Source organism: Streptomyces sp. NPDC059534 (genome assembly GCF_042743475.1).
GTDB lineage: Bacteria > Actinomycetota > Actinomycetes > Streptomycetales > Streptomycetaceae > Streptomyces.
Genome location: NZ_JBHWAQ010000029.1, coordinates 1 through 44,793 on the forward strand (window position 1 = coordinate 1; position 44,793 = coordinate 44,793).

The 44,793-nt window shown below is 73.6% G+C and carries 45 protein-coding genes and 1 pseudogene; 23 read left to right on the forward strand and 23 right to left on the reverse strand.

The features are described 5' to 3' along the window. Positions 1 to 176: 176 nt before the first annotated feature. Positions 177 to 542, reverse strand: coding sequence for a hypothetical protein (locus ACFVZH_RS29130; RefSeq protein ID WP_384901840.1), 366 nt, complete (start codon positions 540 to 542; stop codon positions 177 to 179). A gap of 104 nt (positions 543 to 646) precedes the next feature. Next, positions 647 to 1,282, reverse strand: a complete 636-nt coding sequence (locus tag ACFVZH_RS29135; RefSeq protein WP_384901842.1) for a nucleoside/nucleotide kinase family protein — start codon at positions 1,280 to 1,282, stop codon at positions 647 to 649. 288 nt (positions 1,283 to 1,570) lie between these two features. Between ACFVZH_RS29135 and ACFVZH_RS29140 the strand changes: the two genes are divergently transcribed. Further along, complete coding sequence (locus ACFVZH_RS29140; RefSeq protein ID WP_384901844.1) at positions 1,571 to 1,996, forward strand: VOC family protein; 426 nt, start codon at positions 1,571 to 1,573, stop codon at positions 1,994 to 1,996. 373 nt (positions 1,997 to 2,369) lie between these two features. Next, positions 2,370 to 4,421 carry an elongation factor G gene (gene fusA / locus ACFVZH_RS29145; RefSeq protein WP_384901846.1) on the forward strand — a complete coding sequence of 684 codons (2,052 nt, stop codon included), beginning with the start codon at positions 2,370 to 2,372 and terminating at the stop codon, positions 4,419 to 4,421. A gap of 178 nt (positions 4,422 to 4,599) precedes the next feature. On the opposite strand, the gene ACFVZH_RS29150 is transcribed toward fusA, so the two are convergent. After that, positions 4,600 to 5,124 carry an ATP-binding protein gene (locus ACFVZH_RS29150; protein WP_384901848.1) on the reverse strand — a complete coding sequence of 175 codons (525 nt, stop codon included), beginning with the start codon at positions 5,122 to 5,124 and terminating at the stop codon, positions 4,600 to 4,602. A gap of 364 nt (positions 5,125 to 5,488) precedes the next feature. On the opposite strand from ACFVZH_RS29150, the gene ACFVZH_RS29155 reads away from it, so the two are divergent. After that, positions 5,489 to 6,721 (forward strand): GNAT family N-acetyltransferase, encoded by a 1,233-nt coding sequence (locus tag ACFVZH_RS29155; protein ID WP_384901850.1) that lies wholly within the window; start codon positions 5,489 to 5,491, stop codon positions 6,719 to 6,721. 25 nt (positions 6,722 to 6,746) lie between these two features. Here the strand turns inward: ACFVZH_RS29155 and ACFVZH_RS29160 are convergent, their stop codons facing one another. Continuing rightward, entirely contained in the window at positions 6,747 to 7,724 is a 978-nt protein-coding gene (locus ACFVZH_RS29160; RefSeq protein ID WP_384901852.1) for an AraC family transcriptional regulator, read from the reverse strand. A gap of 94 nt (positions 7,725 to 7,818) precedes the next feature. Beyond that, positions 7,819 to 8,595, reverse strand: a complete 777-nt coding sequence (locus tag ACFVZH_RS29165) for a class I SAM-dependent methyltransferase (RefSeq protein WP_384901854.1) — start codon at positions 8,593 to 8,595, stop codon at positions 7,819 to 7,821. 132 nt (positions 8,596 to 8,727) lie between these two features. Between ACFVZH_RS29165 and ACFVZH_RS29170 the strand changes: the two genes are divergently transcribed. Both ACFVZH_RS29170 and ACFVZH_RS29175 read left to right on the forward strand, forming a co-directional pair. Further along, positions 8,728 to 9,636, forward strand: a complete 909-nt coding sequence (locus tag ACFVZH_RS29170; RefSeq protein WP_384901856.1) for an NmrA family NAD(P)-binding protein — start codon at positions 8,728 to 8,730, stop codon at positions 9,634 to 9,636. A 153-nt stretch (positions 9,637 to 9,789) separates the two neighbouring features. Then, entirely contained in the window at positions 9,790 to 10,575 is a 786-nt protein-coding gene (locus tag ACFVZH_RS29175; RefSeq protein WP_384901858.1) for an SDR family NAD(P)-dependent oxidoreductase, read from the forward strand. 29 nt (positions 10,576 to 10,604) lie between these two features. Here the strand turns inward: ACFVZH_RS29175 and ACFVZH_RS29180 are convergent, their stop codons facing one another. From ACFVZH_RS29180 to ACFVZH_RS29220, 9 genes and pseudogenes are all read right to left on the reverse strand, one after another. Then, positions 10,605 to 10,802, reverse strand: a complete 198-nt coding sequence (locus ACFVZH_RS29180; RefSeq protein WP_384901860.1) for a hypothetical protein — start codon at positions 10,800 to 10,802, stop codon at positions 10,605 to 10,607. A gap of 421 nt (positions 10,803 to 11,223) precedes the next feature. After that, positions 11,224 to 12,192, reverse strand: coding sequence for an SUKH-3 domain-containing protein (locus ACFVZH_RS29185; protein ID WP_384901862.1), 969 nt, complete (start codon positions 12,190 to 12,192; stop codon positions 11,224 to 11,226). After that, the gene (locus tag ACFVZH_RS29190) at positions 12,182 to 12,574 is read right to left on the reverse strand and encodes a YwqJ-related putative deaminase (RefSeq protein WP_384901864.1); all 393 of its coding nucleotides are present in this window, start codon (positions 12,572 to 12,574) and stop codon (positions 12,182 to 12,184) included. Before ACFVZH_RS29190 ends, ACFVZH_RS29185 begins: the two co-directional genes overlap by 11 nt. Then, positions 12,567 to 13,040, reverse strand: a complete 474-nt coding sequence (locus tag ACFVZH_RS29195) for an SUKH-3 domain-containing protein (RefSeq protein WP_384901866.1) — start codon at positions 13,038 to 13,040, stop codon at positions 12,567 to 12,569. Before ACFVZH_RS29195 ends, ACFVZH_RS29190 begins: the two co-directional genes overlap by 8 nt. A gap of 63 nt (positions 13,041 to 13,103) precedes the next feature. Next, positions 13,104 to 14,828: pseudogene (locus ACFVZH_RS29200) on the reverse strand (YwqJ-related putative deaminase); the annotation flags it as partial. Between the two features lie 475 nt (positions 14,829 to 15,303). Continuing rightward, a complete protein-coding gene (gene msrB / locus ACFVZH_RS29205; RefSeq protein WP_384901868.1) occupies positions 15,304 to 15,711 on the reverse strand; it encodes a peptide-methionine (R)-S-oxide reductase MsrB in 408 nt (135 codons plus the stop codon). 17 nt (positions 15,712 to 15,728) lie between these two features. After that, entirely contained in the window at positions 15,729 to 17,129 is a 1,401-nt protein-coding gene (gene murC, locus ACFVZH_RS29210; protein ID WP_384901870.1) for a UDP-N-acetylmuramate--L-alanine ligase, read from the reverse strand. A gap of 241 nt (positions 17,130 to 17,370) precedes the next feature. After that, the gene (locus ACFVZH_RS29215) at positions 17,371 to 17,841 is read right to left on the reverse strand and encodes an indole-3-glycerol phosphate synthase (RefSeq protein ID WP_384901872.1); all 471 of its coding nucleotides are present in this window, start codon (positions 17,839 to 17,841) and stop codon (positions 17,371 to 17,373) included. A gap of 106 nt (positions 17,842 to 17,947) precedes the next feature. After that, complete coding sequence (locus tag ACFVZH_RS29220; protein WP_384901874.1) at positions 17,948 to 18,736, reverse strand: pyrimidine reductase family protein; 789 nt, start codon at positions 18,734 to 18,736, stop codon at positions 17,948 to 17,950. A 36-nt stretch (positions 18,737 to 18,772) separates the two neighbouring features. On the opposite strand from ACFVZH_RS29220, the gene zapE reads away from it, so the two are divergent. The 5 genes from zapE to ACFVZH_RS29245 all read left to right on the forward strand — a co-directional run bounded on the left by zapE (position 18,773) and on the right by ACFVZH_RS29245 (position 23,817). After that, positions 18,773 to 19,858 (forward strand): cell division protein ZapE, encoded by a 1,086-nt coding sequence (zapE, locus tag ACFVZH_RS29225; RefSeq protein WP_384901876.1) that lies wholly within the window; start codon positions 18,773 to 18,775, stop codon positions 19,856 to 19,858. Positions 19,859 to 19,892: 34 nt separating this feature from the next. Further along, positions 19,893 to 20,318 carry an OsmC family protein gene (locus tag ACFVZH_RS29230; protein ID WP_384901878.1) on the forward strand — a complete coding sequence of 142 codons (426 nt, stop codon included), beginning with the start codon at positions 19,893 to 19,895 and terminating at the stop codon, positions 20,316 to 20,318. 135 nt (positions 20,319 to 20,453) lie between these two features. Continuing rightward, on the forward strand, positions 20,454 to 21,815 hold the full coding sequence (locus ACFVZH_RS29235; protein ID WP_384901880.1) for an alkaline phosphatase PhoX: 1,362 nt from the start codon (positions 20,454 to 20,456) through the stop codon (positions 21,813 to 21,815). A gap of 89 nt (positions 21,816 to 21,904) precedes the next feature. Further along, positions 21,905 to 22,834: a PPK2 family polyphosphate kinase gene (locus ACFVZH_RS29240; protein ID WP_384901882.1), complete on the forward strand. Its 930-nt coding sequence runs from the start codon at positions 21,905 to 21,907 to the stop codon at positions 22,832 to 22,834. 113 nt (positions 22,835 to 22,947) lie between these two features. Continuing rightward, positions 22,948 to 23,817, forward strand: coding sequence for a polysaccharide deacetylase family protein (locus tag ACFVZH_RS29245; protein ID WP_384902002.1), 870 nt, complete (start codon positions 22,948 to 22,950; stop codon positions 23,815 to 23,817). Between the two features lie 6 nt (positions 23,818 to 23,823). Here the strand turns inward: ACFVZH_RS29245 and ACFVZH_RS29250 are convergent, their stop codons facing one another. From ACFVZH_RS29250 to ACFVZH_RS29265, 4 genes are all read right to left on the reverse strand, one after another. Next, positions 23,824 to 24,030, reverse strand: coding sequence for a hypothetical protein (locus tag ACFVZH_RS29250; protein WP_384901884.1), 207 nt, complete (start codon positions 24,028 to 24,030; stop codon positions 23,824 to 23,826). Positions 24,031 to 24,059: 29 nt separating this feature from the next. Beyond that, the gene (locus tag ACFVZH_RS29255; protein WP_384901886.1) at positions 24,060 to 24,710 is read right to left on the reverse strand and encodes an ABC transporter; all 651 of its coding nucleotides are present in this window, start codon (positions 24,708 to 24,710) and stop codon (positions 24,060 to 24,062) included. Next, positions 24,707 to 25,558 carry an ATP-binding cassette domain-containing protein gene (locus ACFVZH_RS29260; RefSeq protein WP_384902004.1) on the reverse strand — a complete coding sequence of 284 codons (852 nt, stop codon included), beginning with the start codon at positions 25,556 to 25,558 and terminating at the stop codon, positions 24,707 to 24,709. The genes ACFVZH_RS29255 and ACFVZH_RS29260 overlap by 4 nt, the downstream gene beginning before the upstream one ends. A 115-nt stretch (positions 25,559 to 25,673) precedes the next feature. After that, positions 25,674 to 26,351 (reverse strand): AIM24 family protein, encoded by a 678-nt coding sequence (locus tag ACFVZH_RS29265; RefSeq protein WP_384901887.1) that lies wholly within the window; start codon positions 26,349 to 26,351, stop codon positions 25,674 to 25,676. Between the two features lie 71 nt (positions 26,352 to 26,422). Here ACFVZH_RS29265 and ACFVZH_RS29270 point away from each other — a divergent pair, with 71 nt between their 5' ends. Continuing rightward, the gene (locus tag ACFVZH_RS29270) at positions 26,423 to 27,130 is read left to right on the forward strand and encodes a peptidyl-tRNA hydrolase (RefSeq protein ID WP_384901891.1); all 708 of its coding nucleotides are present in this window, start codon (positions 26,423 to 26,425) and stop codon (positions 27,128 to 27,130) included. A 124-nt stretch (positions 27,131 to 27,254) separates the two neighbouring features. On the opposite strand, the gene ACFVZH_RS29275 is transcribed toward ACFVZH_RS29270, so the two are convergent. Next, positions 27,255 to 28,472: a sensor histidine kinase gene (locus ACFVZH_RS29275; RefSeq protein ID WP_384901893.1), complete on the reverse strand. Its 1,218-nt coding sequence runs from the start codon at positions 28,470 to 28,472 to the stop codon at positions 27,255 to 27,257. Next, entirely contained in the window at positions 28,469 to 29,125 is a 657-nt protein-coding gene (locus ACFVZH_RS29280) for a response regulator transcription factor (RefSeq protein WP_384901896.1), read from the reverse strand. The genes ACFVZH_RS29275 and ACFVZH_RS29280 overlap by 4 nt, the downstream gene beginning before the upstream one ends. Positions 29,126 to 29,291: 166 nt before the next feature. On the opposite strand from ACFVZH_RS29280, the gene ACFVZH_RS29285 reads away from it, so the two are divergent. From ACFVZH_RS29285 to ACFVZH_RS29315, 7 genes are all read left to right on the forward strand, one after another. Further along, the gene (locus ACFVZH_RS29285; RefSeq protein WP_384901898.1) at positions 29,292 to 29,819 is read left to right on the forward strand and encodes a hypothetical protein; all 528 of its coding nucleotides are present in this window, start codon (positions 29,292 to 29,294) and stop codon (positions 29,817 to 29,819) included. 2 nt (positions 29,820 to 29,821) lie between these two features. Then, positions 29,822 to 30,970 carry a peptidoglycan-binding protein gene (locus ACFVZH_RS29290; protein ID WP_384901900.1) on the forward strand — a complete coding sequence of 383 codons (1,149 nt, stop codon included), beginning with the start codon at positions 29,822 to 29,824 and terminating at the stop codon, positions 30,968 to 30,970. Continuing rightward, complete coding sequence (locus ACFVZH_RS29295) at positions 30,967 to 31,695, forward strand: ABC transporter ATP-binding protein (RefSeq protein WP_384901902.1); 729 nt, start codon at positions 30,967 to 30,969, stop codon at positions 31,693 to 31,695. The genes ACFVZH_RS29290 and ACFVZH_RS29295 overlap by 4 nt, the downstream gene beginning before the upstream one ends. Continuing rightward, positions 31,692 to 32,885 (forward strand): ABC transporter permease, encoded by a 1,194-nt coding sequence (locus ACFVZH_RS29300; protein ID WP_384901904.1) that lies wholly within the window; start codon positions 31,692 to 31,694, stop codon positions 32,883 to 32,885. The genes ACFVZH_RS29295 and ACFVZH_RS29300 overlap by 4 nt, the downstream gene beginning before the upstream one ends. A 142-nt stretch (positions 32,886 to 33,027) precedes the next feature. Next, positions 33,028 to 34,509, forward strand: a complete 1,482-nt coding sequence (locus ACFVZH_RS29305; RefSeq protein WP_384901906.1) for a DUF692 family multinuclear iron-containing protein — start codon at positions 33,028 to 33,030, stop codon at positions 34,507 to 34,509. Between the two features lie 2 nt (positions 34,510 to 34,511). Next, positions 34,512 to 35,552 (forward strand): TIGR04222 domain-containing membrane protein, encoded by a 1,041-nt coding sequence (locus tag ACFVZH_RS29310; protein ID WP_384901908.1) that lies wholly within the window; start codon positions 34,512 to 34,514, stop codon positions 35,550 to 35,552. 69 nt (positions 35,553 to 35,621) lie between these two features. Beyond that, the gene (locus tag ACFVZH_RS29315) at positions 35,622 to 36,380 is read left to right on the forward strand and encodes a TIGR04222 domain-containing membrane protein (RefSeq protein ID WP_384901910.1); all 759 of its coding nucleotides are present in this window, start codon (positions 35,622 to 35,624) and stop codon (positions 36,378 to 36,380) included. 192 nt (positions 36,381 to 36,572) lie between these two features. Here the strand turns inward: ACFVZH_RS29315 and hemQ are convergent, their stop codons facing one another. After that, the gene (gene hemQ / locus ACFVZH_RS29320; RefSeq protein ID WP_033207967.1) at positions 36,573 to 37,286 is read right to left on the reverse strand and encodes a hydrogen peroxide-dependent heme synthase; all 714 of its coding nucleotides are present in this window, start codon (positions 37,284 to 37,286) and stop codon (positions 36,573 to 36,575) included. Positions 37,287 to 37,303: 17 nt separating this feature from the next. Beyond that, positions 37,304 to 38,767: a protoporphyrinogen oxidase gene (hemG, locus tag ACFVZH_RS29325; RefSeq protein ID WP_384901913.1), complete on the reverse strand. Its 1,464-nt coding sequence runs from the start codon at positions 38,765 to 38,767 to the stop codon at positions 37,304 to 37,306. Positions 38,768 to 38,969: 202 nt separating this feature from the next. On the opposite strand from hemG, the gene ACFVZH_RS29330 reads away from it, so the two are divergent. The 3 genes from ACFVZH_RS29330 (at position 38,970) to ACFVZH_RS29340 (ending at position 41,895) form a co-directional block, all read left to right on the forward strand. Beyond that, positions 38,970 to 40,010 carry a DUF4349 domain-containing protein gene (locus tag ACFVZH_RS29330; protein WP_384901915.1) on the forward strand — a complete coding sequence of 347 codons (1,041 nt, stop codon included), beginning with the start codon at positions 38,970 to 38,972 and terminating at the stop codon, positions 40,008 to 40,010. A 10-nt stretch (positions 40,011 to 40,020) separates the two neighbouring features. Continuing rightward, positions 40,021 to 41,394 (forward strand): FAD-dependent oxidoreductase, encoded by a 1,374-nt coding sequence (locus ACFVZH_RS29335; RefSeq protein ID WP_384901917.1) that lies wholly within the window; start codon positions 40,021 to 40,023, stop codon positions 41,392 to 41,394. A gap of 66 nt (positions 41,395 to 41,460) precedes the next feature. Next, positions 41,461 to 41,895: a hypothetical protein gene (locus ACFVZH_RS29340; protein WP_384901919.1), complete on the forward strand. Its 435-nt coding sequence runs from the start codon at positions 41,461 to 41,463 to the stop codon at positions 41,893 to 41,895. A 24-nt stretch (positions 41,896 to 41,919) separates the two neighbouring features. On the opposite strand, the gene hemE is transcribed toward ACFVZH_RS29340, so the two are convergent. Beyond that, entirely contained in the window at positions 41,920 to 42,996 is a 1,077-nt protein-coding gene (hemE, locus tag ACFVZH_RS29345) for a uroporphyrinogen decarboxylase (protein WP_384901921.1), read from the reverse strand. Between the two features lie 91 nt (positions 42,997 to 43,087). On the opposite strand from hemE, the gene ACFVZH_RS29350 reads away from it, so the two are divergent. Together ACFVZH_RS29350 and ACFVZH_RS29355 are read left to right on the forward strand one after the other, a co-directional pair. Further along, the gene (locus ACFVZH_RS29350; RefSeq protein ID WP_384901923.1) at positions 43,088 to 43,780 is read left to right on the forward strand and encodes a DUF3000 domain-containing protein; all 693 of its coding nucleotides are present in this window, start codon (positions 43,088 to 43,090) and stop codon (positions 43,778 to 43,780) included. A gap of 283 nt (positions 43,781 to 44,063) precedes the next feature. After that, positions 44,064 to 44,729, forward strand: coding sequence for a LuxR C-terminal-related transcriptional regulator (locus ACFVZH_RS29355; protein ID WP_384901925.1), 666 nt, complete (start codon positions 44,064 to 44,066; stop codon positions 44,727 to 44,729). Positions 44,730 to 44,793: the final 64 nt, after the last annotated feature.

Here is a 44,793-nt window from a genome sequence, read left to right on the forward strand (position 1 = left end):
CTGGTCGAACTGGCGACGCCGACGCCAAGCAGTCGCCCGCCGCTGTCACTATCTGCGGCGTTGTCACACGATCGAGGGGCGGTCTCCGTGAGACCACCCCCGCACGATCGAAGCCCCGCTACACTCCAGCCGCCCAGCGAAACCCGCAGGTCAGACAGCAAAATCCTGCTGGAGTACTAGGCGCAGATGCGCTTGAAGGCACTCGCGCCCGGCCGGGCCTGGAACTTCACCTCGTGCCCGGCATCGTCGGTGAAGACGGCCTCCGTCGGGGACTTCAAGGACATCGTGCCGCGCTGGGTCGGGTTGTCCCACCCTTCGGGCGGGTTTCCCGAGCCGTCACTGAGCGGGGTCTCCGCCTCGAAGTACGTCGAGCCGATACGGGCCTCGTCGATTCCGCAGTGCGTGTACAGCTCGAAGGGAATCGTCCGCACGGACGGCGTCGCCCGGACCGCCTCCGCCCCCTCGTCGGCCTTCGCGCAGCCCGTGAGCACCCCTGCGGCCAGCGCGAGGGCAAAGATGATCTGTCCAGCTCTCTCAGCCATGGCCTTTCGACGTTCGGGCCGACTCGACGGTTCCGCGCCGGACGACTGCGGGCCGCGCGCGGGGCGTGGTGGTGGCCGGGGGCGCGCGAGATCGACGGCGGGTCCTAGCCCATGGCGACCACGAGGTGCGCGCGGGCTCGGCCTCGGGCGACCAGTCGGGCGTTGGGCTCGTCGGAGTCGTGGACCCAGCGTTCGGCGTGGGCCCGGTCCTTGCCGAACCGGACGTGCCGGTCGATGAGACGCGGGAGGCGGCGGCCGGCGTCCAGGTCGAGGTACCACGCCTCGTCCAGGAGGGGCAGGACCGCGGCCCAGGGGCCCTCGTCGTGCAGCAGGTAGTTGCCCTCGGTGACGACGAGCGGGAGATCGGACGGGATCGCTATCGACCCGGCGACGGGCTCCTCCAGGGCGCGGTCGAAGGCGGGGGCGTAGACGGTGGTACCGGGTTCCGCCGTACGAAGCCGGGCGAGCAGCGCGGCGTACCCGGTGGCGTCGAAGGTATCCGGCGCTCCCTTCCTGTCCGCCCTGCCGAGCCGTTCCAGCTCGGCCTGCGCCAGATGGAAGCCGTCCATCGGGACCAGCCCCGCCAGCCCGTCGAGGCGGGCCACGAGCCGCGCCGCCAGCGTGGACTTCCCCGCACCGGGGGCACCCGCCAGGCCGAGGATCCGACGACCACCGGGCTCGGCCAGCTCCCGCGCCCGAGCGACAAGCCGGTCGAACCCCTGAGCGTCCATGCGGGGCATTGTCCCACCGTCGGGGCGGTGGGGGGGGCGTGGCTTCGGGGGGCGGGAGCAGGCCGGAGCCGTGCCCGGTCCGGGGCCCGGGCCGGAGCCACTCCCCGCCCGCGCGACCTCCCCCGGCCCCTGCCGGGCCCGGCTCCACCGCCGCGCTCCCTCCCCGCTCCCTCCCGACCCTCGTCGTCGCCCCTGCCCCGACCCTCGGTGTGACCCTCGATGGGGCGAGGGTCGAAGGGAGGCCGACGCGGGTCGACGCGGATAGATACCGTCGGTTCGGCGTATTACGTTGGGGTAATGCCGTCCATCGCACTTGTGACCCTCGTCGTCCGTGAATATGACGAGGCCATCGCCTTCTACACCGACGCTCTCGGCTTCGACCTGGTCGAGGACACCGACCGGGGAGGCGGGAACCGCTGGGTCGTCGTCCGCCCGCGCAGTACCGCCGGTGTCGGCGGCCTCGGTAACGCGGGGCTGCTGCTGGCCCGGGCCAAGAACGACGCCGAGTCGGCTTCGGTCGGCAATCAGTCGGGGGGCCGGGTGGGCTTCTTCCTGCACACCGACGACTTCGCTCGCGACCACGACCGGATGACGGCTGCCGGGGTGAAGTTCCTGGAGGAGCCGCGGCACGAGCCGTACGGCTCGGTGGCCGTGTTCGAGGACCTGTACGGAAACCGCTGGGACCTGCTCCAGCCGGCGGACGAGCCCGCGCCGGACGCCTGAGGCGTAGAGGGCCGGAGGGCCGTTCGGGGATACGCGCGGCGGAGAGCGCCCGCGCGAAGTGCCGGAACCGTACCGCTCGCAAAATCGCTGTCGCCGGCCTGTCCCGGCTCCCTAGACTCGCGGCACGGCGCACCGATCGGTGGGCCGTGTCGTCGCGTGGACCGAGGGGAGCCGACCGTGCGTTGCCAGTTCACCGCCGCCGTTCCGGCGCTCCGTGACCGCTTCGACGTGATCCTCGCCTCTCGCGCGGACCGGTGACGGCTGCGCGCCCGTCATCGCCGACCTGTGACGTGTTGATCCCGGTTTCGTAGGGATCCGTCCGGGAATCGCGCTGCCCTGTTCTTCACGCAGCAGCAGCGAAAGGCACGAGACCGTGCGTACCACTCTGAACACCCGGAGCATCCGTAACACCGAGAACATCCGTAACCTCGGCATCCTCGCTCACGTCGACGCGGGCAAGACCACTGTGACCGAGCGGGTGCTGTACCTGACGGGTGCGATCCACAAGCGGGGCGAGGTCCACGACGGTACGACCGTCACCGATTTCGACCCGCAGGAGCGGGACCGTGGCATCACGATCTTCGCGGCGGCCGTGAGCTGCGACTGGGCGGGCCATCGGATCAACCTGATCGACACGCCGGGTCACGTCGACTTCTCCGACGAGGTCGAGCGGTCGCTGCGGGTCCTGGACGGGGCCGTGGCGGTCTTCGACGCCGTCGCGGGTGTGGAGCCGCAAAGCGAGACGGTGTGGCGGCAGGCCGACCGGCACGGCGTTCCGCGCCTCGCGTTCGTCAACAAGCTGGACCGCGCGGGGGCGGAGCTGGACACGGCGGTCGAGTCGATCCGTACGCGTCTGGGCACGGTCCCGCTCCCGGTCCAGCTCCCCATCGGGCGCGAGGACGGCTTCACCGGCGTCGTGGACCTGGTCCGGATGCGGGCGTACGTGTGGGCCGACGGGACCCCGGAGGGCCAGGGGGCGCCCGGGGCCGACACCTACGCGGACGAGCCGGTCCCGGACGACCTCCGGGACGAGGCCCGGCACCGCAGGCGACGTCTGGAGGAGACGGTGGCGGAGCTGCATCCGGGGGCGCTGGAGGAGTTCTGCGAGCACGGGGAGCTGTCGGACGGCACGCTGGCGGCGGCTTTGCGGGACCTCACCCTGTCCGGCGCGGCCGTGGTCGTCCTGTGCGGCTCGGCGTACCGCAACCGGGGCATCGAGCCGCTGCTCGACGCCGTGGTGGCGTATCTTCCGGCGCCGTCGGACATGCCGCCGGTGCGCGGCGAGGTCCCGGCGGACCCGGAGGCGCCGTTCACGGCGCTCGCGTTCAAGGTGAGCGCGACGGCCACCGGCCGTATGACGTACGTCCGCGTCTACGCGGGCACGATCGGGAAGGGGGACACCGTGCTGGACAGCACCGCCGGACGTGTGGAGCGGATCGCCCGCATCCTGCGGGTCCAGGCCGACCGGGCGACGGAGGTGGACGAGGCGCGCGCCGGTGACATCGTCGCCGTCGTGGGGCCGAAGTCGGCCCGTGCCGGGGCGACGCTGTGCGCGCCGGACGCGCCGGTCCTCCTCGAACCGCCGACGACCGCCGATCCGGTGGTCTCGGTCGCGGTGGAGGCTCGCCGCGGCACGGACACCGGCCGTCTCGCGACGGCTCTCGCCCGGCTCTCCGAGGAGGACCCGTCGCTGGTCGTGCGGTCCGACCCGGAGACGGGCCAGACGGTGCTGTCGGGTCTGGGCGAACTGCATCTGGAGGTCGCGGTGGAGAAGCTGCGGCGCGACCGCGGTCTTGAGGTGACGGTCGGCCGTCCGCAGGTGGCGTACCGGGAGACGGTGACGAAGGGCGTCGCCGGCCTGCTCCATCGCCATGTGAAGCAGGACGGCGGGTCGGGCCAGTTCGCCCATGTCGTGATCGACGTCGAACCGACGGGTTCGGAGGCCGAGTTCGAGTTCCGCTCGACGGTCACGGGCGGCCGGGTTCCGCAGGAGTACGTCCGCGCGGTCGAGGCCGGCTGCCGGGACGCCCTCGTCGAGGGTCCTCTCGGCGGCCATCCGGTGACGGGTGTCCGGGTGACGCTCACGGACGGCGCCACGCATCCGAAGGACTCCTCGGAGATGGCGTTCCGTACGGCGGGCCGCTTCGCGCTGCGCGAGGCGCTCCGCGCGAGTGTGATGACGGTCCTGGAGCCGGTGGCCGACGTCACGGTCACCGTCCCCGCGGAGTCCGTCGGCTCCGTCCTCGGCGACCTCGCGGCCCGCCGCGGCCGGGTCACGGACTCGACGACCCGTTCCGGTACGGCCGTGGTCTCGGCGACGGTCCCGCTGGCCGAACTCTTCGGCTACGCGTCCCGCCTCCGCGGCCACACCCAGGGCCGGGGCACGTTCACCACCCGGCCGGCGGGGTACGTCCCGGCGCCGTAGGAAAAAGGGGAAGGCGGGGTGCGCTCACGGTGAGCGCACCCCGCCTTCCGGGTCGGTACCGGCTGCTACGGGCCCGGCACGGGCAACTTCGACCGGTCCGGCCCCAACGACCGCGACCGCCCCGGCTCGGGCTACCAGGGCTGGGAGACCCCGTACGACATCGAGCGCGCCCTGCCGGTCAGTCCGTCACCGCACACCCCACCGTCGAACGCCCCGTCCCCCCAGGACGGGGCGTTCCCCTTTCTCCGATCTCCCCGACCTCACCGACCTCCCCGAGGTCCAGCTCCGCCCGTACGGTCTTCCCGACCGGTACGCGATCGAGCACCGCCCACCGCGAGGCCAGCGCCTCGACGAGGAGCAGACCCCGCCCGCCCTCGTCGAGGAGCCCCGGTGCGCCGGGGGCCGGGCGCCGTTCGCCCCGGGTGTCGGACACGTCGACCCGCAGCCTCAGCCCGGGCGTGTACGCGAGCGTCAGCTCGAAATCACGCCCGGGCACCCGCCCGTGCGTCACCGCGTTCGCCACGAGTTCGGCGACGAGGAGCCCGGTCGTGTCCGAGATCTCGGAGCCGTACGGGAGACGCCACCGGTCCAACTGATGCAGAGCGAGCCGGCGGGCGAGCCGGGCCCCTCGCGGCGTCGAACTGAAGCGCTGGGTGAACACACGTACGGTGACGGTTTGTTCGCGGGTCACAGGGGAGGCCATGGGGCCAATGTGGCGCCGCGAAAGGCCGGTTACCAGGTCAGGAACTCGTACGCTGCGACAGCGTACGGGTTCACCCTCTGGACGGTACCGGTAACTACCCGTGAGCATGGGTCCGTTCAGCACGAGCGCACGGGTGCGGGAGGTGGCCGGAGTGACGGACGAGGTACCGGACGAGGGTCCTGGCGGAAACGAACCGGAGACGTCGGACAGCCGGAGTTCCTCTCCCGGCTGGTCTGACGCGGGGTCCGCGGGCGGCCAAGGGTCCTGCCCCGTAATCCGGTTGCTCAGGCGGCGCGGTCGCGCTGGACTGTGGCGGGACTCCACGGGCCGTGGCGTCCCTTCATTCAGGGAGGCGTCGGCAGCCATGGACATTCGTCCCACGACCGAGCAGGACCGAGAGGTCTTCGTCAACACGATCCATGCCGCGTTCGCGATGCACCCGGAGACCCCGGCGGAGGACGGTGGCGGGGTCTTCTGGGCGGCGTACGAGTTCGATCGCGGCCTGCTCGCGACGGCGGAGGACGGGCGGCCCGTCGGCACCGCCGGTGCGTACTCCTTCGAGCTCACGCTGCCCGGTGAGACGGTCGTCCCGACCTCGGGGGTCACGGCCGTCGGTGTCCTGCCGTCGCACCGGCGCCAGGGGGCGCTGACCGCGATGATGAGGGATCAGCTCGCCGCGTTCCGGGAGCGCGGGGAGTGTCTGTCGGTGCTGCTGGCCTCCGAGGCGGTGATCTACCGCAGGTTCGGCTATGGGCCGGCGACGTACACGTCGCGGCTGACGGTGGATCGTCACCGGGCGGCCATGGCCGTGCCCCGGGCGAGCGGAGCGGCCGACGCGGCGGCGAGCGGCTCGGGCACCGGCTCGGTCGAGGTGATGCGGCGTGCGGAGTGCGGTGAGCTCCTGGAGGAGGTCTACGACCGGTACCGCAGGGCGCAGCCCGGGGCGGTGTCCCGGCCACGCCGCTGGTGGTCGTTGCGGGCGGGGCAGCCGCCGGTCGCCATGGCGCCGCGGTACATCGCCGTCCACCGGGACGCCGACGGTGTTCCGGACGGGTACGCCTGCTATTCGCTGGACTCCGGGACCCTGTCCGTCGACGAGATCATCACCACCGACGACGCCGTGTACACGGCCCTGGCGCGGTTCCTGGTCTCGCACGACCTGGCGGAGAAGGTCGTGTTCAAGCACGTGCCCACCGAGCACCCGCTGCGCTGGCAGTTCGAGGACTTCCGCGCCGGCGAGGTGAGCGGCGACACCGACTGGCTGTGGGTGCGGCTGCTCGACGTCCCGCGTGCGCTGACGACGCGCGGCTGGTTCACGGACGGGGAGCTGGTCCTCGACGTCGACGACCCGTTCCTCGGCGAGCACGGCCGCTACCTGCTGACCGTCCGGGACGGCAAGGCGGAGTGCGTGACGACGGACCGCGAGCCCGACCTGTCCCTGGACATCAGCGACCTGGGCTCGATCTACCTCGGCGGCACCGCCCCGAGCAGGCTGGTGCGCGCCGGACACATCCGGGCCCACCGCCCGGAGGCGGCCGCGCTCGCCGACGCCCTGTTCCGCGCCGACCGCCCGCCGCACTGCCTGCACTGGTTCTGACGGCCTCCGCACCCTGCGGTGCGGGTCACGGGACCGGGAGCCCGCGACCCGCGCCGGCCGGTGCGCCGGTCGTCCGGTGCTCGCTGGGGCGGGTCCCGTACACGCGCTTGAAGGCGACGCTCAGGCCGAACGCGCTCTGGTAGCCGACCTGTCGGGCGATCGACTCCACGGTGGAGTCGGTACGCGCCAGCAGGTCGGCGGCCAGCGCGAGGCGCCAGCCGGTCAGGTACGTCATGGGCGGCTCGCCGACGAGGTCGGCGAAGCGGCGGGCGAGCGTGGCGCGGGAGACGCCCGTCTCCTGGGCGAGGGCCGTCACGGTCCACGGGCGCGCGGGCCGGTCGTGGATCAGACGCAGGGCGCGGCCCGCGACGGGGTCGCCGAGCGCCCGGTACCAGGCGGGCGGGTCGGCCTCGGGGCCCGCGAACCACTCACGGAGCGTGGAGAGCAGCAGCAGGTCCAGGAGCCGGTCGAGTACGGCCTGCTGGCCCGGGTCCTCGCGGCTGATCTCGCCGTCGGTGAGTTCGAGGACCGGGCCGAGCCTGCCGCCGTCCCGGTGGACGGCGAGCACCCGGGGAAGCCCGCCGATGAGCCGCTCGGAGACCCGGCCGTCGACCTGGTAGCTGCCGGTGAGCAGCACGGTCGTACCGCCGGGGCCGTTGGTGCAGGTACGGAGGCCGAGGATCACGTCCTCGCTGACGTCCTCGCCGTCGGCGGTCGTGCAGTGGTCGGCGTGGACGACGTAGAACGGCGGGGTCCGCGCGGAGGCGTCGTCGGTGACGGTGAACGGCTCCGCGCCGGTCACCAGGGCCACGTCTCCGGGGCCGAGTGCGACGGGTTCCGCGCCGCCGCCGGGGACGATCCAGCCGGAGCCGCGCAGCAGGGTGACGACGGCGAGGGGCGTGCCGCCGGCGAAGCGGATCGACCAGGGCGGGGCGAGGATGTTCCGGCTGAACAGGGCGCCGTTGGACCTGACTTCGTACAGGAGGCTCGCCAGCGGATCCATGGGGCGAGTCTACGGGGACCGCGTCCGCGTCGATCTTGAGGAGCCGGTCGGTCGGCCGGTCGCGGGGGCGCCGGGCGACTGCGGACGACGGTCCTCAGAGGCGCCGGACGCGCAGCACTCCGGTCAGCATCGGGAGGACGAACTCTCCGTCGGCGGTCTCCGGCCTGTTCGCCAGGAAGGAGCGGATGCGGCCGAGCGTGGCCTGCCGTTCCTCTTCCGGCATGACGAGCATGCCGGCGCGCGTCGCCAGGGTCGCGACCAGGGAGTCGGCCGTACGGCGCTGCCCGTGCGGGAACTCGGTCTGCTCCGGCGTGCCGAACCGGGCGGGACCGCTCTTCGGCAGGTGCATGTCCGTGGTCGCGGTACGCCAGTCGGTGAGCGTGTCCCGCGGGCCGATGGCCGCGCTGCCGCTGACCTGTTCGAGTCCGGCGGCCCACTCGACGCGGTCGTCGATGACGTTCCACAGGCCGGCGAGGACGCCGCCGGGTGCCAGGACCCGGGCGATCTCGGGCCCGGCGACGGCCATGTCGAACCAGTGCATGGCGTTGCCGGCCAGTACGGCGTCGACGGACCCGTCCGGCAGCGGCAGCGCCTCGGCACTCCCCGCCAGGGCACGCACGGTCGGCAGTGTGCGGCGCAGCTCGGTCAGCATCGCCGGGTCGGGTTCGACCGCGACGACGTCGGCGCCGGCCGCGACCAGCGCGGCGGTCAGCTTGCCGGTTCCCGCACCGAGGTCGAGCACGCGCGGGCCGGGGGCGGATTCGAGGGCCCACCGCACCGCGGCGTGCGCGTAGTCCGGGCGGTGCTCGGCGTAGGCGGCGGCCGCCGCTCCGAACGACGAGCCGAGAAGGAGCTGTTGGTCGTTCTCCACGCGGCCACACTAACCGTGGGGCGGGCGCGCGGTCAGGCGTGTCGGCGGCTCCGCGAGGACTGAGCGCCTGAGACATCGGGATGAGCTCATCGGCCATTCCCCGGCTCACCGGCGGAGCGTTTGACTGCTCCCATGACGACGAACGCGAACGCGAGCACGACGACTGCGACTGCGACTGCGACTACGACGACAAAGCCGTATCCGAAACCGAGGCCGACCCTGGTCCTCGGCGGTACGGGCAAGACGGGCCGCCGCGTGGCCGACCGCCTCCGGCAGCGCGGGCACGAGGTGCGGGCGGCCTCCCGTAACGGGCCCGCCCGTTTCGACTGGAACGACGAGAACACCTGGGAGCCCGTGCTCGACGGGGTCGGCGCGGCCTACCTGGTCGACTCGATGCAGAGCGACGCGGCGACCGCCCTGAGCCGCTTCGCCGAACTGGCCGCCTCCGGCGGCGTCGAACGGCTCGTCCTGCTCTCCCACCGCGACTGGGTGGTACCCGACGGCGAGGAGAAGCTCCCCTGCGAGCGGGCCGTGCGGGAGTCCGGCACGGAATGGACGCTGCTCAAACCCTCCTGGTTCGCGCAGAACTTCAGTGAGGACCCGTTCTTCCGGGGCCAGATCCTCGACGGCGAGGTCGTCTGGTCGGCCGGGGCCGGCACGGAACCCTTCGTGGACGTCGACGACATCGCCGACGTCGCCGTGGCCGCCCTCACCGAGAACGGCCACGCCGGGCAGACCTACGAACTCTCCGGCCCACGACTGATGAGCCTCGGCGACGTGGCCGCCGAGATCGCCCGCGCCACGGGCCGGACGATCTCCTACCGTCCCGTCTCCCCCGACACCTTCGCAGCCCACGCAGCACGCCAGGGCCTCCCCGAGGACTTCACCGCCCTCCTCAACACCCTCTTCCACTGGATCGGCGACAACCGCTTCGCCACCCTCGCCGACGGCGTCCAACGCGCTCTCCACCGCGACCCCCGTGACTTCGCCGACTACGCCAGAACCACCGCCACGACCGGGCTGTGGTCGCCTCCGGCCTGAAGCGAAGGATCCGTGTTCCCGGCCTCCGGGCATCCCTGGCGCCCCGCGCCCCGGACACCTCCGTCGGCCGCGGTGGCCGTGTGCCAGGATGCGTGTATCTGCCCGTCACCCGCACGTGGGCGGTGGATGCCGTACGACACGAGGAGGAACATCATGAGCAGCACTCCCGGCGGATATCTCTCCGGGCTCTTCTCCCTCGAAGGGCGCACGGCGCTCGTCACGGGCGGGAGTTCCGGCATCGGCCGCGCCATCGCGGGGGCACTGGCGCGGGCCGGGGCGAGCGTGGTGATCATGGCGCGCAGGGAGGCGGAACTCGTCGCCACGGCGGAGGAGCTGACGGGCGACGGCTGCAAGGTGGGCTGGGTGAGCGTCGACCTGGCCACGCGCGAGGGGATCAAGGCCGGGGCGGAGGACGCGGCGGCCGTCTTCGGGGAGCCGGACATTCTCGTCAACTCGGCGGGCATCAACCTTCGTCCGCCGTACGGGGAGCTGGGCGAGGACGTCTGGGACACCACGATGACCGTGAATCTGGAGGCGCCGTTCCTCCTCGGTCAGCGGTTCGGTCCCGGCATGGCCGAGCGGGGCTTCGGCCGGATCATCCACATCACCTCGCAGCAGGCGCACCGCGCGTTCGTGCAGAGCGGCGCGTACGGGGTCTCCAAGGGCGCCCTGGAGTCCCTCGCCCGCTCCCAGGCCGAGGCGTGGTCCCCGTACGGCGTCACCGCCAACACCCTGGTCCCCGGTTTCGTGATGACGCCCCTCAACCGGCGCCTCTCCTCCGACCCCGACAAGGTCGCCGCCCTGGCCGCCCGCACGATGGTCGGCCGCAACGGCCTCGCCGAGGACTTCGCGGGCGCCGCCGTCTTCCTGGCGAGCGGCGCGTCCGCGTACGTCACGGGGCAGTCGCTGTTCGTGGACGGCGGGTTCTCCGTCCACTGAACCGTCGGGCCGGCCACGGGTACGGGGGGTCAGTTGCCGGCGGCACTCATGTCCAGGATGTCGGCCTCGGCCGGCGGCCGGACGTCCAGGGGCTCGTCGAAAGCGCTGTACGAGGTGGTGCTCTGACGTCCGGCGCCCTTGTAGACGACTTTGAGGATGTAGGGCTTTCCCTCGGTGGCGACGTAGAAGGTGTAGCGGCCGCCCTGGTCCGCCTCGTCGGTGACCACCAACGGAATCGCCGGAGTGCCGTCGCCCCGGGTCGGCTCCCCCTTCGTCGCGACGCCGAAGGAGGCGAACGTCCGGGGACAATCGGCGAGCCCGTCCCCCGGCTGTGCCTTGCTGGTGGGCGTCTTGATCCAGCGCTTCTGGTCGCCCGACCAGGACGCGCTCCGGCCCGACCAGCTCTTGAGGTACGCGCGATCAGGACGGACGTAGTCCGTGTCGCCGATCCGTATCTGTTCGAGGCTGCCACCGGTGACGGATCACGTCACCTTGTTCGTACACCTGTCCCTGAGATTCGTCGTCAGGCGGCCGGACATGCCACCGGTCTTCCGACCCCCGCCGTCCGGGAACCGGGCGGCGGGCCTCCGTCCGCGAGGAGCCGGTTCTACCAAGATCGTTCATGCGAGCGAGCGGGGCACACGCCGATCAGACCGGTGCGCCCGACCACTCCGCGAAGGCCCGTGCGCAGGCGTTCAGGGTCTCCGCCGCCGGGCCGAGGGAGGCGGACATGCCTGCCGAAAGGGTGAGGGTGGCCTCGTGCGCCGGGCCGCCCGCCGTGATCGCGCAGCCCACCGTCGACCGGGGGCCGGTGACGGTGGGCGGGACGGGCAGGGTCAGGACGAGTGCGCAGCTGCCCGCGCGGACGCCGGTGGCGGTGAGGCGTTCGGTCATCGCCGCCGTGAGCGGGTCCGCGCTGCTCTCCAGCGGCCCCGGGCCCAGCGGGAACTCCTCGTCGAGGGCCACGACACCGACACCCCGGAGGGTGGTCGCCCTGAGCCGCAGGGCGCGGGTGCTGTAGACGCCCGTGGTGTGGAGCACGTACACGGCGACGATCGCGGCGCGCACGGCCGCGCCGAGGCCGGCCCCTTCGCCATCGCCGTCGCCGTCCGAGAGGCCGGGCAGCGGGAAGCGCCACCGGGGCGGGCGGAGTCGCGCCCGGACGCGGCCGTCGGCCAGGGCGGTCAGGCCGTCGTGCGGGGTGGTGCCGAGGAGCCAGGGTCCGCCGGGGCCGAGCATGAGGAGCCGGCCTTCCTCGTCGACGGCGAGCGGGGCGTCGGCCTCGGTACGGCCGAGGGGGAAGAGCCGTACGCCGAGGTCCGCGGCGAGCCGGTCGAGCTGGGGGCTCGCGAAGCGGGCCTCGCGGGGGTCGACGACGCAGCCGGTGGCGGCGACCTCGCGGCCGCCGTGCGGGGCGGGGGCGATCCTCAGGCCGTGGAACTCCCGGAGGGCGCGCTCGGCGGCGGGGAAGAGGGTGCCCTGGCCGACGGCGACCGTGGTGAGGACGGCCTGCAGGGCGGCGACGCCGGCGTCCCGGCCCGGCCGCCAACCGGCGGCTGTCAGCGGGGCGTCGGTGTCGCAGGCCCCGGCGTGGCCGTCCCGTACGTCACTCGCCATGGAGGATGTCGACGCCGAGCCGGTCGAGGAGGGCCGTGCAGGAGCGGCAGACCTCCGCCTCGGTGCCGTGTTCGGGGTCGCCGTGGGGGCGGATCTTCCGGGCGACGAGGGCGGCGCCCGCGAAGTGGGGGGCGGCCTCGTCGAGGGTGACGGTGTGGCCGTCGGCGCGCCGGCGGTCGAGGCCGAGGAGCTCGTCGGAGACGAGGGCGGACTCGGCGCAGTAGCCGATGAACGGCTCCCGCAGGGCCGGCGGGAGGCCGTCGAAGAACGCCTGGACGGCCGGGTGGAGCTGCGGCTCGCCGTCACCCGCGAGGTTGGTGTGGCTGACGATCGAGCCGTGGATGAGGAGGGACGCGGCCGTGCCGGGAACCAGCTCAGACAAAGTAGTCCTCCGCGTCCTGCATGGGGGCGTGGGCGAGGGCGAGCACGGCCTCGTACTTGTCGGCGCCCATGTAGTAGGCGCCGGTGTGGTGCAGGTAGAAGAACCGGCCGCGCTCGTCGATGAGCACGGGCGAGCCCTCCGAGCCGTCGAGGCCGACCGGGAAGAGCCGTACGCCGAGGTCGCGGCTCAGTTCGGCGACGTCGGCCGGGGCCGAACCGTAACCGAGGTACGGGGTGAGGTAGAGGTGGTCCTCCCGTGCGGCGTCGATGGTGAGACGCAGTCCGCCGTGCTCGGCGAGGAAGGCGGTCGCGGTTTCGAGGGGCTCCACCGGGAACCCCGCGTCCCGGTACTGCCCGGTGATCTCGGCGACCATCGCCGGCACGGTGTCGGCCACGTCGCGTCCCGGGAACCATCCGTGGTCCCGGAACCAGGCGTCGACGTCCTCCGGGGTGTTCAAGTGCGGCATGTGTGCTCCTTATCCGGCGTACGCGGTGACACCGGCCATGTCCATGGCTATCGCGCAGGACCGGCACGGCGGCTTGTAGGCACCGTGGCCGAGGGGGTGCGGTTTGACCTGCTCGCCGATCTGCACGCTGTAGACCTGCGACCCCCGCATGGCGTCGCGGACGTGGTCGGCCGAGGTGATCCCGGTGCCGCTGGGGTCCATCTGCCGGAGCCGGTCCGAGACGAGATTCGCCTCGGCGCATTTGCCGTGGCCCGCACCCGGAAAACCGCCGTCGGCCTTGATCTGCTGCTCGACCTGATCATAGATCGACTGCATGGCGGGATGCAGGTCAGGGGTCTTCTGGCCCGCTCCCTTGGTGGCGCTGGAGTGGCTGGTGACGACCCCGTCGTGGAGCAGGCTGCCGGAGCACGAACCGTCGAGGAGGTTCGTGCCGGGCGGGAAGTGGGTCTTGGCCAGGTCGATCTGGTGCTTGGGGTCGTTCTCGTCGTTGGGGTCGGCCTTGCGCGCCTGGTTCGCGAGGTCGCGGGCCTCCTGGACGAGCGCCGCGCGCTGCTGTTCGGGGGTGAGGTGGCTGACGTCGAGCGGATCCGTCCGGTGGTGCCTCATGTTGCCGGCGGAGCTGCCGTGCCAGGGCGGGGCGGGGGTGATGCGGTTGCCGCCGGGGTTGTTGCCGGAGCCGCCGTTCCCGCCGCCGCCACCGCCTCCCCCGCCGCCACCGCCGCCACCGTTCCCGCCCTTGCCGCCGCTGTCGTGGTCGCCCTTGCGCTGGCGGGCGAAGCGGTCGCGAAGGTCGTCGTCGGTGTTCTTGTGGTCGGTGGAGATCTGCTTGACGACCTTGGGCAGCGTCTGGCCGACGTGGTCGCCCATGTTCTTCGCGGCCTTGGTGAGGGCCTCCAACGCCTTGTCGGCGATCGGGTCGATCGCGTCGGCGATCGAGTCGCGGCCCCGAGTGCGGCCGTGGGCGGTCTTCGCCTTGGTGAGCTTGCCCGTCGTCTTGCCGTGCATGCCCACACTCACCGTGTTGAGCTGGGTCGAGGCGTGGGTGTGCTCGGAGTGCTCGATGTGCAGGTTCTTCAGGCCGCCGCCCTTCGAACCGCCGCCCCCGCCGCCGGCCGAGGCCAGGTGCATGGCCTCCTTGCCGGACTGCACGCCGTCCTTGAAGCCCTCCGTGCCGGCGTCCTTCGTCTGGCCGAGGTCGACGCCGTCCTGCAGGCCGATCGCCACCGCGCCGAGCTGCACGACCAGATCGGCCGCCATGCCCTCCAGGGCCGCCACGGCCGGCTCGGTCATCGCCGCCACGACGTAACCGACGGCCTCCTCCACGCACTCCTTGATCAGCCGCTTGATCACCTCCTGCGTGGCCCGCATCGCGCCCGCGCCGATCAGCGCCGACAGACCGCCGGTCACCGGGATCAGCGAGAGCGCGATGCCCGCCTCCGACGCCAGGTAGCCCAGCTGCACCAGCGCCGCGAGCTTCATCCCCTCGATCGCGCCGGCCGCCGTGTCCAGAGCGCCCGCGACCGTCCGCGCCGCACCGGAGATGTCCTTGATGTGCTTGGACTTGATCTTGGCCCAGTGCTCGTTGAGCGCGTCCATCGACTCGCCCTGGCTCGACGACAGCAGCCGCTCGAAGTGGTTGTTCGCGAGCTGCCCGTCGTCCTCCAGGTCCTCCGCGAACTCCCGGAGCGCGTCCGCCATTTCGCGGTACGCGTCCTCGTCGACGTTCGGCCAGGCCACCCCGATCAGATCGAGAAGGGTGTCCGCCCAGCCCGGAATCGTGACCGCCACGTTCCATTCCCCCGTTACAGACTGTTTGCGATACCGAACAGTCCTACCACAGCTCCCATCTGACGGTCAGTCCGGGTTCGGCCACCTCCCCACCCACCCCACGGAGGATCCGCCGCGCGCGCCGCACGCCTCAGTCCGGCCCGCCGGCGTCCGGAGAGCGTCGCCCAGCTGGTCCAGGACCTGTTCACGGCCCGGGCGCCGACACCGGCCCCACAGCCACCACCGCCGTCTCGGAGAAGGCCGCCGCGCACACGCGGGGAGATCCACCGGCCTTGCGGGGCGGGCGACTTGGGAACGGACCGGCCGAACGGCGCGGAGCGCGCCGCGCACACATGCGCGGCGACTTCACGAACGGAAAGCAGCGACGCCCGTACGTCGAGATCGCCGACGCGCTCTTCGGGCGGCGGCGCGCGGCACGGCGCGGACCCTCGCCGCCTTGTCCGGTTCCCGGGCCGCGCAGGGCCCGGGATCCGCGTCAGCCCTCGCCCGGCTCCAGCCGCAGCGAGATCGAGTTGATGCAGTAGCGCTGGTCCGTCGGGGTGGGGTAGCCCTCACCCTCGAAGACGTGGCCCAGGTGCGAGCCGCAGCGGGCGCAGCGGACCTCGGTGCGGATCATGCCGTGGGAGGTGTCGGCGATCAGCTCGACGGCCTCGCTGTCCTTCGGGTCGAAGAAGGACGGCCAGCCGCAGTGCGACTCGAACTTCTCGGTCGACGTGAACAGCTCCGCGCCGCAGGCACGGCAGGAGTAGACGCCCTGGGTCTTCGTGTCCGTGTACTCGCCCCGGAAGGCGGGCTCCGTGCCGGCCAGCCGGAGCACCTGGTACTCCGACGGGGTCAGCTGCGCCTGCCATTCCTCGTCGGTCTTCTCGACCTCGTACGCCATCGTTCCGCTCCCTCGGCTCAGCTCGACGGGCGGGCGAGCCGCTCCAGGATCCTCGGACCGAGGTCCGTGACGTCGCCCGCGCCCATGGTCAGAACGAGATCGCCGGGGCCGGCCATTCCCGCGATGACGTCCGGTACGGATTCCTTGTCGTGGACGGGCGTCACGTCGGCGCCGGCGCGCTGCGCGGCGGCGATGATCAGCTCGCTGGTGATGCCGGGGATCGGGTCCTCGCGGGCCGGGTAGATGTCGAGGACGACGGAGGCGTCGGCGAGGGCCAGCGCGTCGCCCATCTCCTTGCCCAGTTCCTGGGTGCGGGAGAACAGGTGGGGCTGGAAGACGACGAGGAGGCGCGAGGCGCCGGCCGCGCCGCGCATGGCCTCCAGGTCGGCGGTCATCTCGGTGGGGTGGTGCGCGTACGAGTCGATGACCTGGACGCCCCGCGCCTCGCCCTTGAGCTGGAGGCGGCGGCCGACACCGGTGTAGGCGGTGAGGGCCTGGGCGAGCTCGGCCGGGTCGATGCCGACGCGGGCGCCGGCGGCGAGGGCCGCGGCGGCGTTGTGGGCGTAGTGGCGGCCGGGGACGGAGACGGTGAAGGTGTGCTCGGCGCCGTCGAGGGCGACGGTCACCTCGCTCTTCATCCCGTTGGGCACGATCTTCAGGATGCGGGCGTCGGAGTCCTCGGACTCGCCGACCGTGACGATGTTCAGCCCCTCGCGGTCCGCGACCCTGCGGGCCAGCTCGCGGGCGCCCGCGTGCTCGCCGACGACCAGGGTGCCGCCGGGGCGGATCTTCGCGGTGAACGCCTCGAAGGACTCGTAGATCTCGTCCAGGGAGGCGTAGTTCGCGTGGTGGTCCAGCTCGACGTTGAGGACGATCGCGACCTCGGGGTCGTACTTCTGGAAGCTGCGGTCGCTCTCGTCGGCCTCGGCGACGAAGACCTCGCCGGCGCCGTGCAGGGCGTTCGTGCCGGGGCCCGCGAGGTCGCCGCCGATGGCGTACGACGGGTCGAGGCCGAGTTCGGTGAGCGCGACGGCCAGCATCGAGGTGGTCGTCGTCTTGCCGTGCGTGCCGGCGACGGCGATCGCGCGCAGGCCGTCCATGAGGGAGGCGAGCGCGTCCGAGCGGTGGACGACGGGGATGCCGAGCTCGGCGGCGCGGGCCAGCTCCGGGTTGTCGGCGCGGATGGCGCTGGAGACGACGACGGCGGAGGCGTCGTCGGCGAGGTGCTCGGCGGCGTGGCCGATGTGCACGGTGGCGCCGATCGCGCGCAGTGCCTCGGCGGTCGGGGACTCCTTGGCGTCGCTGCCGGCGACCTTCGCGCCACGCTGGGCGAGGATCTTCGCGATGCCCGACATTCCGGCACCGCCGATGCCGATGAAGTGCGGCCGTTCCATGGCGACAGGGATGGCGGGTGCCATGCGGATCTCTCCCCGGGGTGGGTGGTTCTGGAGGTCACCAGCCTAGTGGCTCCCGCCGGACGCCCCCGGCGGACGAGCCGCCGTGTCCACGGGACGGAGGCGGCCGGGGCCGCGGGACGGCCGCGGCCGAGGTCGCGAGCAGGCCACTGCCGGGGTCGTGGGACGGCGACAGCCCGGGGCCCGGGACGGAAGCGGCCGGTGCCGCGCCCCCTGCACGGGGCGCGGCACCGGCCGGTGGCGGTCAGTCGCTGTGGGCGAAGAGCTTGAGGACGGGCACGCCGACCTTGTGGCGGGCGCGGGAGGCCCAGTCCCGGTGGAAGAACTCCTCCACGTAGTGGGGTGCGGTGAGCACGATCACCTCGTCCGCCTCCGACTCGTCGACCACCGCCTTCATCTTGGTGAGCGGGTGGTCCTCGACGACCTGGCCGACCGCTTCGCAGCCGGCGTTCCTGAGGGCCTGGAGCGAGTGCTCCAGGGCCAGCTCGGCCGGGACACGGGCCTCCTTGCCTTCCGGTTCGTCGCCCTCGCGGGCCGCTTCCTTCAGCTCGCCCATGGCGACGTCGTCGATGGCACGCAGCAGTACATCGGCCTGGTCACCACGCGGCTGCATGAGAACGATGAAGGACACGCCCTCGTCGCCGTGCAGGGTGGTGACGAATTCCACGTCGACGGACGTGAGGGGCTTCTCGATCATCAGAACGCTTGTGAACACCTCAGGAGCCCTTCTGCGGAAACCATCCTTCCCCGTGCCCGCACGGGGTCTGCGACAGTAAGTGTGCCCAGCGAACAGTAAGCGGAACGACAAATTCCGCCGATTGTCAGATCCGACGGTAGCGGGTGAAGAGGAAGCCGTCCTGCTCCAGCACGGAAGCCACCGAGAAGCGTGTCGGGACGGCCACCGAAGGGCCCCCGGCGATCCGCTGGGCGTCACCCGCCGTCATCGTCGGCGAGAGCGTCAGACACAGCTCGTCGAGCACTCCCGCCGCCACGAACTGGCCGAGCAGCCGGGGCCCGCCCTCGGTCAGCTGCCTCCGCAGCCCGCGCGCCGCGAGCACCGCCACCGCACGGGCCGGCTCCACCCCGGCCCCGTCGCCCGCGACCAGCACCTCGGCGCCCGCCTCGCGGGCCGCGCGGACCCGGTCGGCGGGCGCGGCGGCCCCGGTCAGGATCAGGGTCCGCACCAGCGGCGCGGTGAAGAGGGGCAGCGAGAAGTCGAGTGCGAGGGAGGCGCTGACCACGGCGATCACGGGCGCCTCGCCCTGCCCGGCGGCGGCCCGGCGGGCGGCGAACGCCTCCCGCGCCCGGGCCGGGCGGTACCCCTCCAGGCGTACCGTTTCCGCACCCACGACGATCACATCGGCGAGCCCCCGCAGGGTGCCGAAGATCCGCATGTCGGTCTCCGAGGAGAGCGGCTGGGAGCGCCCTTCGTGCTGACCGGCGCCGTCGAGCGAGGAGACCATGTTGGCCCGCAGCCACACACCGTCACCCTCCGGATACGCGTAGGCGTCGGCGAGTTCGTCGAGCGACCACTCGCGACCGTCGGCGGCGGCCGGACCGGGGCCGGTCTCGGGGGCTGTCATGTCCGTCACAGGGAGCAGTCGTCGCATCCTCGCAGTCTGACATGACGATTACAGTGGGGAACTGTGTCGACCCGCGCCCTTACCGAAGCCGCCTCCGCCCAGGCGGCGCCGCTCTCGCTCTGCTCCCGAGAGCCCCACGTCCCCGCCGACCGTCTCGTCGCGGAGATGGTGCCGCCGCCGCGGTTCGACTCCGTACGGTTCGACACGTACCTCCCGGACCCGAACCAGCCCAGCCAGACCGACGCGGTCAAGGCGCTGAGCTCCTTCGCCGAGGGGCTGGGCGGGGCGCACGCCTCCGGCGCGGGCAAGCGCCGCTGGTTCGCCAGGAAGCCGGCCGCGCCGGCCGCGCCGCGCGGCGTCTACCTGGACGGCGGATACGGCGTGGGCAAGACCCACCTGCTCGCCTCCCTGTGGCACGCGACCCCCGCCGAGCCCTCGCTGAAAGCTTTCGGCACCTTCGTCGAGCTGACCAACCTGGTCGGCGCCCTCGGCTTCCAGCAGACGGTGAGGACCCTCGGCGGGCACCGTCTCCTCTGCATCGACGAGTTCGAGCTCGACGACCCGGGCGACACCGTCCTCGTCTCCAGCCTGCTCGGCAAGCTCGTCGAGGCGGGCGTGGCGCTCGCCGCCACCTCCAACACGCTCCCCGGCAAGCTCGGCGAGGGCCGTTTCGCCGCCGCCGACTTCCTCCGCGAGATCCAGGGCCTCTCCGCCCACTTCATGCCGCTGCGGATCGACGGCGAGGACTACCGCCACCGCGGCCTGCCCGAGGCCCCGGCCCCCCACTCCGACCAGGTCGTCACGGCGACGGCGTACGCGACGCCGGGCGCCTCCCTCGACGACTTCCCGCACCTGCTCGAACACCTGGCCAAGGTTCACCCGAGCCGGTACGGCGCGCTGACCGACGACCTCACCGCGGTCTGCCTCACCGACGTCCAGCCGGTCCCCGACCAGTCGACCGCGCTGCGGCTCGTCGTCCTGGCCGACCGGCTCTACGACCGCGAGATACCCGTGCTCGCCTCCGGACTCCCCTTCGACCGGCTGTTCAGCGACGAGATGCTGAACGGCGGCTACCGCAAGAAGTACTTCCGGGCGATCTCCCGGCTCACCGCGCTCGCCCGCGACGCCAAGGGGCTCGTCGCCCAGTAGCTTGGTGGCCGTACCCGATCGAAAGGGATCCACCATGGCCACCGTGCGTCACGCACACACCGTCTGGCAGGGCGACCTCCTCAAGGGCTCCGGCGTCGTCACCCTCGACTCCTCCGGTCTCGGCTCGTACGACGTCTCCTGGCCCGCCCGGACGGAGGAGCCGAACGGCAAGACGAGCCCCGAGGAGCTCATCGCCGCCGCGCACTCGTCCTGCTTCTCGATGGCCTTCTCCAACGGCCTGGCCAAGGCCGGCAACGCGCCGACCCGCCTGGAGACCAAGGCCGACGTCACCTTCCAGCCCGGCGAGGGCATCACGGGCATCCACCTGACCGTGCGCGGCGAGGTCCCCGGCCTGGACGCCGACCAGTTCAAGGCGCTCGCCGAGGACGCGAAGAAGAACTGCCCGGTCAGCCAGGCGCTCACGGGCACGACGATCACCCTCACCGCCGAACTGGTCTGACTTCCGGTCAGACCTCGCGCCACACGAGGCAGTTGTGGCCCGCATGGTTCACGTGTCACGACACTGCGTGATACACACATGCGGGTCACACGCCACACACCACCTGTCCGCCAACAGGAAGTGGGTTGTCGCCTCATGTCCGCAACACGACGTCAGATCCTGTCCCGCACCGGCGCGTCCGTCGCCGGCATCGCCTTCACCGGCGCGCTCTCCGAACTCTTCGCGGGCAGTGCGGCCGCCGACGGAGGCCGGGGCGGCTACGGCCCCCTCGTCCCCGACCCGGCCGGACTCCTGGACCTCCCGGCGGGCTTCCGCTACCGGGTGCTCTCCCGGCAGGGCGATCCGCTCCGCTCCGGCGAGGGGCCGGTGCCGAGCAACCACGACGGCATGGGCGCCTTCGCCGGCCGCCGGGGCCGCGTGCACCTGGTCCGCAACCACGAGAACCGGGTCACCGGCAAGATCGCCGTCCCGACCGTCCCCGGCCTGACGTACGACCCCGCCGCCAAGGGCGGCTGTACGGCCCTGGAGCTCGACGGCCGGAACAACGTCCTCGGCGAACGGGTCGCCATCGCCGGCACCGCCGTCAACTGCGCGGGCGGCCCGACCCCCTGGAACACCTGGCTGACCTGCGAGGAGACCGAGGACAGGGCCGGGACCAACGGCTACACCAAGGACCACGGCTTCATCTTCGAGGTCGACGGCGCCGACCCCCACCGCACCGGGGCCGTCCCCCTCACCGCCATGGGCCGCTTCCAGCACGAGGCGATCGCCGTCGACCCGACGAACGGCATCGTCTACGAGACGGAGGACGCCTTCGACAAGCCCTTCGGCCTCTTCTACCGCTTCCTTCCGCACCGGCCGCTCGGCGGCACCGGATCGCTCCGCGCCGGCGGCGCCCTGGAGGCCATGCGCGTCCCCGGCGTGGCCGACCTCTCCGCGATCCAGGAGACCGGAGCGCGCTTCGAGGGCGTGGAGTGGGTCCCCGTACCGGACCCGACGGCCACCGGGACACCGATCAGGCTCCAGGACTTCGGGCCGAAGGGCATCACCCACGCCCAGAAGCTGGAGGGCTGCTACTGGGGCGGGCGGTCCGTCTACTTCGTGTCCTCCTTCGCCCGCCAGAGGGACGGCTCCGCCGCCACCCACTTCGGCCAGGTCTGGAAGTACGAGCCGCACCGGCGCCGGCTCACCCTCGTCGTCGTCTTCGGCCCGGACACCGACCTCGGGCTCCCGGGCGAGTCGCCGGACAACATCTGCCTCGCCCCGAGCGGCGGCCTGATGGTCTGCGAGGACGGCGAAGGGGCGCAGCACGTCTTCGGCGTCAGCAGGAAGGGCGAGGTGTACCCGGTCGCCCGCGGCGCCCAGAACATCGGCACGCCCGAGGCCCCGGAATGGGGCGAGTTCGCGGGCGTCACCTTCTCCCCCGACCGCTCCACGATGTACGTCAACTGCTACACACCCGGCACGACCTTCGCGGTGACGGGCCCGTGGTGCTGAGCTGACCCCCACGCCGTCACCGCTCGCGGGCGACCCGGTTCCGTCGCAGGATCGGAGGAGCACGAGCGGGACGGCGGAAGGGGCGCGAGGTGCCGAAGAGGGACAGCGGGCGGAAGAAGGACGGCGGACGGGAGAAGGACGGCGGCAAAAAGGGGCGCAAGCCCCGCGGCGCGCAGCGGGAACCGGCCCTGCGGGAGGTGCTCCGGGTCCCCGAGGGCGAGCGGGTCTCCCTCGCCTCGTACGACCCCTCGGCCACGCCGGCCGGCCCGGCCGACAAGGCCGCCGGCGTCGCCGCCACCGCCGCCCTCGCCCCGCGCCTCGCCGCGCTCCAGGACCGCCTCTACGCGGCGAGCACCGCCGGCGACCGGCGGCGCGTCCTCCTGGTCCTCCAGGGCATGGACACCAGCGGCAAGGGCGGCACCGTCAAGCACGTGATCGGCCTCTTCAACCCGTCCGGCTGCCGCATCCGCGCCTTCAAGGCACCCACCCCGGAGGAACGCGGCCACCCCTTCCTCTGGCGCGTCATGAAGGCCCTCCCCCAGCCCGGCGAGATCGGGATCTTCGACCGCTCGCAGTACGAGGACGTCCTCATCGCCCGCGTCCGCGAGCTGGTCCCGCGCCCCGAGCTCGGGCGGCGGTACGGCCAGATCAACCGTTTCGAGCAGTCGCTCGTCGACGACGGCGTCACCGTCGTCAAGGTCTTCCTCCACGTCTCGTACGAGGAGCAGCGCGCCCGCATCCTCGAACGCCTGGACAACCCCGAGAAGCACTGGAAGTTCGACTCCGGCGACATCGACGAGCGCGCCCTGTGGCCCGCGTACCAGGAGGCGTACGAGATCGCCCTGGAACGCTGCACCACGGCCGAGGCGCCCTGGTACGTCGTCCCCGCCGACCGCAAGTGGTACCGCAACTGGGCGATCAGCCGGCTGCTGCTCGAACACCTGGAGGCGCTGGACCCGACGTACCCGCCGGGTGACTTCGACGTGGCGGCGTGCCGGGCGCGACTGCTGCGGACGTGAGCGGCGGCGCGGCGCGGCCACTTCGGTCATGACCGACCTCTGCCGCTGTCGAGTCGCACGCCACCGCGACTTTGATCGGTTAACTTCCGATCGTGAACACTTCTGTACGAAAGATGGCGACGCTCGGTCTCCTGGGCGCCGTCCTCGTCGGTTGCGGCGGGGGCGGCACCGAGACGCCCGCACCCAAGGCCACGGCAGGCGGCGGGGCCGCCGCCTCCCGGAGCCCGTCGCCCAAGGCGAGCGCGGCCGCCGCCGGCCCCAAGCCCGCACGCGTTCCGGCCGCCCCGCCGACCATGGCGCCGGGGCCCGGCGGGCTCACCCCCGTGTACAAGCACCGCGCCAAGGGGACCGAGAAGGTCGTCGCGCTCACGTTCGACGCGGACATGACGGCCGATCAGGGACCGCGGGCGGCACAGGGCGAGCGCTTCGACAACCCGGAACTGATCGCGACCCTACGGCGGCTCAAGGTGGACGCCACCGTGTTCATGACCGGCCGCTGGGCGGAGGAGTACCCGGATCAGGCCAGGTCGATCGGAGGCGATCCGCGGTTCGAGATCGCGAACCACTCGTACAGCCACTACGCCTTCGCGTCGCCCTGCTACGGACTGCCCACCGTCCCCGGGCCCGACATGGCGGCCGACGTGCAGCGGGCGTTCGACGCCTTCCGCGACGCCGGAGCCGTCAACGTCGTCCCGTACTTCCGCTTCCCCGGCGGGTGCTACGACGACGCCGCCCTGCGCTCCCTCGGCCCCGCCGGGGTGACGGCCGTCCAGTGGGACGTGGTGAGCGGCGACGCCTTCGCCGAGGACGCGGACGCCGTCGCCGAACAGGTCCTCGACGGGGTCCGGCCCGGCTCGCTCGTCGTCATGCACTGCACCCGCAGCGCCGCCCCCGCCACCGAGCGGGCGATCCGCCGGATCGTCCCCGAGCTCCGCGCCCGCGGCTACCGCTTCGTGAAGGTCTCCGAGCTCATGAGCCGCTGACGGCGGTCAGCCGGAGCAGGCCGTGCGCTGGGCCTCCTGCCACTCGCAGACCGGGCAGAGGGTGATGCCCTTGACCGACTCCGGGTACTCGGTCGGCTCCCGGCACAGCACACAGGCGGCGAACGGCCCCTCGGCCGCGGGCTCGGGCCGCGGGCCCGCCTCGGGAGTGCCGCAGTACGACGTGGACGGCGTGGACGGCGTGGACTCGGTCATGCCTTCGAGCGTACTCACCCGGCCCGTCCTCATTCCAGGCGTGCCGTCGCCCGGCAGGCCAGGGCCGCCGTCGCCGCCGCGAGGAGCAGGGCGCCCGCGCAGGCCGCCCAGGGCGGGGCGGCCGTCGTCGTGCGGGCCCCGGTGACCAGGGCCGTCATGGCGTGCTTCGCCGGCGAGCCGGTGGTCACCAGGGCGAGCAGGGAGCCGAGGACGAGAGCCGTGAGGGACCAGCCGGGGGCCGCCAGGAACGGGCGCGAGGACAGCGCGCCGACGGCGGCGCCCGTCAGGGCGCAGGCGAGCGCCGCGAGGAGCCCGGTGGTCGCCGCGGCGAGCGCGGTGACACCGCGCCGGTCGCCCGCCGCCGTCACCACGAGGACGGCGACGGCGGCGACCGACACCGGCCAGACGGCCCCGGTGAGCAGCGCCGCGAGATGCGCGCGGCCCCGGCCGGCGGCCGCCGCGACCACGTTCCGGGCGGCGGGCGGCTCCTGCGTGACGCAGATCCGCACCGACCAGGCCGCCACCGGGAGCACCGCGGCGGCCGTGAAGCCGAGCGCGCCGAGCACGGGCTCGCCCGCGCGCACCCCGACGCCGATGACGGCCACGTACAGGAGGAGCGGCGCCAGCCAGCGCTGCGAGCGCAGCAGCAGGCCCGACTGGTAGCGCAGGAGCGCCGTCATACCCGTACGCCTTCGGTGTCGAGGTGGTGGATGTGCCAGGCCGCCCCGAGGAGCGCCCCGAGCAGGGCGTCGGAGTGCGCCGCGTCCACGGTGAGCACGCTGGTGGCGGCACCGTCGGGCCCGGTTCCCGGTGCGGTGACCGGGTCGCCCGGCAGCCGCGCCGGGAGCGGGCGGCCGCCGGACGCGGTGATCCGCACGAGGGAGCCGCGCGCGGGGAGCCGCCCGGGACCCGCCCGTCCCTCCGTCACCTGCCGCACCCGGCCCGCCTCCACCGCGAACACCGCGTCCGCCTCCCCCGCGAGCCGTCTCGGGTCGTGGTCGACGAAGACGACCGTCGCACCCGCCGCGAGGCGTTCGCGGACGGCGGCGTCCAGCTCGGCGCGGGCGCCGGTGTCCAGACCGGTCCACGCCTCGTCGAGGACGAGGAGGGCGGGGTCGGCGAGGAGGGCCTGGGCGACGGCGACCTTCTGGCTGGTGCCCTTGGAGAGTTCGGCGAGGGGCGTACGGGCGTGGCCGGCGGCGCCGAAGCGCTCCAGCCACTCCCCCGCTCCGGCCCTCGCGGCCGTGCGTCCGAGGCCCTGGATCCGGCCGAGGTGGACGAGGTAGTCGGCGGCCGTGAACGGCAGGGCGGCCGGGAAGCGTTCGGGGACGTACGCGGTACGGGCCGGGCGGCCGGTGACACGGCCCTCGGTGGGCGCGTCGATGCCGGCGAGGAGCCGGAGCAGGGTCGACTTGCCGGTTCCGTTGGCGCCGACGATCCGTACGAGGGCGGCGGCGGGCAGCGCGAGGCCGACCTCGCGCAGGACCCACGGTCCGCGCGGGCCGTGCCGTCGCCCGACCCGCTCCAGCCTCGTCCCCGCCTCGGCCCGGTCCGCCCGGTCCCGACGGGTCTCGGTTCGGCCCGCGTCGGCCCGGTCCCTCTCGGCCCGGCTCACTTCGCCTCCGCCCCGGCCCGCTCCGGCCTCAGTTGGACGAGTTCTTCTGCGGGGTGAGCTCGCTGGGCCGGACGACGACGAAGCCCTGGCCCTCCAACTTGAGCTGCACCGCCTCGCCCGAGCCGCCGCGGATCATCGAGCCGAGGGACTGCGAGCGGTGCAGCGAGGTGTGCAGCTGCTCGCTCCAGCCGACGACCGCGTCGGTGTCGACGTGGACGGGCGCCTGCGGGGTCACGGGGATGACGATCGGGTTGCCCTCGCACATCAGGGCGATCTTGCCGTAGCCGGAGAAGACCGAGTTGAAGAGGCCGCCGCCGGTCATGCCGGCGCCCTTCACGGTCTTGATGTCGTAGTGGAGGGTCGAGTCGAAGCAGAGCACGTTGCGGCCGTTGACGGTGAACGCCTCGCCCTGCTCGATCTCGACGATGAAGCAGTTCTGCGCCTCGTGCGCGAACCACGCCTCGCCCTGGCCGCGCACGGCCATCAGCGCCAGGCCCTCACCGGTGACGGCCCGCTTGAGGAGGCCGCCGATGCCCTGCCCCTTGCGCTCGAACTGGAGATCGCCGCGGAAGGCGATCATGGAGCCCTGTCGGGCGTGCATCTCGCCGTTGACGGTGTACTTGACCGACTTGGCGTTCTGGAGGGTCATCCCCGGGAAGCTCGCGGTCTCGGCGAGGTGCTCGCCGGCGAAAAGATCACTCTTCATGAGGGGCATCCTGGCCCGGAAGCGATGATTCCCACAAGAATCACTCCTCGACGCGATGGCAGACTTGCCGGGTGAGCAGCAACGAGACCGATCTCCGCGACGATAAGCCCCAGTTCGTCCTCCCCCTGGTCGTCCGCATCGAGCGCGACGCACCGCCGTCCCGTACCGACGCCCTGGAGACCTCAGCGCGGGCCGTCCTGGAGATCCTCACCGACGACCGCTCCCTCGGCGACGGCGAGTGGGCGCAGGCGATGACCGACTGGCAGGACGCCCGGATCCGCAAGGTCGTGCGCCGGGCGCGCGGTGCCGAGTGGCGGCGCGCGGGCGCGCTCCCGGGGATCACGGTCGACGGTACGGAGGCGGAGGTACGGGTCTTCCCGCCGGTCCCGCTCGACGGCTGGCCCAAGGAGCTCGCCAAGCTCCAGGTCTCGGGCACCGACCTGGACGACCCGGCCGCGCCGGGGCCCGTGCCGGACGGCGCCGTGGTGCTCTGGCTCAACCCCGGGCTCGACATGTCGGCGGGCAAGACGATGGCGCAGACCGGGCACGGCGCGCAGCTGCTCTGGTGGGCGATGGCGGACGCCGACCGCACGGCGTGGCAGGAGGCCGGCTTCCCGCTCGCCGTACGCACCGCGACGCCCGAGCGCTGGGCCGCTCTCGCGGCGAGCGGCCTCCCGGTGGTCCGGGACGCGGGCTTCACCGAGATCGCCCCCGGCAAGACCGTCGCCGCCGAGGGCAGCGACCGCTTCGCCCCCCACCTGCGCCTGCCGCTGCCGTAGGAGTACCGGCGCGCGCTTCAGCCGGACCGGACGCGTCAGCCGGACGGGGCACGTCGGCTGGGCCGGGCGCGTCGCCGGGCCGGGCGCGTGAGCCGGACCGAGCGCTTCGACCGGACCGGACTCGTCAGCCGGACCGGGCGCCCTGATCGGGGTCGGCGGCGGGCAGTTCGACCCGGACGGTGAGGCCGCCGTCCGGCCGGGGGACGGCGGTGAGTTCGCCGTGGTGGGTCAGGGTGATCGCCCGGACCACCGCGAGACCGAGACCGGACCCGTCGCCGCGGTGCTCCCGGCCGCGCTGGAACGGTTCGAAGAGGACGGGGATCTCGTCCGGTTCCAGGACCGGGCCGGTGTTGCCGACCTCGATGAAGGCGAGTCCGCCGGCCGAGCCGGTGGTCACCGTCGCCTGGCCGCCGCGGTGGTTGTGCCGCACGGCGTTGGCCAGCAGGTTCAGCGCGATCTGCCGGAGCAGCGCGGAGTCGCCCGCGACCGGGGCCGGAACCGGGTCGAGGGTGATCCGGACGCCCGCCGCCCGGGCCTCGCCCGCCAAATCCGCCCAGGCTTCCCCGGCGACGTCGCCGAGGTCGACCGGATGCGGCGTCAGTTGTCCGCTCTCGCCGCGTGCCAGGGTCAGCAGCGCCGCGATCAGGCGTTCGCTGCGGGCGTTGGCGTCCAGCGCCCGCTGGACGGCGGGTCTCAGGTCCGCCGGGACGCGGCCCTGGGCGAGGGGGATCTCCAGGGCGGTGCGCTGGATCGTGAGCGGGGTCCGCAGCTCGTGCGAGACGTGCGAGGTGAAGCGGCGCTGGGCGGTGAAGCTGCGGTCCAGGCGGTCGAGCATCACGTCGAAGGCGTCGCCGAGCTCGCGGACCTCGTCGCGCGGGCCGGTCAGGCCGAGCCTCTCGTCCAGCGTGCTGCCGGTGCTGATCCGCCGGGCCGCCGTGGTGACCCGGTCGAGCCGGTGCAGGGAGCGGCTGCCGCCCCACCAGGCGAGCAGCCCGGCGAGCGCGGTGAAGACCGCGAGCAGCAGCAGCGAGCGCAGCAGCAGGTCGGCGAGGACGCTGTGCTGGAAGTCCTCGAAGCCCTGCGCGGGCGTCGTGACCGCGGCGGGCATCGAGGACTCCGGTGGGGTGGCGACGGGACCCGTATCCGTCAGGACGGGAGGCGTCAGGGGCATGGGGACGATGCGGTAGCGGTTCTCCTCCAGGAGCTGGCGGGCGCTCAGCCAGTTCAGCAGGAGCAGTCCGCAGCCCAGGACCGCGAAGACCGCCGTGGTCATCAGGGTCAGCCGGCCGCGCAGCGGCAGCCCGTACGGCAGGAACCGGCGACCGGTCCGGCCCCCGCTCACAGCCGGTACCCGTAGCCCGGGTCGTGGGTGAGCAGGGGTGGCTCGCCGAGCTTGCGGCGCAGCGCGTGCACCGTGACCCGGACGGCGGTGGTGGCCGGGTCGAGGGCCGCGTCCCAGAGGCTGTCCCGCAGCTCCTCGGTGGAGACCGGGGCGCCGTCGGCGGTCAGCAGCAGTTCCAGCACCCCGAGCTCCCTGGGCGTCAGCTTCAGCGGCCGGCCGTCGCGTTCGGCGACCCTGCGCACGGTGTCGAGGCTGACGCCGTGCCTGCTCAGCACGGTGGCGCCGCGGCCGGCCGGGGAGCGCCGGCCGAGCGCCCGCAGCCGGGCGATCAGTTCCAGGTACGAGAAGGGCTTGGCCAGGTAGTCGTCGGCGCCCTGGCCGAGGCCGTCGACCAGGTCGGCGAGGGAGCCGGCGGCGGTGAGCATCAGGATCCTGGCCGGGTGGCCGGCCGCGTTCAGGGCCCGGCAGACGGCGTCGCCGCTCAACCGGGGCAGATTCCGGTCGAGGAGCAGGACGTCGTACTCGGCGGCGGCCGTCATCTCGAGCGCGCGGGCCCCGTCGTGGGCGATGTCGCAGACCATGCCCTCGGCGCGCAGGCCCTCGGCGAGCATCGCGGCCAGTTCCGCCTCGTCCTCGACGATCAGCACTCGCATTCTCTTCCACTCCACTCGCCGTGCTCCGCGCTCCGCGCCGACCTGCCCGGGCAACGATGCCCGGGAGGGCGTTAGCCGGTGGTTAGGCACGCACTCACCGGTGCGTAACCCACCGCTCCGTAGAACTGCCGGAGTCGATGTCGGCATCCAGCAGGGAGAGCACGAAATGCGTACCCACACCGTAAGGGCCGTCCTCGCGGCGACCGCCGTGGCCGCGGCGCTGACGACGGTCGGCTGCTCGTCGGGCAGCGAGGCGCCCAGCGTGGCCGGCGGCGACGGCACGGGCCGGACGAAGCCGCAGGACGACGACGCGGTCCGGCGGGCCTGGGTGGACTGCATGCACCGGAAGGGCCAGACCAGCGTCGAGCAGGACAAGGACGGCAACATATCGTTCCCGGCCACGGGTGTCGGCACCGCCGGTTCGGCCGACGCCTATGACACGGCGAGCAAGGCATGCGACGCCGAGGTCCCCGGCATCCACCAGGTCCTGGCCAAGGACGACGAGAAGTTCGTCGCGCAGGCGCGCGCCTTCGTCGCCTGCGCGCGGAAGAACGGCTACGCGGCCGTCCCCGACCCCGAGCCCAAGACCGGCATCCTCGTCTTCTCGGCGAAGTCGTTCGACGCGGCGGCGTGGGATGCCGTCCAGCCGGCCTGCGGCAAGCTCCCCATGCCGGGCTACCGGATCGGGGAGTGACCATGAGCCGCACGGTCGAGACCCCCGCACCGGCCCCCGCCGGCGCCGCTCCCGCCCTCCCGCCCGTCCCCGCCCGCAGGAGGCGCCGCGGGACCGCCGTCGCGCTGGTCCTGGTCGCCGCGCTCGGCGGCTCCGGCGTCCTCGCCGTCGCACGCCCCTGGGAGCGGACGGACGACGCCTCCGGGCGGACGCCCGTCGAGCACGGCACCGTCGCGGTGCGGAAGGGTTCGCTGTCCACCGGCATCCAGGTCGGCGGCGCGCTCGGCTACGACGCCCCCACGCCGGTCGTCGCCCCCGGCCGCGGAACCGTCACCGCCCTGCCCGCCGTCGGCGCCGTCGTCAGGGCCGGGCAGAGGCTCTACGAGGTCGACGGGCGGCCCGTGGTGCTGTTCACCGGGGACCGGCCGATGTGGCGCGACCTCGGCCCCGGGGTCACCGACGGGCCCGACGTCGAACAGCTGAAGCGGAACCTGATCGCGCTCGGCCACGCCGACGGCCTCGGGCTGGCCGTCGACCGGAAGTTCACCCGGGGCACCGCCACCGCCGTCAAGCGGTGGCAGAAGGCCCTCGGCGAGCGGCAGACGGGGACGGTCGCCCTCGGCGACGTCGTCATGCTGCCCCGGGCGGCCGTCCGGGTGCAGCAGCTCGGCGCACAGCTCGGCTCGGCCCTCGGGGGCGCCTCGCTCATGACCGTGACCGGCACCGACCTGGTCGCCGTCGTCCGGCCCGCCGACAACCAGCTCTCCCCGTTCCGGCCCGCCGGCCGGGTGACGGTGAAGCTGGCCGACGGCAGCAGCGTCGGCGGAAGCGTCCGCTCCCTGATCCGCGGCGGTTCCGGCGGCGGGGAGGGCGGCTCGGACGACTCCGGCGGCGACAAGACCACCGTCACCATCGTGCTCGACCACCAGCGGCCGGCCGTCGGGGCGGGACCGTCCTCCGTGACCGTCACCGTCGTCGGCAGGACCGTCAGCGACGCGCTCCTCGTCCCCGTCACCGCGCTGCTCGCCCTGGACGGCGGCGGCTACGGCGTCCAGGTCGTCGACGGCGCCGCCACCCGGCTCGTCCGGGTGCGGCTGGGCCTGGTCGCCGACGCCAACGCGCAGATCTCCGGCGACGTCCGGGCCGGCTCCCAGGTGGTGGTCCCGAAGTGACACCCCCTCAGCCGCCCGGCCGGGCGCCCGTGCTGGAACTCTCCGGCATCACCAAGGAGTACCCGGGCTCGCCGCCGCTGCGCATCCTGCACGGCATCGACCTCACCGTCGACGCCGGGGAACTCGTCGCCGTCGTCGGCCCCTCCGGCTCCGGCAAGTCCACCCTCCTCGCGCTGCTCGGCTCCCTCGACCGGCCCACCACCGGCACCCTGCGCTTCGAGGGGCGGGACCTGTCCGCGTTCTCCGACCCGGAACTGGCCGCCCTGCGCGCCCACCGGATCGGCTTCGTCTTCCAGCAGTTCTTCCTCCTGTCCGGGCTCACCACGGTCGAGAACGTCGCCACCGGCCTCCTCTACAGCGGCGTCCCCGCCGCGCGCCGGCGGGCCCAAGCCGCCGAGGCACTGCGCGAGGTGGGCCTCGGCCACCGGCTCGACCACCACCCCGACCAGCTCTCCGGCGGCGAGAAGCAGCGGGTCGCCATCGCCCGCGCCCTCGTCGGCCGCCCCGCGCTGCTGCTCGCGGACGAACCCACCGGGGCGCTGGACAGCGTCTCCGGAGCCGCCGTCGTCGAGCTGCTGCGCACCCTGAACGCCGGCGGCACCACGGTCGTCGTCATCACCCACGACCGGGAGCTGGCCGGGTCCTTCCCCCGGCGGATCGCCCTCCACGACGGCCGCGTCGACTCCGACGAACGCGGCCCGCACCTCGCGGGAGCCGTCCGATGACGCCGGCCCCGCGCCGCACCCGACTGCGGCCCCTGGACATGCTGCGCCTCGGGATGATCGGCCCGCGCACCCGCACGACGCGCTCCGCGCTGTCGGCGCTCGGCATCTCGCTGGGCATCGCCGCGGTCATCGCCGTGACCGGGATATCCGCCTCCAGCCAGGCACACCTGCTGGAGCGCCTGGACCGGCTCGGCTCCAACCTGATCACCGTCGCCCCCGGCAACGGCGCCGACCAGAAGCCGGTACCGCTGCCGCCCACGGCGGAGAAGATGCTCGCCAACATCGCCCCGGTCCAGCAGGTCACCGCGACCGGTGCCACCACGGCGCAGGTCTACCGCAACGACCTGATCCCGCCGCAGCAGACCGGCAGCCTCACCGTGCTCGCCGCACGCCTCAACCTCCTCGACGTCCTGCACGCCACCCTGCGCAGCGGGCGGTGGCTGACCCGGGCGAGCGAGCACCTGCCGGTGACCGTGCTCGGCGACCAGGCGGCGGCGCGGCTCGGCGTCACCGCACCGGGCGAGCGGGTGTGGCTGGGCGGCCGGTGGTTCGTCGTCTCCGGCATCCTGGAGCCGAACGAACTCGCGCCCGAGCTGGGCACCGCCGCCCTGGTCGGCTGGCCCCAGGCCACCGCCCGCCTGGGCGCGGACGGCACCGCGGCCATGGTCTATCTCAGGGCCCATCCCGAACGCGTCCCCGACGTGCAGGCCGTGGCCGGTGCCAGCGCCGACCCGGCCAACCCGAGCACGGTCGCCGTGAGCCGCCCGTCCGACCTGTACACGGCACGGGCGGAGACCCGGAACTCGTTCACCGGGCTCGTCCTCTCCCTCGCCGCGGTCGCCCTGCTCGTGGGGGGCGTCGGCATCGCCAACACCATGGTCGTGGGAGTGATGGAGCGCCGCGGCGAGGTCGGACTGCGCCGCGCGCTGGGCGCCCGGGGCGGCCAGATCGCCGTCCAGTTCCTCATCGAGGCCGTGCTGATGGGCCTGATCGGCGGGATCGGCGGGCTGGCCGTGGGCGGCGTCGCGGTCTACGGATACGCCCTCGCGCAGGGCTGGCCGGCCTCCGTCCCGCTCTACACGGTCGTCGCCGGACCGCTGGTGTCCGTCCTGGTCGCGGCCGTCGCCGGAATCTACCCGGCGCTGCGGGCGGCAGCGGTCTCCCCGACGGACGCCCTGCGCTCGGCCTGAGCCCGGATCCCGGCCGTCCGCGGCCCGGATCTCCCCCGGGAGGGCGCGAACCTCAAATGAAGCTCTGAACGTCCCCCTCCTTGGATTCGAACGTCCGCGCCTGGGCCATCAGGTGAGGGACTGAGGACCGAAGGAGGGGGACATGACGGAACTCGGCATCGGCATCGGCTGGCGTCCCGAGATCGCGGAGGCGGTGGAGGCGCTGCCCGGCGTCGACTGGGTGGAGGTCGTCGCGGAGAACATCTGCGCCGGCCATCTGCCCGACTCCCTGATCCGGCTGCGCGAGCGCGGCGTGACGGTCGTGCCGCACGGCGTCTCGCTCGGGCTCGGGGGCGCCGACCGCCCCGACCCGGCGCGGCTCGCCGCGCTCGGGGAGAAGGCGCTGGCGCTGGGGGCGCCGCTGGTCACGGAGCACATCGCGTTCGTACGGGCCGGGGGGCCGCTGACCGCGACCCCGCTGCTCGAAGCGGGCCACCTGCTGCCCGTGCCCCGGACCCGGGACGCGCTCGACGTGCTCTGCGAGAACGTGCGCATCGCGCAGGAGGCGCTGCCGGTGCCGCTCGCGCTGGAGAACATCGCCGCCCTGATCTCGTGGCCGGGCGAGGAGATGACGGAGGGGCGGTTCCTGGCGGAGCTGGTGGAGCGTACGGGGGTACGGCTCCTCGTCGACGTCGCCAACCTGCACACCAACCACGTCAACCGCGGCGAGGACCCGGCGAAGGCCCTGTCCGAGCTGCCGGTCGACGCGATCGCGTACGTCCACGTGGCGGGCGGTGTCGAGCGGGACGGCGTCTGGCACGACACGCACGCCCACCCGGTCCCGCCGGCGGTCCTCGGCGTGCTCGCGGACCTCGCGTCGCGGGTGGCGCCCCCGGGGGTGCTGCTGGAGCGGGACGACGACTTCCCCGCCGCGCGGGAGCTGGCGGGCGAACTGGAGTCGATCCGGGGGACGGTGACCAAGGCTCGTACGGGCGCGGGCGGCGGCGGGTCGCCGCGCGCGAAGGCCGTCCCCGCGGCCCGGCTCTCCCCGGTGCGGTCGGTGACGGCCGCTCAGCCGCTGCTCATCGGCGCCGGCGCGCGCGTCTCGGGCGGCCCGATGCCCGGCGCTCCCCTCGTGGCCGACCCCACGACCTCGACCGGCCCCGCGAGCACGACCACGACCGACCTCACGAGCGACCCCACGCCCACGACCGCGCCCGCGCCCGCGCCGAGTGACGGCGCCCGGCAGCGGGTCGGGGTCGCCCAGGCTTCCCTGCTGTCGGCGCTCGTGGCGGGGACGCCGGTGCCGGAGGGTTTCGACAGCCGGCGGATCGGGGTGCAGAGCCGGGCCCTGGCGGCGAAGCGGGCGGGGGTGGTGGCGAAGGTGGCACCGGAACTGCCGGAGATCCTGGGCGGCGGCTTCCGGCCGGCGTTCCTGGCGTACGCCAGGTCCCGCCCGATGACCGGCGGCTACCGCCGGGACGCACTGGACTTCGCCGAACACCTGCTGCTCGCGGACCGCCCGGAGGACCCGGAGGCCCGGCGCAGGCTCACGGAGTGGTGGCAGGACCGTTCCGGCAGCCGGCCGCCCGGCCGCGCGACCCGGCTGGTCCGGGCCGCCCGTCACGCACTCGTCAGGAGATGACCATGGGCGCGCTCATCCTCGTGTTCCACGTCGCCGGTGTCACCGGCATCGTGCTGCTCGTCACCCGGGTCGTCCGGTCGCGCCGCGGCTCCGGCGGTCCCGTCCACGACCGGTACGAGGCCGCCTTCCTGACCGGCGGCCCGGCCCGGGTCGTCGACACGGCGCTCGCCGGGCTCCAGGCCGACGGCCGGATCGCGATCGGCGGCCCCGGGATCGTGGCCGTCGTCCGGCCCACCGCGCACGACCCGGTGGAGCGCGCCGTGCTCCACGAGCACGCCGCCGCCCCGCACGGGGCGCTGCACCATCTGCGGCTCGCGGTGATGCGGCACCCGGCGGTCCAGGAGATCGGCGACGGGCTCGCCGGGCGCGGGCTGCTGGTGGACCCGGCGAGCCGGCGGTCGATCCTCCGGTGGTGCGGCGTGCTGGGCTTCGGGGCCTTCCTGCTCTTCCCCGTCACCGGAGTCCTCACGATCGTGGACTTCGCCACGAGCACCGAGGCGTCGGTGCCGCTCTTCGTGAAGACGCTGCCGCTGCTCTTCGCCTGCGGGGTCACGGCCATCTCGTGCGCGGCGGTCTCGGCGAAGCGGATCACCCCGGCCGGTCTGCGGGCCCTCTCGGCGTACGGACAGGGGCACTCGCACGTCGCGGACGCCGGGCACCTGGTGGCGCTGCTCGGGCTGCGGGCGGTGCCGGACCCGGTGCTGCGGGAACAGCTCCTGGCCGCCGCGCGGGTCAACGGTCCGCCGCGCCGGCGCGGGCGGCGTCCGTCGCCGGCCTCCTACTCCTCCGTGGACGCGGTGGCCCTCGGGGTGGCGGCGGAGTGGTGCGCGGAGAACAGCGGCTGCGGCGCCGGGACGGACTCGGGCTCGGGCTCGGGCTCGGGCTCCGGAGGCGGATCCTGCTCGTCCGGTTCGTGCTCGTCGGGTTCCTGCTCGGGCGGCGGTTCCGGCTGCGGCAGCTCGGGCGGGAGTTCCTGCTCCAGCTCCAGCGGGAGTTCGTGTTCGAGTTCGAGCGGGAGTTCCTGTTCGAGCTCCAGCAGCTGACCACCCGTCCGCACGGCGGGCACACCCATTCGAGTGGCGGGCCCGCCCCTCCTCCCGTAGAACTCGGACATGATCTGGGTTCCCCTCTTCCTGGTGGCCTGCGTCGTGGCGGGCCTCGGCTGCGCGCGGGTCTGCCGTGCCACGCTCGCCGCGGCCCGGCCCCGCCCGGGTGACACCCGCGCCGACGCGGACCCGGACCTCAGCCTGCGCGAGGCGGCGTACCTCGCCGGGGGTCCGCTCCGGGTCACCGACCTGACGCTGGTGTCGATGCACCGGGGGCGGCGGCTGCTGCTGGCCCACACCGGCTGGGCGACGGTGGTGGACGCGGGCGGCGCCGACCGGGACGAGCTGGAGCGCGCCGTGGTCGGGGCCATCGGGCCCGGCGGCCAGTGCCCGGTGCCCGCCGTACGGCCGGTGGTCGCCGCCGACGACTCGGTGCGGTGCATCGAGGAGCGGCTCGTCGACCGGGGGCTCGCCGTACCGGCGTCGGGCCGCCGGGAGATCGCGGACGGACTGCGGACGGTGAAGGCGGGCTTCCTGCTCGGCCTGCTGCTCGGGACGGTCGCCGCGCTGCTCGTCCCGGCCGCCGAGCGCGCCCCGGTGATCGCCGCGTTCGCGCTGCCGCTGCTCGGGTCGGGGCTCTGTCTGCTGATCGGGGCGGTCGAACGCTACCCGTACACGCGCTGGGCCTCACCGGCCGGACAGCGGCTGCTCTCCGGGCTCTCCGCGACCGATCCGCTCACCGCTCTCGCGACGCGCGGGCCGGCGGTCCTGGAGCCGGAACTCCGTGCGGCCCTCCGGGGGCAGGACACCCGGCAGCGGCCGTAGGGGGAACGAGGGGGCGTGGGAAGGAGGCCCCCGAAAGGACGCCGGTGCGGCGCGCGCACGCGCGCCGCACCCGGAGCCGGACCCGGTGTCGCTGGAGCGGCAGGCCGATGAAGCCGCCTGCCCTCTGATCTTCCGGGTCGAGGGGTGGCGCGCCCGGCCGGGAGCCGGGCCGCCACCAGGTTCGTACGGCCGTCAGGCCAGGCCCGCCACCAGGTCGGCGACGCTCTTGCGGCGGCCGGTGTAGAACGGGACCTCTTCGCGGACGTGCATCCGGGCCTCGGAGGCGCGCAGGTGGCGCATGAGGTCGACGATGCGGTGCAGCTCGTCGGCCTCGAAGGCGAGGATCCACTCGTAGTCGCCGAGCGAGAAGGAGGCGACCGTGTTGGCCCGGACGTCGGGGTAGCCGCGGGCCATCTTGCCGTGGTCGGCGAGCATGCGGCGACGGTCCTCGTCGGGCAGCAGGTACCAGTCGTAGGAGCGCACGAAGGGGTACACCGAGACGTAGTCGCGGGGGGTCTCGTCGGCCAGGAAGGCCGGGATGTGCGACTTGTTGAACTCGGCGGGGCGGTGCAGCGCCATGTTCGACCAGACCGGCTCCAGAGCGCGGCCCAGCTTGGTGCGGCGGAAGAGGCTGTACGCCTCCTGGAGCTCGTCGCTCGTCTCGGCGTGCCACCAGATCATGACGTCGGCGTCGGCGCGCAGACCGGACAGGTCGTACGTGCCGCGGATCGTGATGTCCTTGGCGGCGAGCTGGTCGAACAGCTCCTGGACCTCGTCGGCGTAGCCGGCGCGGTCCTCGGGCAGAACGTCGCGCAGCTTGAACACGGACCACAGGGTGTAGCGGATGACCTCGTTGAGGTCCTTCGCCTTCTTACCGGCGTTCGGGATCTTTTCGGGCGCACTCATACGCCTATTCTCGCCCGTCACGAGGAGTGCCCTGCACCGGGGTCGGTCCTTTTCGACGTGGCGTCGATCTCCTCCGCGATCTCGTCGGCCGCGCGGTGGGCCGAGGCCACGCAGGCGGGGATGCCGACGCCGTCGTACGCGGCTCCCGCGACACGCAGTCCGGGCAGGGCGGCGAGCGCCCGGCGGACGCGGGCGACGCGGGCGAGATGGCCGACCGGGTACTGGGGCAGACCGCCGGTCCAGCGGGTGACCGTGGTGGCGACGGGCCGGGCCGTGAGCCCGGTGGCGGCGGCGAGGTCCTTCAGGGAGGCGGCGATGAGGTCGGCGTCGTCGCGGTGCACCTGCTGCTCCTCGCCGTGCCGGCCGACGGAGGTGCGCAGCACGAACAGGTCGGGGGCGGAGTCGGCGACCCAGTTCCACTTCCGGCTGGAGAAGGTGGACGCCTTGATGGTGTGGCCGTCGACGGGCGGCACGAGGAACCCGGAGCCGGTCAGGGCGGGCATGTCGGAGCGGCGGAAGGCGAGGGTGACCAGGGCCATCGAGGCGTAGTCGATCTCGTCGAGCTCGGCGGCGGCGTCCGGGGCATGGCCGCCGAGGAGCGCGGCCGCGATGCCGGCCGGGGTGGCGAGCAGGACGGCGTCGGCCTCGAACGCCCGGTCCCGGGTCAGGACCCGCCAGCCGGTGGCGCCGGTGCGCAGCAGCGCGGTCACGGGCACGCCGGTGAGGATCTCGCCGCCGGCGGCTCGGATCGCGGCGGCGACCGCGCCGGGGAGGGTGCCGATGCCGCCGTCGATCCCGACGAAGGCGGCGCCGCCGAGGCCGGTGGCGGCGCCCGCCGCGTCGGCGGGGACGGCCGCACCGGCCTGCTGGACGGCGCGGACGGCGGCGGTCAGCGTGGGGTGGACCCGGACGGCCTCGAAGAGGGCGGGTACGGCGGCCTTCATCGAGATGCGGTGGGCGTCGCCGGCGTACACCCCGCCGAGGAGGGGTTCGACAAGCCGGTCGACGACCTCGTGGCCCATGCGTTCGGCGACGTACGCGCCGATGGCGATGTCCTCGTCGATCTCGGCCGGGGGCAGCTCCAGGTCGCGGCCGATCCGCCGCAGGCCCTCCGGGGACAGCAGGCCCTCGACGGCGCGGGCGTCGCCGGGGACGCCCATCACGTGCCCCTTGGGCATCGGGATCAGTTCGCCCCGGGACCAGACGGACGCGGTGGTGGTGCCGGGGGCCTGGAGCCGGTCGCCGAGGCCGACGGCGCGGGCGAGGGCGACCGCCTCGGGGCGGCGGGCGAGCAGCGACTCGGCGCCGAGGTCCACGGGCGCCCCGGCGATCTCCCCGGCGAGGAGCTTGCCGCCGATCCGGTCGTCCGCTTCGAGCAGGGTCACCCGGTGGCCGGCGAGGGCCAGCCGGTGGGCGGCCGCGAGTCCGGCGATTCCGCCTCCCGCGACGACGACATGGGATCCCGTGGTGTCCGCGTTCATGGGACCACTCTCTCAAATCGCCCGGATCCTCCCGACCGCCGCCCGCCCCTCGGACGGGGAGGGCCGCAGGGGCGGGACGGCGGCCCGCAGCGCCCGTTCCGAGTCCGGACCGTGACCGCATCGCTACCGGCGGACGGCAACCCGTACGGCCCGCCCGTACGTCCAACCGCCGACACTCACCCACCACCCTCGGGGGGACCCCATGCGGAGCGTACGAACGACGGCGAGAAAGCGGACGACGGCACGGGCGGGGGCGGTGGCGGCGGCGCTGCTCACGGCCTCGCTCGTGCTGACCGGCTGCGGTGCCGGGGCGGGCTCGGACGCGGCTTCGGACCAGAAGGCGGACATGGGCGCGGCACGGCCCGCCGACGGGACGGCGGCGGAGGCGGGCAAGGGGGCCGTCGACGGCTCCTCGGGCGCCGAGAAGCCCGCGGCGGACGCACCCGCCCCGCAGCACGTCATCCGTACCGCCTCGCTCTCCGTGGAGGTCGCGGACGTGACGAAGGCGCTGGCCGCGGCCCGCCGGGCGACGGCGGGCGCCGACGGGCGGATCGAGAACGAGACCACCGAGCGGGTCGACGACGACTACGTCACCTCGCGCATCGTGCTGCGCGTGCCGCAGGAGAAGTACGAGTCCGTCCTCACCGAGCTGGCGGGCACGGGCAAGCTGCTGGCCCGCAAGGCCGATGCCAAGGACGTCACCGAGCAGGTGGTGGACGTGGAGAGCCGGATCGCCACCCAGCGGGCGAGCGTGGCGCGGGTCCGGGCGCTGATGCAGCGGGCGGAGCGGCTGGCCGATGTCGTGACCCTGGAGGGCGAGCTGAGCCGCCGCCAGGCGGACCTGGAGTCGCTCCTCGCCCAGCAGGCGTCGCTGAAGGACCGGACGTCGCTCGCGACGATCACCCTCGAACTCACCGAGAGGGCGAAGCCCGCGGCCGAGCCCGAGGAGGAGGGACGCCCGGGCTTCGGGGACGCCCTCGGCGGCGGCTGGGACGCGCTGGTCGGCGCGGTGACCTGGATCGGGATCGTGCTGGCCGCCCTCGCCCCCTGGCTCGCGGTGGCCCTGATCGGCTTCGTCGTGTGGAGCCGGCTGGTCCGCCCGCGCCGCGCCGCCCGGGCCGCCGGCCGCGCCGCGGACCGGCCGGCGACGGCCCCGGTGCCCGTCCCCGGGCAGCCCGGGGCCGGGCGGAACGCCGCGGGGGTGGCCCCGGCACCCGAGCCGCCGGAGCCGTCCGAGAAGTAGCTTCTTCCGTATGAGCGAACGACTGGTGGTCATCGGTGGCGACGCGGCGGGCATGTCCGCCGCGTCGCAGGCGCGCAGGCTGCGGCCCGCCGGGGAGTTGGAGATCGTCGCGTTCGAGCGCGGTCACTTCTCCTCCTACTCGGCCTGTGGCATCCCGTACTGGGTCGGCGGCGACGTCGCCGGGCCGGAGGATCTGATCGCGCGTTCCCCCGAGGAGCACCGGGCCCGGGACATCGACCTGCGCATGCGGACCGAGGTGACGGCGATCGACGTGCCGGGGCAGCGGGTCCTCGGCCGCGACCTGGAGACGGGTGCGGAGTCCTGGACGGGCTTCGACAAGCTGGTGATCGCGACCGGGGCCCGTCCGCTGCGGCCCCCGCTGCCGGGGATCGACGCGCCCGGGGTGCACGGGGTGCAGAACCTGGACGACGGCCGGGACCTGCTCGACTCGCTGGAGCGGACGCCGGGGCGGCGCGCGGTCGTGGTCGGCGCGGGCTACATCGGGGTGGAGATGGCCGAGGCGCTCCTCGCCCGGGGGTACGACGTGACGGTCCTGACCCGGGGCGAGCAGCCGATGGCGACGCTCGACCCCGACATGGGCCGCCTGGTGCACCGGGCGATGGACGGGCTCGGGATCAGGACGGTCGCCTCGGCCGAGGTGACGAAGATCCTCACCGGCGACGACGGCCGGGTGCGGGCGGTGGCGACGGACGCGGCCGAGTACCCGGCGGACGTGGTGGTCCTGGGCATGGGCGTGGAGCCGGAGACCTCGCTGGCGCGGGCGGCGGGGCTGCCGCTCGGGACGTCCGGCGGGCTGCTCACCGATCTGGCGATGCGGGTGCGCGGTCACCGGAACATCTGGGCGGGCGGTGACTGCGTGGAGGTCCTGGACCTCGTCTCGGGCCGGGAGCGGTACGTGCCGCTGGGGACCCACGCGAACAAGCACGGCCAGGTCATCGGGGCGAACGCCGGTGGCGACTACGCGACCTTCCCGGGCGTGGTGGGGACGGCGGTGTCGAAGGTGTGCGACCTGGAGATCGCCCGGACCGGTCTGCGGGAGAAGGACGCCCGGGAGGTGGGGCTGCGGTACGTCACGGTGACGGTCGAGTCGACGAGCCGCGCGGGCTACTACCCGGGCGCCGCGCCGATGACCGTGAAGATGCTGGCGGAGCGGCGTACGGGACGCCTCCTCGGCGTGCAGATCGTGGGCCGGGAGGGCGCGGCGAAGCGGGTCGACATCGCGGCGGTGGCGCTGACGGCGGGCATGACGGTGGAGGCGATGACCGCCCTGGACCTGGGGTACGCGCCGCCGTTCTCGCCGGTCTGGGACCCGGTCCTGATCGCGGCCCGCAAGGCGGTGGCGGCCGTTCGGGCGGCGGGATGACCCGAGCGGCGGCGTGACCCGTGGTGACGATTTGCAACCTTCTCGTCACCATGGGTTACTGATCGCATGATCAGACACACGATGCGTGCGCTCTGCGCCGCCACTCTCGTCATAGCCCCGGTCGCCCTGACGGCGACGCCCGCCTACGCGGTGACCTCGTGCAGGGTCAACGGTGTCGCCGTCAGCGCCCAGAACGTCGTCGGCACACCGGGCGCCGACTACATCACCTGCGGCTCGGTCCCCAACGGCGACACGGTGAACGGCCAGGGCGGCGCCGACTACATCGTCATCAACGGCGCCGTCGGCGGCACCGTCGGAGGCTCCGCCGGCGGCGACTTCATCCAGGTCTACGGCTCCGTCACGTCGACCGGCGCCGTCCGCGGGGACGACGGCAACGACTACGTCCGCGTCGGCCCGAACGGGAACGTCGTCGACGGCGGCCCCGGCGTCGACTTCTGCCGGGTGGCCTCCGGAAACCCGCCCGTCAACTGCGAGTCCTGAGCCCCGCCCGCGCGCGGGCGGCCGTCAGACGGCCGTCCGCGTGTGCACGTAGTCGACGAGACGGCTCAGGGCGTCCGGGTCCATCGCCGGCATGACGCCGTGGCCCAGGTTGAAGACGTGCCCCTCCAGGCCCTTCGCGGCGGCGAGAACCTCGTCGGTCTTGGCCTCCACCACGTCGCGCGAGGCGAAGAGCACGGCCGGGTCCAGGTTGCCCTGGAGCGCCTTGCCGGGGCCGACGCGGCGGGCGGCCTCGTCGAGCGGGACGCGCCAGTCGACGCCGACGACGTCCGCGCCGGCCTCGCCCATGAGGCCGAGGAGCTCGCCCGTGCCGACGCCGAAGTGGATGCGCGGGACGCCGTATCCGGCGACCGCGTCGAAGACCTTGACGGAGGCCGGCATCACCGAGCGGCGGTAGTCCGCCGGGGCGAGGGCGCCGACCCAGGAGTCGAAGAGCTGGACGGCGGAGGCGCCGGCCTCGATCTGGACCTTGAGGAAGGTCGAGGTGATCTCGGCGAGGCGGTCGAGCAGGTCGGCCCAGAGCTGAGGGTCGCCGTACATCATCGCCTTGGTGCGCTCGTGGCTGCGCGACGGGCCGCCCTCGACGAGGTAGCTCGCGAGGGTGAACGGCGCGCCGGCGAAGCCGATGAGCGGGGTGTCGCCCAGCTCGCCGGTGAGCATCCCGATGGCCTCGGTGACGTAGTGGACGTCCTCGGGGGTGAGGTCGCGCAGCCGGGCCAGGTCGGCGCGGGTGCGGATCGGGTCGGCGACGACCGGGCCGACGCCGGGCTTGATGTCGAGGTCGATCCCGATGGCCTTGAGGGGGACGACGATGTCGCTGAAGTAGATGGCGGCGTCGACCTTGTGGCGGCGCACCGGCTGGAGCGTGATCTCGGTGACCAGCTCGGGCCGCATGCACGACTCGAGCATGGGGATGCCCTCGCGGACCTTCAGGTACTCGGGGAGGGAGCGCCCGGCCTGCCGCATGAACCAGACGGGGGTGTGCGGCACGGGCTCGCGCCGGCATGCCTTGAGGAACGCGGAGTCGTGCGTCCGCGACTGCTGCTTCGTCTGCTGGCCCTGCGGGCGGTCAATGGCACTCACGCCCAGAATCTTCGCATGTGGCGGGAAGCCGCTCGTCCGGGCCGGGTGTCCCTCCCTGCGCGAAGGCCCCGTTCCGCCTACTGTTCCCCGCATGGCTGCGGCTCAGGGACATTTTTCCGATCATTCCGACGGCAATCGAGGGACGGACGAAACGGCGGACAGTACGGAGACGAACCCGGTGCCACCCGCGTTCCGGCGGGCGGTGGAGGCGTTGCGCTCGGCGCGGCTGCGGTCCGAGATCGAGATCGACCCGACCAGGCCGCCGCAGCGCCTGGCGCCGCACGCGTACGCGGTGGAGGCGGCCGTCGTGGACGGCGAGGAGGACCTGGCGGACGGGCGGCTCGTGCTGCTGCACGATCCGGACGGCCACGAGGCATGGAAGGGAACGTTCCGGCTGGTGACGCTGGTCAGGGCGGAGCTGGAGCCGGAGATGGCGGCGGACCCGCTGCTCCCGGAGGTGTGCTGGTCCTGGCTGACCGGGGCGCTGGAGGCGCGGGGTCTGGAGTACGGGGAGGCGAGCGGGACCGTGACCATGGCGGGCTCGCACTACTTCGGCGGTCTCGCGGACCGCAGGCCGGCGACGCAGATCGAGATCAGGGCGTCCTGGACGCCGCGCGAGGGGCTCGCCGGAGTGCCGGACACGGCGGCGCACCTGGCGGCCTGGTGCGATCTGCTCTGCCAGATCGCGGGGCTGCCGCCGGCGCCGGCGGATCCGGGAGCGGGGACGGTGACCGGCGCGGGGGTCGTCTCACTGCCCCAGCGGCGGGGACCCCAGCAGCCCTGAGGGCCGGCCCGGGGCGGCCGCAGCAGGCATCGAACCGGCCCTGCTGCGGCGACTCCGGAGGGCGTCCCGGCGCTGCCTCGTGGGGCGACCGGACGGGAGCCACTCGTAGGATGATCGATCACTCGTCCGAATTGCCCTAATTGTTACTCACCAAATCGTGATCTTTCCCTAAAGGCGGGCGGCCGTCCTGCCGAAGGAGTCAGTGACCCCTTCACAGCACGGGTTCCCCCCGGCTTCTTCCCCGAGCCGGCTCCGTCCCGCATCCTTCCCCCCAGGAGGCCTGGTGTCCGTTCTCCTCGAGCAGCCCGCAAGCCTGGTCGCCTACCGCCCGAACAAGCCGACGGCCATGGTCGTCGTGGCCGACCCGCGCGTCCGCTCCACCGTGACCCGCCACCTGTGGGCCCTTGGAGTACGTGACGTGATCGAGGCATCGTCCATCGCGGAGGCGCGTCCCCGCGTCGGCAACCCACGCGACATCTGCGTTGCCGACGTCCATCTGCCCGACGGCAGCGGCCTGACGCTGCTGTCCGAGACCCGTGCCGCGGGCTGGCCCAACGGCCTCGCCCTCTCGGCCGCCGACGACATCGGTGCCGTACGCAACGCCCTGGCGGGCGGTGTGAAGGGCTACGTCGTCACCGGCACCCGGACCAACATCGGTCACCCGACCCGGCCCGGCACCACCCCCATCGGCGCCTCGGCCGCCCGCCTCGGCCACCGCCGCCCCCCGGGTGCCCCGAGCCACCCGGGCGGCTACCGCGAGCTCTCCGGCCGCGAGGTCGAGGTGCTCCGACTGGTCGCGGAAGGCCAGTCGAACAAGGCGATCGGCGTCTCCATGGGCCTCTCCGCCCTCACCGTGAAGAGCCACCTCGCCCGCATCGCCCGCAAGCTGGGCACCGGCGACCGCGCCGGCATGGTCGCGGTGGCCCTGCGGACGGGGATCATCCACTGACGATGGTCGACGAGAAGCCGGCGCCTGTCGACGGAACGTTCCGTCGACAGGCGCCGGCTTCTCG

What these genes read in the sequence shown, in the direction of transcription:
- ACFVZH_RS29130 (WP_384901840.1), bottom strand. Translation starts at nt 542, where the DNA reads ATGGCTGAGAGAGCTGGACAGATCATCTTTGCCCTCGCGCTGGCCGCA.
- ACFVZH_RS29135 (WP_384901842.1), bottom strand. Translation starts at nt 1,282, where the DNA reads ATGCCCCGCATGGACGCTCAGGGGTTCGACCGGCTTGTCGCTCGGGCG.
- ACFVZH_RS29140 (WP_384901844.1), top strand. Translation starts at nt 1,571, where the DNA reads ATGCCGTCCATCGCACTTGTGACCCTCGTCGTCCGTGAATATGACGAG.
- ACFVZH_RS29150 (WP_384901848.1), bottom strand. Translation starts at nt 5,124, where the DNA reads ATGGCCTCCCCTGTGACCCGCGAACAAACCGTCACCGTACGTGTGTTC.
- ACFVZH_RS29155 (WP_384901850.1), top strand. Translation starts at nt 5,489, where the DNA reads ATGGACATTCGTCCCACGACCGAGCAGGACCGAGAGGTCTTCGTCAAC.
- ACFVZH_RS29160 (WP_384901852.1), bottom strand. Translation starts at nt 7,724, where the DNA reads ATGGATCCGCTGGCGAGCCTCCTGTACGAAGTCAGGTCCAACGGCGCC.
- ACFVZH_RS29170 (WP_384901856.1), top strand. Translation starts at nt 8,728, where the DNA reads ATGACGACGAACGCGAACGCGAGCACGACGACTGCGACTGCGACTGCG.
- ACFVZH_RS29175 (WP_384901858.1), top strand. Translation starts at nt 9,790, where the DNA reads ATGAGCAGCACTCCCGGCGGATATCTCTCCGGGCTCTTCTCCCTCGAA.
- ACFVZH_RS29185 (WP_384901862.1), bottom strand. Translation starts at nt 12,192, where the DNA reads ATGGCGAGTGACGTACGGGACGGCCACGCCGGGGCCTGCGACACCGAC.
- ACFVZH_RS29195 (WP_384901866.1), bottom strand. Translation starts at nt 13,040, where the DNA reads ATGCCGCACTTGAACACCCCGGAGGACGTCGACGCCTGGTTCCGGGAC.
- msrB (WP_384901868.1), bottom strand. Translation starts at nt 15,711, where the DNA reads ATGGCGTACGAGGTCGAGAAGACCGACGAGGAATGGCAGGCGCAGCTG.
- murC (WP_384901870.1), bottom strand. Translation starts at nt 17,129, where the DNA reads ATGGCACCCGCCATCCCTGTCGCCATGGAACGGCCGCACTTCATCGGC.
- ACFVZH_RS29220 (WP_384901874.1), bottom strand. Translation starts at nt 18,736, where the DNA reads ATGCGACGACTGCTCCCTGTGACGGACATGACAGCCCCCGAGACCGGC.
- ACFVZH_RS29230 (WP_384901878.1), top strand. Translation starts at nt 19,893, where the DNA reads ATGGCCACCGTGCGTCACGCACACACCGTCTGGCAGGGCGACCTCCTC.
- ACFVZH_RS29235 (WP_384901880.1), top strand. Translation starts at nt 20,454, where the DNA reads ATGTCCGCAACACGACGTCAGATCCTGTCCCGCACCGGCGCGTCCGTC.
- ACFVZH_RS29245 (WP_384902002.1), top strand. Translation starts at nt 22,948, where the DNA reads ATGGCGACGCTCGGTCTCCTGGGCGCCGTCCTCGTCGGTTGCGGCGGG.
- ACFVZH_RS29250 (WP_384901884.1), bottom strand. Translation starts at nt 24,030, where the DNA reads ATGACCGAGTCCACGCCGTCCACGCCGTCCACGTCGTACTGCGGCACT.
- ACFVZH_RS29255 (WP_384901886.1), bottom strand. Translation starts at nt 24,710, where the DNA reads ATGACGGCGCTCCTGCGCTACCAGTCGGGCCTGCTGCTGCGCTCGCAG.
- ACFVZH_RS29265 (WP_384901887.1), bottom strand. Translation starts at nt 26,351, where the DNA reads ATGAAGAGTGATCTTTTCGCCGGCGAGCACCTCGCCGAGACCGCGAGC.
- ACFVZH_RS29280 (WP_384901896.1), bottom strand. Translation starts at nt 29,125, where the DNA reads ATGCGAGTGCTGATCGTCGAGGACGAGGCGGAACTGGCCGCGATGCTC.
- ACFVZH_RS29285 (WP_384901898.1), top strand. Translation starts at nt 29,292, where the DNA reads ATGCGTACCCACACCGTAAGGGCCGTCCTCGCGGCGACCGCCGTGGCC.
- ACFVZH_RS29290 (WP_384901900.1), top strand. Translation starts at nt 29,822, where the DNA reads ATGAGCCGCACGGTCGAGACCCCCGCACCGGCCCCCGCCGGCGCCGCT.
- ACFVZH_RS29300 (WP_384901904.1), top strand. Translation starts at nt 31,692, where the DNA reads ATGACGCCGGCCCCGCGCCGCACCCGACTGCGGCCCCTGGACATGCTG.
- ACFVZH_RS29305 (WP_384901906.1), top strand. Translation starts at nt 33,028, where the DNA reads ATGACGGAACTCGGCATCGGCATCGGCTGGCGTCCCGAGATCGCGGAG.
- ACFVZH_RS29310 (WP_384901908.1), top strand. Translation starts at nt 34,512, where the DNA reads ATGGGCGCGCTCATCCTCGTGTTCCACGTCGCCGGTGTCACCGGCATC.
- ACFVZH_RS29315 (WP_384901910.1), top strand. Translation starts at nt 35,622, where the DNA reads ATGATCTGGGTTCCCCTCTTCCTGGTGGCCTGCGTCGTGGCGGGCCTC.
- hemQ (WP_033207967.1), bottom strand. Translation starts at nt 37,286, where the DNA reads ATGAGTGCGCCCGAAAAGATCCCGAACGCCGGTAAGAAGGCGAAGGAC.
- hemG (WP_384901913.1), bottom strand. Translation starts at nt 38,767, where the DNA reads ATGAACGCGGACACCACGGGATCCCATGTCGTCGTCGCGGGAGGCGGA.
- ACFVZH_RS29330 (WP_384901915.1), top strand. Translation starts at nt 38,970, where the DNA reads ATGCGGAGCGTACGAACGACGGCGAGAAAGCGGACGACGGCACGGGCG.
- ACFVZH_RS29335 (WP_384901917.1), top strand. Translation starts at nt 40,021, where the DNA reads ATGAGCGAACGACTGGTGGTCATCGGTGGCGACGCGGCGGGCATGTCC.
- ACFVZH_RS29340 (WP_384901919.1), top strand. Translation starts at nt 41,461, where the DNA reads ATGATCAGACACACGATGCGTGCGCTCTGCGCCGCCACTCTCGTCATA.
- ACFVZH_RS29350 (WP_384901923.1), top strand. Translation starts at nt 43,088, where the DNA reads ATGGCTGCGGCTCAGGGACATTTTTCCGATCATTCCGACGGCAATCGA.